Source organism: Flavobacterium ginsengisoli (genome assembly GCF_029625315.1).
In the GTDB taxonomy this organism is placed as follows: domain Bacteria; phylum Bacteroidota; class Bacteroidia; order Flavobacteriales; family Flavobacteriaceae; genus Flavobacterium; species Flavobacterium ginsengisoli.
On sequence record NZ_CP121110.1, the window covers coordinates 692,057 to 749,191 of the forward strand.

The 57,135-nt window shown below is 33.9% G+C and carries 60 protein-coding genes and 3 pseudogenes (2 of these 63 only partly in view); 26 read left to right on the plus strand and 37 right to left on the minus strand.

What is annotated here, in order from left to right; genetic code table 11:
* From P5P87_RS02925 to P5P87_RS02940, 4 genes are all read right to left on the minus strand, one after another.
* On the minus strand, nucleotides 1-248 hold the 5' portion of the coding sequence (locus tag P5P87_RS02925) for an HAD-IIB family hydrolase (RefSeq protein ID WP_278021506.1). Its footprint begins 880 nt before the window's first position; 248 of the gene's 1,128 nt are visible here — the first part of the coding sequence; its start codon is at nucleotides 246-248; its stop codon lies off the left edge, out of view.
* Entirely contained in the window at nucleotides 202-375 is a 174-nt protein-coding gene (locus P5P87_RS02930; protein WP_278021507.1) for a hypothetical protein, read from the minus strand. Before P5P87_RS02930 ends, P5P87_RS02925 begins: the two co-directional genes overlap by 47 nt.
* A complete protein-coding gene (locus tag P5P87_RS02935; RefSeq protein WP_278021508.1) occupies nucleotides 348-1,298 on the minus strand; it encodes a glycosyltransferase in 951 nt (316 codons plus the stop codon). The genes P5P87_RS02930 and P5P87_RS02935 overlap by 28 nt, the downstream gene beginning before the upstream one ends.
* A gap of 157 nt (nucleotides 1,299-1,455) precedes the next feature.
* Nucleotides 1,456-2,247, minus strand: coding sequence for a carbohydrate kinase family protein (locus P5P87_RS02940; protein ID WP_340696628.1), 792 nt, complete (start codon nucleotides 2,245-2,247; stop codon nucleotides 1,456-1,458).
* 438 nt (nucleotides 2,248-2,685) lie between these two features.
* Between P5P87_RS02940 and P5P87_RS02945 the strand changes: the two genes are divergently transcribed.
* From P5P87_RS02945 to P5P87_RS02970, 6 genes are all read left to right on the plus strand, one after another.
* A complete protein-coding gene (locus P5P87_RS02945) occupies nucleotides 2,686-3,258 on the plus strand; it encodes a hypothetical protein (RefSeq protein WP_278021509.1) in 573 nt (190 codons plus the stop codon).
* Between the two features lie 141 nt (nucleotides 3,259-3,399).
* Complete coding sequence (locus tag P5P87_RS02950; RefSeq protein WP_278021510.1) at nucleotides 3,400-4,542, plus strand: TonB-dependent receptor; 1,143 nt, start codon at nucleotides 3,400-3,402, stop codon at nucleotides 4,540-4,542.
* Between the two features lie 13 nt (nucleotides 4,543-4,555).
* Nucleotides 4,556-5,782 carry a TonB-dependent siderophore receptor gene (locus P5P87_RS02955; protein ID WP_278021511.1) on the plus strand — a complete coding sequence of 409 codons (1,227 nt, stop codon included), beginning with the start codon at nucleotides 4,556-4,558 and terminating at the stop codon, nucleotides 5,780-5,782.
* Nucleotides 5,783-5,837: 55 nt separating this feature from the next.
* Nucleotides 5,838-6,833, plus strand: coding sequence for a PepSY-associated TM helix domain-containing protein (locus P5P87_RS02960; RefSeq protein ID WP_278021512.1), 996 nt, complete (start codon nucleotides 5,838-5,840; stop codon nucleotides 6,831-6,833).
* Entirely contained in the window at nucleotides 6,794-6,940 is a 147-nt protein-coding gene (locus P5P87_RS02965; protein WP_278022761.1) for a PepSY domain-containing protein, read from the plus strand. The genes P5P87_RS02960 and P5P87_RS02965 overlap by 40 nt, the downstream gene beginning before the upstream one ends.
* A 451-nt stretch (nucleotides 6,941-7,391) precedes the next feature.
* A complete protein-coding gene (locus P5P87_RS02970; RefSeq protein ID WP_278021513.1) occupies nucleotides 7,392-8,123 on the plus strand; it encodes a beta/alpha barrel domain-containing protein in 732 nt (243 codons plus the stop codon).
* Between the two features lie 75 nt (nucleotides 8,124-8,198).
* Here P5P87_RS02970 and P5P87_RS02975 read toward each other — a convergent pair whose 3' ends face one another.
* Both P5P87_RS02975 and P5P87_RS02980 read right to left on the minus strand, forming a co-directional pair.
* The gene (locus P5P87_RS02975; protein ID WP_278021514.1) at nucleotides 8,199-9,008 is read right to left on the minus strand and encodes an SDR family NAD(P)-dependent oxidoreductase; all 810 of its coding nucleotides are present in this window, start codon (nucleotides 9,006-9,008) and stop codon (nucleotides 8,199-8,201) included.
* A gap of 69 nt (nucleotides 9,009-9,077) precedes the next feature.
* Nucleotides 9,078-9,581 carry a TetR/AcrR family transcriptional regulator gene (locus P5P87_RS02980; RefSeq protein WP_278021515.1) on the minus strand — a complete coding sequence of 168 codons (504 nt, stop codon included), beginning with the start codon at nucleotides 9,579-9,581 and terminating at the stop codon, nucleotides 9,078-9,080.
* A 347-nt stretch (nucleotides 9,582-9,928) separates the two neighbouring features.
* Here P5P87_RS02980 and P5P87_RS02990 point away from each other — a divergent pair, with 347 nt between their 5' ends.
* The gene (locus tag P5P87_RS02990; RefSeq protein ID WP_278021517.1) at nucleotides 9,929-10,423 is read left to right on the plus strand and encodes a hypothetical protein; all 495 of its coding nucleotides are present in this window, start codon (nucleotides 9,929-9,931) and stop codon (nucleotides 10,421-10,423) included.
* 102 nt (nucleotides 10,424-10,525) lie between these two features.
* Here P5P87_RS02990 and P5P87_RS02995 read toward each other — a convergent pair whose 3' ends face one another.
* Nucleotides 10,526-11,689, minus strand: coding sequence for an outer membrane beta-barrel family protein (locus P5P87_RS02995; RefSeq protein ID WP_278021518.1), 1,164 nt, complete (start codon nucleotides 11,687-11,689; stop codon nucleotides 10,526-10,528).
* On the minus strand, nucleotides 11,670-12,914 hold the full coding sequence (locus tag P5P87_RS03000; protein ID WP_278021519.1) for a TonB-dependent receptor: 1,245 nt from the start codon (nucleotides 12,912-12,914) through the stop codon (nucleotides 11,670-11,672). The genes P5P87_RS02995 and P5P87_RS03000 overlap by 20 nt, the downstream gene beginning before the upstream one ends.
* A gap of 141 nt (nucleotides 12,915-13,055) precedes the next feature.
* Here P5P87_RS03000 and P5P87_RS03005 point away from each other — a divergent pair, with 141 nt between their 5' ends.
* The 4 genes from P5P87_RS03005 to P5P87_RS03020 all read left to right on the plus strand — a co-directional run bounded on the left by P5P87_RS03005 (nucleotide 13,056) and on the right by P5P87_RS03020 (nucleotide 15,815).
* Entirely contained in the window at nucleotides 13,056-14,078 is a 1,023-nt protein-coding gene (locus tag P5P87_RS03005; RefSeq protein WP_278021520.1) for a sensor histidine kinase, read from the plus strand.
* Entirely contained in the window at nucleotides 14,075-14,773 is a 699-nt protein-coding gene (locus tag P5P87_RS03010; RefSeq protein WP_278021521.1) for a LytR/AlgR family response regulator transcription factor, read from the plus strand. Before P5P87_RS03005 ends, P5P87_RS03010 begins: the two co-directional genes overlap by 4 nt.
* A gap of 46 nt (nucleotides 14,774-14,819) precedes the next feature.
* Nucleotides 14,820-15,059, plus strand: coding sequence for a hypothetical protein (locus tag P5P87_RS03015; RefSeq protein ID WP_278021522.1), 240 nt, complete (start codon nucleotides 14,820-14,822; stop codon nucleotides 15,057-15,059).
* Between the two features lie 255 nt (nucleotides 15,060-15,314).
* Complete coding sequence (locus P5P87_RS03020) at nucleotides 15,315-15,815, plus strand: GNAT family N-acetyltransferase (protein ID WP_278021523.1); 501 nt, start codon at nucleotides 15,315-15,317, stop codon at nucleotides 15,813-15,815.
* 212 nt (nucleotides 15,816-16,027) lie between these two features.
* Here P5P87_RS03020 and P5P87_RS03025 read toward each other — a convergent pair whose 3' ends face one another.
* The 4 genes from P5P87_RS03025 to P5P87_RS03040 form a co-directional block, all read right to left on the minus strand.
* Nucleotides 16,028-16,315, minus strand: coding sequence for a DUF1772 domain-containing protein (locus tag P5P87_RS03025; protein WP_278021524.1), 288 nt, complete (start codon nucleotides 16,313-16,315; stop codon nucleotides 16,028-16,030).
* Nucleotides 16,316-16,364: 49 nt separating this feature from the next.
* The gene (locus P5P87_RS03030) at nucleotides 16,365-16,514 is read right to left on the minus strand and encodes an anthrone oxygenase family protein (protein ID WP_278021525.1); all 150 of its coding nucleotides are present in this window, start codon (nucleotides 16,512-16,514) and stop codon (nucleotides 16,365-16,367) included.
* Between the two features lie 46 nt (nucleotides 16,515-16,560).
* A complete protein-coding gene (locus tag P5P87_RS03035) occupies nucleotides 16,561-17,148 on the minus strand; it encodes an NAD(P)-dependent oxidoreductase (protein WP_278021526.1) in 588 nt (195 codons plus the stop codon).
* A gap of 78 nt (nucleotides 17,149-17,226) precedes the next feature.
* Nucleotides 17,227-17,997 (minus strand): helix-turn-helix domain-containing protein, encoded by a 771-nt coding sequence (locus P5P87_RS03040; RefSeq protein ID WP_278021527.1) that lies wholly within the window; start codon nucleotides 17,995-17,997, stop codon nucleotides 17,227-17,229.
* Nucleotides 17,998-18,233: 236 nt separating this feature from the next.
* Here P5P87_RS03040 and P5P87_RS03045 point away from each other — a divergent pair, with 236 nt between their 5' ends.
* The 3 genes from P5P87_RS03045 (at nucleotide 18,234) to P5P87_RS03055 (ending at nucleotide 21,228) form a co-directional block, all read left to right on the plus strand.
* Nucleotides 18,234-18,794 carry an aspartate-alanine antiporter-like transporter gene (locus P5P87_RS03045; RefSeq protein ID WP_278021528.1) on the plus strand — a complete coding sequence of 187 codons (561 nt, stop codon included), beginning with the start codon at nucleotides 18,234-18,236 and terminating at the stop codon, nucleotides 18,792-18,794.
* Nucleotides 18,795-18,853: 59 nt separating this feature from the next.
* Nucleotides 18,854-19,909 (plus strand): aspartate-alanine antiporter-like transporter, encoded by a 1,056-nt coding sequence (locus P5P87_RS03050; protein ID WP_278021529.1) that lies wholly within the window; start codon nucleotides 18,854-18,856, stop codon nucleotides 19,907-19,909.
* Nucleotides 19,910-20,295: 386 nt separating this feature from the next.
* The gene (locus P5P87_RS03055; protein ID WP_278021530.1) at nucleotides 20,296-21,228 is read left to right on the plus strand and encodes a T9SS type A sorting domain-containing protein; all 933 of its coding nucleotides are present in this window, start codon (nucleotides 20,296-20,298) and stop codon (nucleotides 21,226-21,228) included.
* A gap of 96 nt (nucleotides 21,229-21,324) precedes the next feature.
* Here the strand turns inward: P5P87_RS03055 and P5P87_RS03060 are convergent, their stop codons facing one another.
* From P5P87_RS03060 to P5P87_RS03110, 11 genes and pseudogenes are all read right to left on the minus strand, one after another.
* On the minus strand, nucleotides 21,325-21,771 hold the full coding sequence (locus P5P87_RS03060; protein ID WP_278021531.1) for a CopD family protein: 447 nt from the start codon (nucleotides 21,769-21,771) through the stop codon (nucleotides 21,325-21,327).
* Nucleotides 21,772-21,791: 20 nt separating this feature from the next.
* Entirely contained in the window at nucleotides 21,792-22,508 is a 717-nt protein-coding gene (locus P5P87_RS03065) for an anaerobic ribonucleoside-triphosphate reductase activating protein (RefSeq protein WP_278021532.1), read from the minus strand.
* A complete protein-coding gene (gene nrdD / locus P5P87_RS03070) occupies nucleotides 22,462-22,629 on the minus strand; it encodes an anaerobic ribonucleoside-triphosphate reductase (protein WP_198858071.1) in 168 nt (55 codons plus the stop codon). The genes P5P87_RS03065 and nrdD overlap by 47 nt, the downstream gene beginning before the upstream one ends.
* Nucleotides 22,610-24,733, minus strand: coding sequence for a ribonucleoside triphosphate reductase (locus P5P87_RS03075; protein ID WP_278021533.1), 2,124 nt, complete (start codon nucleotides 24,731-24,733; stop codon nucleotides 22,610-22,612). The genes nrdD and P5P87_RS03075 overlap by 20 nt, the downstream gene beginning before the upstream one ends.
* Before the next feature lie 14 nt (nucleotides 24,734-24,747).
* Nucleotides 24,748-25,479, minus strand: coding sequence for an iron-sulfur cluster repair di-iron protein (ric, locus tag P5P87_RS03080; protein ID WP_278021534.1), 732 nt, complete (start codon nucleotides 25,477-25,479; stop codon nucleotides 24,748-24,750).
* Nucleotides 25,480-25,509: 30 nt separating this feature from the next.
* A complete protein-coding gene (gene nadB, locus P5P87_RS03085) occupies nucleotides 25,510-27,024 on the minus strand; it encodes an L-aspartate oxidase (protein ID WP_278021535.1) in 1,515 nt (504 codons plus the stop codon).
* A 29-nt stretch (nucleotides 27,025-27,053) separates the two neighbouring features.
* Nucleotides 27,054-27,987, minus strand: a pseudogene (gene nadA, locus P5P87_RS03090) (quinolinate synthase NadA).
* Nucleotides 27,988-28,177: 190 nt separating this feature from the next.
* A complete protein-coding gene (locus tag P5P87_RS03095; protein WP_278021536.1) occupies nucleotides 28,178-30,175 on the minus strand; it encodes a TonB-dependent receptor plug domain-containing protein in 1,998 nt (665 codons plus the stop codon).
* 60 nt (nucleotides 30,176-30,235) lie between these two features.
* The gene (locus P5P87_RS03100) at nucleotides 30,236-30,724 is read right to left on the minus strand and encodes a hypothetical protein (RefSeq protein WP_278021537.1); all 489 of its coding nucleotides are present in this window, start codon (nucleotides 30,722-30,724) and stop codon (nucleotides 30,236-30,238) included.
* 46 nt (nucleotides 30,725-30,770) lie between these two features.
* Nucleotides 30,771-31,085, minus strand: a complete 315-nt coding sequence (locus tag P5P87_RS03105; protein ID WP_278021538.1) for a hypothetical protein — start codon at nucleotides 31,083-31,085, stop codon at nucleotides 30,771-30,773.
* A 75-nt stretch (nucleotides 31,086-31,160) separates the two neighbouring features.
* A complete protein-coding gene (locus tag P5P87_RS03110; RefSeq protein ID WP_278021539.1) occupies nucleotides 31,161-31,529 on the minus strand; it encodes a hypothetical protein in 369 nt (122 codons plus the stop codon).
* 127 nt (nucleotides 31,530-31,656) lie between these two features.
* Here P5P87_RS03110 and P5P87_RS03115 point away from each other — a divergent pair, with 127 nt between their 5' ends.
* The 8 genes and pseudogenes from P5P87_RS03115 (at nucleotide 31,657) to P5P87_RS03150 (ending at nucleotide 38,277) form a co-directional block, all read left to right on the plus strand.
* On the plus strand, nucleotides 31,657-32,133 hold the full coding sequence (locus tag P5P87_RS03115; RefSeq protein WP_278021540.1) for a c-type cytochrome: 477 nt from the start codon (nucleotides 31,657-31,659) through the stop codon (nucleotides 32,131-32,133).
* Between the two features lie 32 nt (nucleotides 32,134-32,165).
* Nucleotides 32,166-34,140: pseudogene (nosZ, locus tag P5P87_RS03120) on the plus strand (Sec-dependent nitrous-oxide reductase).
* Between the two features lie 54 nt (nucleotides 34,141-34,194).
* Nucleotides 34,195-34,617 carry a hypothetical protein gene (locus tag P5P87_RS03125; protein ID WP_278021541.1) on the plus strand — a complete coding sequence of 141 codons (423 nt, stop codon included), beginning with the start codon at nucleotides 34,195-34,197 and terminating at the stop codon, nucleotides 34,615-34,617.
* The gene (locus P5P87_RS03130; protein WP_278021542.1) at nucleotides 34,604-35,197 is read left to right on the plus strand and encodes a nitrous oxide reductase accessory protein NosL; all 594 of its coding nucleotides are present in this window, start codon (nucleotides 34,604-34,606) and stop codon (nucleotides 35,195-35,197) included. The genes P5P87_RS03125 and P5P87_RS03130 overlap by 14 nt, the downstream gene beginning before the upstream one ends.
* A 28-nt stretch (nucleotides 35,198-35,225) precedes the next feature.
* Nucleotides 35,226-36,458, plus strand: a complete 1,233-nt coding sequence (locus P5P87_RS03135; protein ID WP_198858078.1) for a nitrous oxide reductase family maturation protein NosD — start codon at nucleotides 35,226-35,228, stop codon at nucleotides 36,456-36,458.
* Nucleotides 36,455-37,177, plus strand: a complete 723-nt coding sequence (locus P5P87_RS03140; protein ID WP_278021543.1) for an ABC transporter ATP-binding protein — start codon at nucleotides 36,455-36,457, stop codon at nucleotides 37,175-37,177. Before P5P87_RS03135 ends, P5P87_RS03140 begins: the two co-directional genes overlap by 4 nt.
* On the plus strand, nucleotides 37,161-37,928 hold the full coding sequence (locus P5P87_RS03145; RefSeq protein WP_278021544.1) for an ABC transporter permease subunit: 768 nt from the start codon (nucleotides 37,161-37,163) through the stop codon (nucleotides 37,926-37,928). Before P5P87_RS03140 ends, P5P87_RS03145 begins: the two co-directional genes overlap by 17 nt.
* Before the next feature lie 31 nt (nucleotides 37,929-37,959).
* Nucleotides 37,960-38,277 carry a group III truncated hemoglobin gene (locus P5P87_RS03150; protein WP_278021545.1) on the plus strand — a complete coding sequence of 106 codons (318 nt, stop codon included), beginning with the start codon at nucleotides 37,960-37,962 and terminating at the stop codon, nucleotides 38,275-38,277.
* A gap of 190 nt (nucleotides 38,278-38,467) precedes the next feature.
* Here P5P87_RS03150 and P5P87_RS03155 read toward each other — a convergent pair whose 3' ends face one another.
* The 6 genes and pseudogenes from P5P87_RS03155 to P5P87_RS03175 form a co-directional block, all read right to left on the minus strand.
* Nucleotides 38,468-39,064 carry a Crp/Fnr family transcriptional regulator gene (locus P5P87_RS03155; protein WP_278021546.1) on the minus strand — a complete coding sequence of 199 codons (597 nt, stop codon included), beginning with the start codon at nucleotides 39,062-39,064 and terminating at the stop codon, nucleotides 38,468-38,470.
* Between the two features lie 249 nt (nucleotides 39,065-39,313).
* Nucleotides 39,314-40,627: an OmpA family protein gene (locus P5P87_RS03160; protein ID WP_278021547.1), complete on the minus strand. Its 1,314-nt coding sequence runs from the start codon at nucleotides 40,625-40,627 to the stop codon at nucleotides 39,314-39,316.
* A 29-nt stretch (nucleotides 40,628-40,656) separates the two neighbouring features.
* A complete protein-coding gene (locus P5P87_RS03165; RefSeq protein WP_278021548.1) occupies nucleotides 40,657-42,018 on the minus strand; it encodes an MBG domain-containing protein in 1,362 nt (453 codons plus the stop codon).
* A 2-nt stretch (nucleotides 42,019-42,020) separates the two neighbouring features.
* The gene (locus tag P5P87_RS03170) at nucleotides 42,021-44,522 is read right to left on the minus strand and encodes a beta strand repeat-containing protein (protein WP_278021549.1); all 2,502 of its coding nucleotides are present in this window, start codon (nucleotides 44,520-44,522) and stop codon (nucleotides 42,021-42,023) included.
* A 78-nt stretch (nucleotides 44,523-44,600) separates the two neighbouring features.
* Nucleotides 44,601-45,161 (minus strand): annotated as a pseudogene (locus P5P87_RS26050) (SprB repeat-containing protein); the annotation flags it as partial.
* A 31-nt stretch (nucleotides 45,162-45,192) separates the two neighbouring features.
* Nucleotides 45,193-47,967, minus strand: coding sequence for a beta strand repeat-containing protein (locus P5P87_RS03175; RefSeq protein ID WP_278021550.1), 2,775 nt, complete (start codon nucleotides 47,965-47,967; stop codon nucleotides 45,193-45,195).
* 91 nt (nucleotides 47,968-48,058) lie between these two features.
* Between P5P87_RS03175 and P5P87_RS03180 the strand changes: the two genes are divergently transcribed.
* The gene (locus P5P87_RS03180) at nucleotides 48,059-49,066 is read left to right on the plus strand and encodes an SAM-dependent methyltransferase (protein WP_278021551.1); all 1,008 of its coding nucleotides are present in this window, start codon (nucleotides 48,059-48,061) and stop codon (nucleotides 49,064-49,066) included.
* 18 nt (nucleotides 49,067-49,084) lie between these two features.
* On the opposite strand, the gene P5P87_RS03185 is transcribed toward P5P87_RS03180, so the two are convergent.
* The 4 genes from P5P87_RS03185 to P5P87_RS03200 all read right to left on the minus strand — a co-directional run bounded on the left by P5P87_RS03185 (nucleotide 49,085) and on the right by P5P87_RS03200 (nucleotide 52,554).
* A complete protein-coding gene (locus tag P5P87_RS03185; protein ID WP_278021552.1) occupies nucleotides 49,085-49,645 on the minus strand; it encodes a phage tail protein in 561 nt (186 codons plus the stop codon).
* A 213-nt stretch (nucleotides 49,646-49,858) separates the two neighbouring features.
* Entirely contained in the window at nucleotides 49,859-50,419 is a 561-nt protein-coding gene (locus P5P87_RS03190; protein WP_278021553.1) for a mechanosensitive ion channel family protein, read from the minus strand.
* Nucleotides 50,391-52,214, minus strand: a complete 1,824-nt coding sequence (locus P5P87_RS03195; protein ID WP_278021554.1) for a mechanosensitive ion channel protein MscS — start codon at nucleotides 52,212-52,214, stop codon at nucleotides 50,391-50,393. The genes P5P87_RS03190 and P5P87_RS03195 overlap by 29 nt, the downstream gene beginning before the upstream one ends.
* A 94-nt stretch (nucleotides 52,215-52,308) precedes the next feature.
* A complete protein-coding gene (locus P5P87_RS03200; RefSeq protein ID WP_278021555.1) occupies nucleotides 52,309-52,554 on the minus strand; it encodes a hypothetical protein in 246 nt (81 codons plus the stop codon).
* Nucleotides 52,555-52,643: 89 nt separating this feature from the next.
* Between P5P87_RS03200 and P5P87_RS03205 the strand changes: the two genes are divergently transcribed.
* Nucleotides 52,644-52,937 carry a winged helix-turn-helix transcriptional regulator gene (locus P5P87_RS03205; RefSeq protein WP_278021556.1) on the plus strand — a complete coding sequence of 98 codons (294 nt, stop codon included), beginning with the start codon at nucleotides 52,644-52,646 and terminating at the stop codon, nucleotides 52,935-52,937.
* Nucleotides 52,938-53,110: 173 nt separating this feature from the next.
* Here the strand turns inward: P5P87_RS03205 and P5P87_RS03210 are convergent, their stop codons facing one another.
* The 4 genes from P5P87_RS03210 to P5P87_RS03225 form a co-directional block, all read right to left on the minus strand.
* Nucleotides 53,111-53,398, minus strand: a complete 288-nt coding sequence (locus P5P87_RS03210) for a DUF4870 domain-containing protein (RefSeq protein WP_340696630.1) — start codon at nucleotides 53,396-53,398, stop codon at nucleotides 53,111-53,113.
* A 149-nt stretch (nucleotides 53,399-53,547) separates the two neighbouring features.
* Nucleotides 53,548-54,270, minus strand: coding sequence for a LytR/AlgR family response regulator transcription factor (locus tag P5P87_RS03215; RefSeq protein ID WP_278021557.1), 723 nt, complete (start codon nucleotides 54,268-54,270; stop codon nucleotides 53,548-53,550).
* Between the two features lie 3 nt (nucleotides 54,271-54,273).
* Complete coding sequence (locus P5P87_RS03220) at nucleotides 54,274-54,942, minus strand: sensor histidine kinase (protein WP_278021558.1); 669 nt, start codon at nucleotides 54,940-54,942, stop codon at nucleotides 54,274-54,276.
* Nucleotides 54,943-54,998: 56 nt separating this feature from the next.
* Complete coding sequence (locus P5P87_RS03225; RefSeq protein ID WP_278021559.1) at nucleotides 54,999-56,024, minus strand: hypothetical protein; 1,026 nt, start codon at nucleotides 56,022-56,024, stop codon at nucleotides 54,999-55,001.
* Nucleotides 56,025-56,537: 513 nt separating this feature from the next.
* On the opposite strand from P5P87_RS03225, the gene P5P87_RS03230 reads away from it, so the two are divergent.
* A complete protein-coding gene (locus tag P5P87_RS03230; protein WP_278021560.1) occupies nucleotides 56,538-56,984 on the plus strand; it encodes a hypothetical protein in 447 nt (148 codons plus the stop codon).
* On the plus strand, nucleotides 56,977-57,135 hold the beginning of the coding sequence (locus P5P87_RS03235) for a hypothetical protein (RefSeq protein WP_278021561.1). Its footprint extends 309 nt past the window's final position; only the first 159 of its 468 coding nucleotides appear in the window; the start codon lies at nucleotides 56,977-56,979; its stop codon lies beyond the right edge, outside the window. Before P5P87_RS03230 ends, P5P87_RS03235 begins: the two co-directional genes overlap by 8 nt.

A 57,135-nucleotide genomic window follows, 5' to 3' on the forward strand; every position in this document is an offset into this window, starting at 1 on the left:
GCACCATTATTTGAGTAATATTTCCATCGATTTTCATCGGTTAAAATATTTCGGAGTGCTTTTTTGATCTGGTTTTCTTCTTGCGGATTTACTAATTCTCCGTTCTGGCAAACAGGAATAATTTCTGAAGGCCCGCCGTTTTTTGTCACCACAACTGGAAGCCCCGAACTAGCCGATTCGATAACGGTCAATCCGAAGTTTTCATGCAAAGCTAAATTCACAAAAACACCTCTTTTTTCTGCGAGCATAACGATAGATAATCGAAACTTCATTTTCAACATCATGTTTCTTCGGAATTGCCATTTTTCCGTACAAATCGTATTTATCCATCAAAAGAAGCAAATCGGTTAAAACGTTTTTTTCAGATTCTGGCATTTTAGCAATGTCTTTTCGAATTCGGCAAAAATGACCAAATTAGCCATACTTTGCAGTTCTTTGTCTTTTCCGTAAACTTCAATTAAGGTATTCAAGTTTTTATGACGGTCAGGTCTTGAAAGCGCCAGAATAATTGGCTTGTGCGGATTGGTAAGGAATTTAGAAATGCTTTCGGCAACCCAATATTTTCGTTGCGCTTCTTCCATATGTTTATCCGAATCGTTTTCTTGATAATAATAAGGAACAAATTTTCTGGTGTCAATTCCGGGAGAGATCGCGTGGTATTTTCCTAATTCAAAATTTTTATATGCTTTGTAGGTCTCAATTTCCTGTTCGGTAGAAGTGACAATAAATTCTGCGAGTTCTAAGGTTCTTTCTTCAGCAACAATTCGGGCTTTAAACTTGAACTTTTTCTCCAATTCTTCTTCATTTTCTCCACTTTCGATTAATTTCTTCTTTTTGTAGAATCCTAGAGAATGTCCAGTATGAGCGAAAGGTATATTCAAAACTGACGATAATTCGGCTGCGGCGTAACCTGCGTCAGCATAATGAGAGTGAATCCAATCTGGGAAAATATTGTGTTGTTTGATGTGTTGCATCGCACCGTTCACAAAAGTATCTAGACCTTCCCAAAGCTGTTCTTTTGCTTTATATTTTTTTCCCAGAAACGGAATTCGCCTTATATCCAGTTTGTCATTTATAATTTCTACAGGTACTGAGTATTCTGGCGAAAGGGCGGGATCATCTATTAATCTTGTAAAAATATGAACGTGTTCGACATCTTCATGTTGCGATAAAAACTCTGCTAATTCGTATATGTATTTGGTCTGACCTCCGTTGTCAGCATCTCGACCGATTTCGAGACCAGAACCTTTCAAAAGTCCGTGGATATTGATAAGTGAAATTCGTAGTTTTTTCATCATTCTTCCTTATTTTATTGGATTTGCAATTTACTGCGCTCCTCTTGATTAGGACGAAATAATTCCATTTTAAATTTACATATTTCCCATGTTTGGAAGAAAAAGTGAATGTTATAACTATAAAAAAAGCCTGATGTTTAGAATCAGGCTTTTCAAATTTTTAATTTTTGTTAATTAAATTTTCTATATCAAATATTGAAATTTTAGGATTTCCGCCAGCCGATCCAGCGACTAAAGCTCCTGTTGCGCAGGCAAAATTTAAAGCGGCTTGCGGTTCTTTTCCGTTTAGAAGCGAAGTGATCAAAGCCCCCAAGAAAGAATCTCCAGCGCCAACCGTGTCTTCAACTTTTATCGTGTAACCTTCATTTTCATAAAGATGTTTGTCCCATAAAAGCAAGGCTCCATCTTTTCCTCTTGTAACACAAATTGCTGTGGCATTGGTTAAAGAACAGATGAAATTCATATTTTCTTCTAAAGTATTGTAAGGAGAATCTAAAGCGGCGCTGATTTCCATTAGCTCTTCATCATTAAATTTGATAAAATTAGCCGATTGCATTAAGTGTCGCAGAATTTCGTAATCATAATGCGGTTTTCGAAGATTAACATCAAAAACTTTATAGGTGTGTGTGCTAAGCAATTCTTCTAAAGCTTCTCTAGAGACTTCATCTCTGCAAACCAAACTTCCGTAGATTAAAACATCTGAGTTTATGACTAATTCTCTTGCTTCTTCGTTTAAAACAATCTTGTCCCAAGCAGAAGGATAAATAATTTCATAAGTTGCAGATTTACTTTCGTCTAATGTTACATTTACCAATCCTGTAGGGAAATCGTCAGATTTTAGAATAGTTTTGGTTTCAAGGCCTAATTTGTTGACTTCATCTATAATTGCTTCTCCATCTTCATCATTTCCTACACAGCTAATCATATTAGAATCAACACCCAGTGCTTTCATGCGAAGTGCCACATTTAAAGGCGCTCCGCCAATTTTTTTTCATTACCAAAAATATCCCAAAGTACTTCTCCGAAAGCTACAGCTTTTAGTTTTTTGTTGTTGCTCATTTTGTTTTTCTCTTATTTTAAAACATTAAATCAAGTGATTAGAGTTTCACACGATTTCATAAAAATAAAAAAGAATAACGGTTTCTGCAACCCAAATCTAAAAATCATAACAATCTGTTCATTTTAAAAAGTCTAAATTTTTAATTTATATTTGTTGAATAGGTAGTCTTTTTTTTATGAAAATAGAACTTATAAGAAGGTAAAAAGGGTTAAAACGTTATTTTCTTATAATTTTATAAAAGTTACTTCTAAATGAATTAAAAGCAGATCAAAATTGTACTATAACGGTTTGCTAATAAAATTTTACTTTCAAAAACTATTTAAAATTTAAATGAAATTATTTTACAAAGTTGAAGACAAGGAGCTTCTAAAAGTTAGAAATGAAATTTTTAAAGAAGTCGGAATTCCTTTTTTATTAAAAAATGGTTTTGAGCTTTCTCCATTTAAAACTTCATGGCACGGGCAATATGATCGAAACAGCCGCGGCTATACTTATGATTTTAGCAGATTATCTTCAGAAAATTATTTAGAACAACTTTCTGTCAGTATAATTAATGGCGAAAAGTGGATTCAAATTCATTTGAATATTTATGAGCTTAGTCCTGCTTTAAATTCATTATCACTTTTAAAGAATTTTGATGGTTTAGAATTTGGAACTCCAGACAAGATTTCAACTAAAATGAGATTAAGAAGTGACGAATACAAAGCTCCTCCATTATTCTATATGCTTTTTTTACCAGAACATAAACTTGGGAAATTTTATTCTAAAAGTGATTATAAAAGCGAAGTCGCTAAACTTTCGAAATTGATTCAATCTGATATGCAAAACATAAATGTCTTTGTAGAAAAATGGCATAAAATGTTTGTTCCAAAGAAAACGGATTGGGAAGGTAATCTTCTATAATCATAGCTCTTTTTAAGACGCGAGAAATCTAATTGTTTGTTTTTAATTATTTTTTAAGAAAGTTTTAATCTTTTCCTAAGAAGTCAGTTCTCATTTATATATTTGTAACCAGTCTAAATAAGGATAAATTATAAATTTTATATGAAAACAATTTTTAAAACACTTAAAAACAATGTTTTATCTCAAGTGTTTACAGCCTTTTTGATTCTTTTTTCATGCTCAGAAACGGCTTTTTCTCAATCGACTGTTGGTTCAATTTCTGGTAAGGCTCTTCTTAAAGACGGAAATTATTTACAAGGTGCAACGGTTAAAATTTCAGAATTAAATAAAACGACAACAACGGATTCTGATGGTACGTATCAATTAAAAAATATCCCTTTCGGAACTTATTTCGTAGAAATAAAATTGAATGGATACGAATCTTCTCCAGCTTCGGTTATTGTTGATCAGAATAACACAGAAGTTACTCTAGATTTTGAGATGGCTTATACTTCGCAAAAATTAGAAGAGGTAATTGTAAGTTCTGGGGGAAACCGATTTGCAAGAAAAGAAAGTGAAGAAGTTTCTAAAATGAAACTGAAAAACATGGAAAATCCTCAGGTTTATACAATTGTAAGCAAGGAGCTGATGAAAGAGCAGGTAATTACAGACTATAATAGTGCTTTTAAAAACGTTCCAGGAGCTGGTATTTCTGAAGTGAGAAATCAAGGAAGAACGACTAACATCTCTAGAGGTTTTGCAACGCCTCAGTTAGTTAGAAATGGGGTTGGAAGTTTTACCTATAATACAATTGATCCATCCAATTTAGAGCGTATTGAAGTCATAAAAGGACCATCTGCAACTTTGTTTGGAAGTACGATTTCTTCTTTTGGTGGATTGTTCAATAGAGTTACCAAAAAGCCTTTTAATTTCTTTAAAGGAGAAGTGTCATATTCGGCTGGAGATTGGGATTTGAATCGTTTAACGGCCGATATTAACACGCCTCTTAACGAAGATAAAACGGCTCTTTTTAGACTTAATACGGCCTTGCATAGCGAAAGAAGCTTTCAAGATGCAGGATTTAACAAAAGTTTTTTCATCGCGCCAAGTTTCTCTTATGAAGTTAGTGATAGATTGACTTTATTAATCGATGCCGAATTTAGTGTTTCTAAAGGAACATCTCCAACAAGATTAACGCCTTATACAAAAGCGGATGCAACTGCCCACAGCATCGAAGAATTAGGAATTCCGTACAATCTTTCTTTTGCTAATAATACTGTAAATTATACGGGGCAAGCAATATAATATTTTTGCTCAATTGAAATATAAAATTTCAGACGAATGGACTTCACAAACTATTGTTTCGCGAACAAGATCTTCATCTGAAGGATATGTTGTGGCTTTGACTATGTTAAGCAATGAAACATTGAGACAGCAAGTTACCAATCAAGATTATCCTTATTACGGTACAGATATTCAGCAAAACTTTAACGGAGATTTTAAAATCGGAAAATTGCGTAATAGAGTTGTGGCAGGTTTAGATTTTTACAGTCTTCGTGCAACACGTAATGATGCAACGGTAAACATGCCAGCACTTAATTTTAGAAAACCAGGAGATGCATATAACAATTTTACAATCAATAAAATAGAACCTTTATTTGCTAATGCGACGTACACTAATATGGTTTCAAATGATGAAAGAACTTATAGTGCTTATGTTTCTGATGTTTTGAATGTTACTGATAGATTGTTGGTAATGGGAGGTGTTAGAGCTGATCGTTATATCAATAAAGGAGTATATTACCCTAGCCGTGATTCTATTGCTGGAAATTACAATCAGACGGCATTTTCTCCTAGATTGGGAGCTGTTTACCAAGTGGTTAAAGATAAGGTTTCTATTTTCGGAAACTACATGAACGGATTTAATAATGTGGGAGGATCTGATTTTAATGGAAATACTTTTAAACCAAATCAGGCAAATCAATTAGAAGGTGGAGTTAAATTTGACTTTAATAAAATTAGCGCAACTTTCAGTTATTACGACATCAAAGTTACAAACGTAACTCGTGACGATCCAGATCACGTAAACTTTCAGATTCAAGACGGAACGCAATTGAGTAAAGGTTTTGAAGCAGAATTGATCGCTAATCCTATTAAAGGTTTAAATATTGTTGCCGGTTATACTTATAATGATAGTGAATATACAAAAGCGAACCCGAGTATTAATGGTTTGCGACCTACAACTGCTGGTTCGCCTACAACTGCGAACCTTTGGGCAAGTTATAGATTGACCGAAGGAGCGGCTTCTGGTCTTGGATTTGGATTTGGTGGAATTTATGGAAGCGAGTATTATCAAACGAATACAACGACTTTCAAATTCAGTATTCCGTCTTATACCGTTTTGGATGCTTCTGTATTTTACGACAGACCAAAATTTAGATTAGGATTAAAAGTAGACAATCTTACGAATGAAAAATATTGGTCTTATCGTTTAGCGGCTCAAAACCCAACAAGAGTTACGGGAAATATTACGTTTAAATTCTAAGAATACAATTCGTCATTTAAAATGATATTTCTACATTTGGATTTTATTGCAAATTATGACCAAAGGTTTTAAAAATACTATCAGACAAATACATTTGTGGCTCGGTTTAGCATCGGGCCTCATTGTTTTTATAGTCAGCATCACTGGATTTCTTTATGTTTTTGAAGAAGAAATTCGTGATTTTGCCAACAAAGAATATCTGCACGTTCCCGTTCAGGAAAAGCCATTTATAGGTTTAAAAACTATAATTGAAAACTATGAAAAACTGGAACCAAAGCAGAAAATCACAGCTTTAAAAATAAATAAGGAAGAACCAAATGCTGCTGTTGAAGTTTCGACAAAAAAGAAAAAGACTTATTATTTCAATCCATACGATGGAACTTTAATCAATCAGCAAGGAGCAGATTGGTTGAATACTGTACTAGAAATACATCGTACTTTGTTGTTAGGAGAAGTTGGTGAATTTATTCAAGGTTGGGCAGTGGTAATTTTTATCATTATGCTCATATCGGGATTAATTTTATGGTTTCCAAACCAAAGACGCTTGCTTAAGCAATCTTTAAAAATAAAGTGGAGCGGTTCATTCAAAAGAGTCAATTTTGATTTGCACCAAGTTTTAGGATTTTATGCTTCGATATTTCTGCTTTTAATTGCCTTTTCTGGAACGTATTTCAAATATGATACGGTTAAAAAAGGAGTTAGTTTAGTAACGGGAACCAAACTTAGAAAAGGAGATGAAGTGGTTTCTAACGCTAAAATTGATTCGACTACAATTCCGGTTCGTTATAATAACATTTACGAAAGTGCAAATGCGAAATATCCAGGCGCAACTTCGGTTTCGTTTTCAATTAGAAAAACAGGAGAATTGCGATTAAGAATGACGTATCCAAATGATTGGGCAAGAAATCAAAATACGCTTTTCTTTGATGGAAAAACAGGGCAGATGCTCAGAACGAAATTATACAAAGACAACAACAGTCTGCTGATATTTATGAAGCTAGTAATCACGATCTGCATACAGGAGTTTTCTTTGGTCTTACAGGAAAAATAATCTGGAGTTTGGTTAGTTTGATTGGAGCATCATTACCTATAACTGGATTTATAATTTGGTGGAGGAAAGGGAAGAAGAAGTCTAAGAAGAAAAAGGTTCAAGCATAAAAAAAAATCATATAAAAATAAAAAAGCGCAAAATCTGATAGATTTTGCGCTTTTTTATTTTTAGGTAAATGTGGTTGTTCCGTAGGAACATTTGGTCGGTAGAACTATGTTGTTGTCATTGTTTTACGTTCCGTAGGAACGTTTGGTTTTATCATTTTTATGGAGGTGTACATCAAACGTTCCTGATGGAACGTGAATCCGTTGTCGTTTTTTTTCTACCAATTAAACATTCCTACGGAATGATAATCCAATTTTAAATCATTTTTTGTTTGGTTATATTTTGAAATATTGAATCCGACTTTTGTTCGATTTTTATATTAAACTAATTGGCAGATTTAATTTTACTACAAATTTTTCCTAACTCATTACAAAATCTGAATTTTCACTTTTTATTTTAAGAAAATTTGGATTTTGCTATATTAAATTTGGTCGAAATGTAAAAATTAAGACCATGCAGATTAGTTCAATTTCAGGCTCATTCTGGGAAAATAAAAAGAAAAGTTCACTTTGGGATCGATTATTCAGAAGAAATAAAACCATAACTAAAGCCCTTACTACACCAGAGATTATTGGCAAAAACTGCCAAGGTTTACTACTGAAAAACGAAATCATAAAATCATTTCTTTTTTCTACAGATATGGCACTTATCGAAAATAATGATGCCGATGCCATTCTAGCAGTTTATCCGTTTCCGCCGTCTCCAAAAATAATCAAAACCTTGATAGATTTTGCAGGAAAACCTGTTGTTTGCGGTGTTGGAGGCGGAACAACAAAAGGCAAAAAATCTGTAGAAATGGCCATCTATGCTGAACAAGCGGGTGCATCGGGAATTATTGTAAATATTCCGTTTGAGAATAAAGATGTCAAAAAAATAAGAGAGAAAGTTTCTATTCCAATTATCGCTACTGTAACTTCATCTGATCATGATTTTCTGAAAGGAAAGATAGAAGCTGGGGTAAATGTTTTTCATGTCTCTGGAGGAGCAAACACAACTAAAATTGTGAAAGAGATTAGAGCTAAATTTCCCGATTTTCCAGTAATGGCTACAGGCGGAAAAAGTCTCAACAGTATTGAAGAATCTATAGATTCGGGGTCTAAAGCAATCGTACTTTCGCCACCGTCAAATAAGGATTTATTCAAAACAGTGATGGTTAAATATCGAAATACGTTTGGCAATTTTTGATTTAACGATTTAGTAAATAAAATAAGAAAGACAATCATGCTAGATTGTCTTTCTTATTTTAAAATTGAAAATCAATTAACCATGCGCTTCAACTGAAACATCATTCCATTTTTCCCAGCTTTCCAATCTTTGATCGTAGCTTTGTTTTACAAACGGAAATGCCACTTTTCCAAGTAATAAACGTAAAGGTGGATTTTCGTTTTCTACTAATTTTACCACTATTGGAGCAGTCGCTTCAACTTTGCCAAAAATGTTTTCTCTTTCAGCCAAAGCTTTTTTGATTTCGTCATAATATGGTAAACTCTCGCTGGTAATTCCAGTATGCCAGATGTTAGACTCATATCCGTTTGGTTCCAATAAAGTAACATTGATTCCGAATTGTTTTACCTCAGATGCCAATGTTTCGCTTAAACCTTCAATAGCAAATTTAGAAGCGCTATAAAGTCCCATTCCAGTTGGTAAAGTGGCCAATCCTAAAATAGAAGAAACTTGAATAATATGACCGCTTTTTTGCTCTCTCATAATTGGAATAACAGCTTGTGTTAACCATAATGTCCCAAAGAAATTGGTTTCAAATTGCTCTCTCGCTTCTTGTTCGTTTGCTTCTTCAACCGCGCCTGTAAGCGCATAACCTGCATTGTTGATTAAAACATCAATAGTTCCAAAATGCTGTTTTGTTTTCTGAACTACTTCTAGAGATTCTAAACGATTGTTTACGTCTAATTTTAAAGGTAAAATTGCGTTTCCGTATTTTTCTTTTAAATCGTTTAACGTTTCTAGATTTCTAGCTGTTGTCGCTACATTGTATCCTTTAGCTAAAAAAGCTTCTGTCCAAGCTCTTCCAAATCCTTTTGAAGCTCCTGTAATTAAAATTGTTTTTGACATGGTATTTGTTTTTTATAATTAATTAAAAATTCATTTATGACCAATCGGTCATTTTTATGGTAAAAAAAATTATATCAATTTTTCAGATATAATTTTTTTAAGTGTTTTTTCTATTGTTTTCATGTTATCGTTGTTGCCAGACACTCGAGACATTAAATGTCCTCCTTCAAGCATGGCAAAAAGTGTAATGGCAAATTCTGATGCATTCCAATCAGAATCAAATTCTTTATCGGTGATTCCTTTTTCTATAATCGAAGTTAAAAGCACTTGTCCGCGTTTTATAGCGACGTTTACTTTTTCTTTCACAATTGGGTTTGTGTCGTCTGCTTCGGTTCCAAAATTTAACAAAGGACATCCGCCAATTACGGGTGGATTGATTGGGTTGCTAAAAAAATAGATATAAGCAAAAAGTCGCTCTTTGGCGCTTTTGCCTTCTCTAAGTGCATTTTCAAGTTTAGAACTTAATATTTTCATATTATGATCTACAGCTGCGCAGGCCAAAACATCTTTGTTTTCAAAATGTACATACATACTTCCTTTAGACAATTTCGTGGCCTCCATAATATCGCTCATAGAAGTTGCTTGCAATTCCTTTTGTATTAAAAATAGGAGCGGCTTTTTCTATAATAAATTGTCTGGTTTCTTCACCTTTTGTCATGATGGATTGTATTTAACGATGCAAATATATGACCGATTGGTCATAAAAACAAGCAGATAATGATTTTTTTATGTATTTGATTGTTTTATAAAGAGATAAAACAGCTTATGATGTGTTTGAAATTTAGGGATTGTAACTATTTATTCTATTTAAAAAGCATAAGCTTTTAAGAAATTTTTATTTTAAATTATATTTGCTTGAGGAAGTATAAAGTTAAAAATATTTATAAAAGATTAATTGTAAACAAAAGTACAATAGAAGAATGAAAGAGGTTTATAAGATAGCAAAATGTTTATTAATAACATTTATTATTATTTCTTGCAACAACAAAAAAGAAGAGAATTCCGATAAAGGTTTTAAAGAGAATTTATATAAAAATAAAATTTTGTTTTCCAGTTTTCCTGATACTGTAAAAGTAAATAAAGTGATTGATGGCAACCTTCAATACGATGTGAGTAATTTTGATTCTAATATAACAAGCAGTAGATTCTTGGAGCTATTATTATCAACCAGTATAAATAAAGAACTAGCCAATTATAATGAAATTCAAAAAAATATTTTGTTATCGTATGTTGATTCATTAAACACGGGCAAATTCAAATTTAAAGCTGTTTTTGAAAAAAAAGGCAAACAAATGCTAAATATAGCTATACGAGATTATAAATTTCTAAAACCAAATAAAAATACGCCTCCCGATAAAATGGTATTGAGAACTAGTGACTCCTTGTTTTCTAAAGAAGTATATGTAATTGAGTAAAAGATTAATTTATGATGTAAAGATTATTTAGAGAAAAATATACTATTAAAGATTCACTTAATAAAACTGCGCAAATCTCTCGAATTGCGCAATATTTATTTCTTAATTTGCACGATTCCTTTCCTCTTCATTTCCAAAGTTTCTTTCGTTAGTTTTTACACTTTGATTTCCAAACTTATAACTCAAAGCAATTTTAAAAGCTCTAGAATCTCTGTAGTTTTCCATCGTATTTTTAATTCCGTTTGAATAATAAGAAATTAAAGGTTTTTGTGCGTTCAATAAATCTTCTCCAGTTAAAGTGATTGAAAGATTCTTTTTTAAAGCCAAAAACTTGACAGAAACATCTAAAATATTTAAAGTCGAAATATTAAAAACTTGATAACGTCCTGGTAATTGCAAACCATAATTTAAACCAAAGAAAAGAGTTTTAGATTGATTTACTGTAAAATCGTTATTGCTATAAATATAACCGTTGTAACCGTCTACAGAAGCAATTAAATTGGTTCTAGATTTTACGTTTTGATAGTTTAAATTGAACCCCATAAAGCTATTCCACCAAGAATATTTATTGAAATTGTAGTATGTTGAAAGACCGATTTGGTAAGTATCAGCGTAATTGATTGGTGTACTTTTGGTAATATTCGTTTCAGGATCAATAATTGCTAATTCTTGTCCGAAATTAGAAACCTGAGAAAAATAGATTGTATTTACCCATTTTTGATTTCGGATATAAGAAAACTCAAAATTATCTATAATAGAAGGTTTTAAGAACGGATTTCCTTGAGAATAGTAAAAGGGACTAGTTCTAATAACAAACGGATTCAAGTAATCAAAATCAGGTCGGCGGATTCTTCGGCTGTAATTTAAAGAATACGAGTTGTTATCGTTTGCATTGTAGGTAACGTAAGCCGTTGGAAACAATTTGATATAATTGTTTTTGTTAGTTTGGTTTAGATTTTCAGAATAGCCTTCTGTTTGTGTAGCTTCTGTTCTTAAGCCGATTTGCGTTTCCCATTTTTCGTTTAATTTTTTGTTTGCAGAGAAATAGATTGCTTCATTGTATTCTTTGTATGTGAATATATTAGAATAATTGGTATCCAGAATCAGAGTTCCAGTTTCGTTGTCAAAAACAGTCAAATTGTTTTTAGTATTAGTATAAAATCCTTTTCCTCCAAAACTAATATTTGCCCAAGAATAAGGAAGTGAAATGTCAATTTTTGCCGAATAATTTTTCAATCGGTTTAAGTTAGAATTGATTGCAAGCAAAGTAAGTTTCGGGAATATTTTCATTTTGGTTGTCTATTTCATTTCCTGAAAATGTACGAGAATCGTCTTTTTGATAATTGAAATAATCCAAATCAACCGTAATATTTTTGCCTTCATTATTTAAGCTAAAAACGTTATTCCAATTTATAGAATTCATTTTCGGTTTGTTCTGTGCATTTACATCAGATAATATATAAGAATTGATTTCTCCAGAAGTATTGTAACGAGTTGTCAGCGGATTATTTACTGCATTTCTATCATTAAAACTTCCTAAATATTTTACTCCAGACGTCCATTTTTCAGTCAGTTTATAATCGGCACCAAAACCAATGCTCAATATATCCGTTTTTGATTTGGTTTTAAGATCATGTTTCCAAAGCTCATTTGGATAATAAATTCGATTATCAGAAGTGGTGCGAAATTGATCTGTTCCTTTATTAATTGAAGCCTGAAGCGACAATTTATTATAATTGTAGATAAATAATCCGTTTATATTTCCGCTTGCATAATTTCTTTGCACATAAGTAGATCCAAGATTTGCAGTCCAAGAATTTGCTTTGGCGGTTTTTAATTTAATATTGATTAAACCGCTGTTTCCTTCTGCTTCATATTTTGCTGGTGGCGTTGTAATTACTTCGATACTTTTTATGTTATCAGCAGGAATCGATCTTAGAAATGCAACAAGATCTTCCTGAGTCATTTTATTCAAACGATCATCAATCATAACCAAAACTTCTCCTTTTCCAACAATAGAAATCGTTTCATTCTGAACTCTAACTGTTGGTGTCGATTTTAAAGCGTCTAAAGCTGTTCCGCCAGTTGCAACAACAGAATTTTCTACATTAAAAACCAACCGATCTACTTTTTGTTCTACCAGTTTTTTTCTTGATTTTATAGTTACTCCGTCTAATTGCACTAGTTCTTTCACCTCAATTATTCCTAAATCAAGATCTTGATTTACGATTATTTCTTTGTTGCTGAATTCGGTTCCAAATTGTTCTATAATTAATCTATAATTCCCTTTTTCAGGATTTAAAATAAAGTTACCTAAACTATCAGTTGAAGCTTGTAGATGTAAAGTTTTGTCTCCTTTTAATAAAGATGCCGTTGCAAATTCGAGCGGTGTTTTATTCTGATTGATGATTTTTCCTTTTACTGAAAATTGTTGTGCGAATACGTTAATTTGAAATAGAAATAAAATTGATGCTAAAATGATTCTGTTCATGGTTTTGAATTTAATTACAGGACAAAACTGTTAGAATTAAAACCTAAAAACCACTTTTATCGACAAACCCATTCGATTAATCTGCAAACCCGTTAAAATGCTTTTTACTGAATGTATATCTTTGTTTTAAAAATATACCGAATGTATAAAGGAACCATTACCAAAAGGCTCGAATGTCTAATTCATATTATTTATTGGCTTTTAATTTCATATTTCACTTTCGTGAAAAATCCGATTGGAGCACGATTTTCTGTACCCGATCTATTTCTTTGCACTTATTTTATTGTTTTCATTATTACGTTTTACTTTCATTATTTGATCGTAATGAAAAAGGTTTTCAAAGCTTTCAATTGGAAAAGGCTTTTCGTGGGAGTTTTCGTTTCGTATCTCATTTTTACTTTTCTAAGATTTGTTTTAGAGCAGATCATAACCAAACTTTTGTTTGATAGAGTAAATTATACCAACGTTAATTTTCTGAGTTATATGCTCGATAATTTGCATTATAGCAGTATGGCAATTATTTTGAGTTCGTTTCTTTGGTTCGTGATTTATTCGATTCGTCTTTTGGAATACAACAAGATTATTTTGGAAGAAAATAAGAATACCGAAATCAAATTTTTGAAAGCTCAGATTAATCCGCACTTTGTATTTAACACTTTAAATAACATTTACTCAATGGTTTATTTTCAGTCAGATAAGTCATTGATTGCAATTGATAAATTGAGTCAGATTATGCGTTTTACAACTTACGAATCACAGAAAGAAAAGATTAAACTTTCAGACGAAGTTGATTATATAAAAGCGTATATTGAACTCGAACAATTGCGTCATCAAGACAATGTTCGAGTTGATTTTAATGTCGAACTGAAAAATGAATTTGAAGAAATTCCGCCATACATTTTGTCGCCTTTGGTAGAAAATGCTTTAAAGCACGGAGAAGTTTCAGACTCAGAACCAATAGAAATTCAGCTAAAAGTTTCTTCTGAAAAATTGATTTTTAAAGTGAAGAATAAAATCGGAACACAGAAAAAAGATAGTTTGGGCGGAATTGGTTTAGATAATTTGCAAAAGCGTTTACAGATTCATTATCCCGAAAAGCACCAAATTAAAATCACTAAAGAAGAAAACCATTTTACAGCAGAACTTGAAATAGATTTAAAATGAATAAAAAAATAAACTGCATTATTCTAGATGATGAACCTTTTGCTGTAAAATTAATTGCCGATTACGCTTCTAAAATCTCAAGGTTAAATGTTTTATACGCCGACAGCGATGTTTTTAAAGCAATTGAAGTTTTAAATACAGAATCGGTCGATTTGATTTTTATTGATATCCAGATGCCGCAATTGACTGGAATCGAATTGATGCAGATGTTCAATCAGAAGTATAATTTTATTATTACATCAGCTTATCCGCAATATGCCTTAGAAGCTTTTCAGTTTCATGTGATTGATTATTTATTAAAACCGATTACGTTTAATCGTTTTTATCAAAGTGTAGAAAAGTTCATTCGTTGGCAGGAAACTTTTCAAATTTCTGAAAAAGCAGGAGATGATTATCTATTTGTAAAAGCGGATCGTAAGCATTATAAAATTGCTCTAAACGATATTTTATATATTGAAGGTTTGCGAGATTATATCCGAATTCATACTAATGACGAAAAGATAATGGCATTGGAGAATATGAAAGATATTTTGGAGAAACTTCCAAGTAATCAGTTTATTAGAATTCATCGTTCGTATATTATTCCAAAAGATAAAATTAAAGTAATTGACGGAAATCAGATTGTAATGAAAAGCGGCAATGCTTTGCCAATAGGAGAGACTTATAGAAAATTGGTTAGTGAGTGGTTGATGTAAGTTTATAATGTTTTATAAATAGAAAATTAAAGTATACTAAAAAGAAATGAAGAAGTTGGAATTGTATTGGAGAGACCTTAATATGGGATCGATTGTTGAAACCAATTGGGATATGAGAAGCTCTGGTAATATTTCGTTTAAATTTGATTATTTGGCTGAACTATCTGAAAATAAACATTTAGCTGACTTTATAAAATTCTCTATAAAAGATAGCATTTTATTAGATGAAGGAGTTCAGGATGATGATTTGATTTTTGCTCAAGCGGAAGAGGAAAAAAATTCTTGATTTAATAGTTGATACTACTACAGATTGGTATATTCTCGATGAGAAAGGCGAGAAAAGCATAATTCTTTGTCCAATATTTCATGAGGACGATCAGATAACATGGATGAAAGATTCGGACTATTTTTAATTTTGTTTTATTCCCTTGCGTCGATCAGTGCTTTTTGTGATTGGAAATTTTCGATATATTTACAAAAGAGAAATCCTGTTACTAATTTTAGAAGACAGCTTCTAATTCATTTATATTAATAGTACCAAATGCATATTATCTATCAAAGCCCCAAAATAATTATCCGCGAATTTTTGCCTGAGGAAAAACAGACATTCTTAGATCTTTTTGAAGATAATCAAGTGACGCAATATCTTCCTAATACTTCACCTGAAAGATATATCGAAATGTTTAGCGAACTGCTAGAAAATTATAAAAACAAAAATCTCAGCCGTTGGGCTATATTTGACCCTACCGATAATAGTTTTATAGGAATGTGTGTTGCCCGTATTTTTGTACACAATACAGATCAGATAGAGATTGGGTATGTGCTTAGTAGGGAATACTGGGGAAAAAGTATTGCTACAGAAGTATGCAGCGCTATAACGCAGTATTGTTTTGAAAATACAAATACAAATGAAGTGGTCGCTATAACAGATCTTGAGAACACTGGATCGCAAAATGTGTTGCAAAAAGTCGGGTTTAAGCGATTAAGCAATCTGATAAGAAATCAGGAGGAACTTGCTTATTTTAAAATAGAGAGATTATAATTTTATTTATGATGGTATTAAAACTTTAATTTGGTCCAAATGACTTTATAAAAGTATTTATTAAGATGTTGAATCGAATTCTGTCTCATCGAGGTAAATAGAATAAAGAAAAGCCTGAGATTATATAGTCTCAGGCTTTTCTTTATGCTTGGAAAATCTTTTCGTATTTTTTCGTTTTTAGAAAGTCATATTGCTTTTAGTTGCAGTCCTCTTTATTTGTTTTCTCGAATACAGGTTAAAATCACAATTAGCAAACTTAATATTGATGCAACTGTTCTTATGTTGTTCCAAAAATTCCAACGTCTTTCAAATATATTTCGCATTTGCTTTGTCGCTATTTCTGTAGAACTTGAAATGTCGAAAACTTCTAATTTGTTGTTCAGCGGAACGTTTACAAAAGCCGTTACCAGAAAAACACCTAATAAATACATTAGCGTTGCGGTAATCAAAAATATAAATGAGTTTTGATTGTAACGTGAAATACAGGCAATAACAAGCATTATTAAAGCACCAAAAAAGCAAGTGAAAAATAATGGATTTTGAATTTCTTTATTTATGTGCTCGCATAGCATTAAGAAATTCTTTATCGTTCAGTTTTCCTAAACCTAGCATAACAGAAACAGAGTAGGAAAAGAAAAGACCAGCCATTAAAGCAGTAAAAGTTGCCGCAATAATAAGTATGATATCAGTCAGTTTCATAGCCATTAATTAGAAATGCTAACCGCTTTTTTCAAATACTCTTTTGCTAAAACCTGTTGCAAAGCATGAAGTTCGCAACATCTGCGCGTGAAATTTTCAAATTGAGCCCTTTTAGATTCCCATCAAACCCAATTTTAAATTGATTGGTAATTTCTCCGTCTGTGAAAGCACTTGGTCTTACAATGGAATAATCCAAATCGCTGTTTAAAATATAGTGCTCCTGTAATTTATGATCTGCAAAAGCTTTTTTTAGCAACATTCCAAACATGATGTGTTTCCAGACAAAATTTAGGTTTGCGTAACTTTCGCCCATTCCTAATGTAGTTTGGCAAATCAATCTTTTTATTCCGGTATTTTCCATTGCTTCAATAATTGTTTTGGTTCCCGCGGCTCTGATTGTTCCTGTTCTACCATCACCTAAGGCGCACAAGACCGCATCTTGATTTTTTATTGCATTTTCTACTTGCTTGGCATTTAATACGTCTCCTTTATAAAGTATTAAATTGGTGTTGACTACATGTTGCATTTTTTCAGGATTACGAACAAAGGCTGTAACTTGGTGGCCTTGTGCTATTGCCTGTTTTACGAGTTCTTGACCTACTGTTCCTGTTGCTCCAAAAATTATAATTTTCATTTTATATCATTTTTTAAGTTAATGATACAAAGGTGCGACAGGGACTTTTTAGAAAATAGAATAAAAACGACAGTACTGTTATTGACTGAATTTTTTTGGTGTTTTGCCTGTAAATGCTTTAAACACTTTGATGAAATGTGATTGATCTGCAAAGCCATTTTCGTAAACTATATCAGTCAATTTTGTATAATTCTTTACGGACAATTGTTCCAATGAAGCTTGAAATTGCAATATTTGCGCAAACTGTTTGGGTGAAAGTCCAGTTTCTTTTAAAAATCTCCTTTCAAAAGTTCGTAGATTGATCTTTTGCTTCTCAGCAATGGCTCGAATAGGCACTTGTCCTTTTGCATCTATAATTTCTGCAATTGCCTGACGTATTTCTAGATCGAGATTTTGTTTTTTGGTTTCAAAATAATGTAGAAGCAGATTAGAAATAATGTCAATTTTTTCGTTTACAGTTTTGCATGAAATCAATTCCAGATTAAGTGCTGTAATTTTGTTGTCTGCATTGTCCAAATAATAGCAGTTATCATTTATGCTTTGTGGAAGAATACCAAAGAAGGTTTGCAAGACAAAAGGATACAGCTGAAAAACGAGAATAGAGTAAGATCCTGAAATTTCTAGCACAATTGGATTGATGGTTTGTCCGTAAACAAAAATTTCTGGCATTTTCTTATCATGAGGTTTTACCGTCAATCCATTTTCGGACTGATGAAACATCAAACCAGGAAAACCATCTGCAAAAAATGGCAAACTCGTTGTAGCTTTGTTCTCTTCGCTTTCAAATACCCAAATATTTTTTACAAAAAGCGAAATAGATTTATCTGGTATTATGGTTTGAAAATTCATTTTTGTCTTTGTAACAAGGGTTTTGTAGAATAATCGCTTGAATTTTTCATGCTAGAAATGGTTTGCATTTATGTTTATTCCAAATTAGCTCACTATCAAAAATAGCCATTTAGATTTAATTTTGTCATTGTTACTTTTCTGTTTACTAAACTGTGATTATAATTAATTATTTGTAAATAATTGAAATATAGTATGTTGGTTGCTTTTTTTGCTTAAATTTATATAAAAAAAGTAATATGGCTACAGCTATACTTAGAGAACATCCTGAACTGGCACTTTTTTTATGCTTGGCTCTTGGGTTTTTAATCGGGCGTATTAAAATAGGTACATTTAAAATTGGTGTAGTATTAGGGACTTTATTTGCTGGAGTGCTAATTGGCCAATTGGATATTGATATTCCTGATATTGTAAAAACTATTTTCTTTGACTTTTTCCTGTTTTCTACAGGATATAAAGTTGGTCCGCAATTTTTTCAAGGTTTTAAAAAGAATGCATTTCCGCAACTATTGCTCACTTTGGTGATTTGTTTGTCGTGTCTATTAGTGGCATATTCTGTCTCCACTTTTTTAGGTTATGATATAGGAACAGTTGCTGGATTATTGGCAGGTGCGTTTTCTGAATCAACTGTGATTGGAACAGCTTCAGATGCTATCAGCCACCTAAATCTTGCCGATGCAGAAAAAAGCCGATTAATCAATAATATTCCAGTAGCCTATTCTGTAACTTATCTCGTAGGAGCAGCGTCTTTTGTTTTCTTTCTAACCGAATTGCTCCAAAACTGCTTGGTATTAATTTAGTTGAAGAAAGCGATAAACTGGCCGAAACCATTTCTGGGGAAACTGAGTATGGTCCAGGAATGAAAAGCGCTTATCAGAGATGGATTATTCGAGCCTATAGAATAACCAACGAGAAATGGATAGGAATCAGTATAAGCGAGTTTGAAAGATTAATATCTAACAAGAATATTGTGATCCAAAGGATACGCCATAAGCATCAATTGCTAGACCCGAAACCCGATACTATAATTTATAAAGATGATGTTTTGGTTATTATGGGACAGCACGGAATCATTTTAGACAGTCTCTTTTCTATTGGTCCAGAAATCTTGGATGAGGATTTATTAAACTTCCCATTAGCACATTTAGATGTTACAATAACCAATAAAGCAATTGAAGGAATAACAGTAAAAGCTCTTCGAAAAGCCAGTTTTTATCATGGACTAATGCTAAACAAAATAACGAGAGAGAATCATGAAATACCACTTGAATCGAGAACAGTTTTAAATAGAGGTGATATTTTAAATCTTTCAGGTAGACCTGCAAAATTGGAAGAAGCAGCGAAAGAAATAGGTTATCTGGATCGTTTAACTCCAGAGACCGATATCATTTTTGTCGGTTTAGGTATTGTTCTTGGCGGACTTTTAGGTTTGCTTTCGGTAACATTATTTGGAGTTTCGGTAACTTTAACAACAAGCGGTGGTGCGTTGGTAATGGGATTAATTTTTGGTTGGCTACATTCAAGAACTCCAGTTTTTGGAAAAATTCCAGAACCCGCTTTGTGGATATTTGACAACGTTGGACTTGCAGCGTTTATTGGTCTTGTTGGTCTTGCAGCCGGTCCAAGTTTTATTTCAGGTCTTAAAGAAACCGGTTTTGGTATTTTGCTTGCCGGTGTAGCAGTTGCTTTAATCCCGCATATCATAGGAATGTATTTTGGAAGATATGTATTAAAAATAAACCCTCTAATCTTACTTGGCGCGCAAACAGGTGCAGGTACCTCAACAATCGGATTAAAAGCTGTTCAAGATGCAGTAGGAAGCAAGTTTCCAGTTTTAGGCTATACCATTCCGTACGCATTAGCTAATATATTATTGACCGCTTTTGGACCAATACTTGTTGGTATGATGTCTTGATGATACTAAATCAAATATCTCTATATTTAAAACTTATCTTAAACAGCCTTCAGGCTGTTTTTTTATGATTTATAATAACCTTTTTTAAGCTGGACTAAATAGTATAAGCGATTGATGTAGACGCTTTGTTTTCATGAAGTAGAACAATATGTTAAAAGATGAAAAAAGTTAATTGTTTACGGGAAAACGTACAAAAAAGTTGTTTTATTGAATTATTTTCGTACATATATGCTGTTTGAAGAAAAATATAATCTATCGCTGATTGACCCGAAGAATATTGTTTTATCTATTTAACCAAGTTGCTTAATTATTATAAATTTTGGTCGGAATAACTGAAACAGCGACCCTAAACTGACTGAAAGTAGGTAAATATAAACTAAATTATTATGAAAAATTTTACTTTTTTAATTGTTTTTTTATTTCTCGCAGTATTTAACGCAAATAGTCAAGCCACATCAAGTGGTTCAACGTTAACTATTAGCAATGTGGCAGGCACCGTTATTTACTATGAACATAATATAAATTTAGCTGGTGGGTATATAAATAGTTCTGGAGCTGGAGCACCATTAAACACTCCTATTAAAATTAAAATTTCGTCAGCTGGAACTAGCATTAATCCCTATTTTGTAACTGGTGAGTTAAATGGTGAATGTGATAGCTACTTAGCTGGTAGTATGAATGCTACAAATACCGAATTTATTACTACTTTAAATAACTGTTGCAACTCTGTAGCTGAAGGATTTGCAAATGGATTGCGTTTCGAAATTCCTATAAAATGTACTACTCCTGTTCAAGGCAGCTGTATTACGTATAATTTTTCTTCTGTTTGCAATCTATATTGCGCATCATTTTATTTACAAACAAATAATGCCATATGCAAAACAAAAAATTACACTGCACAAATAGGATTTACAGATGGCACTTCAACAACAATTACTATCAATTTTAATGCAAACAATACTGTTTTTTGCTTTGTTAAACCTATCAGCGGTATTTTATCATCTTCTTTTGCTGGCTGTAACGCATGTAATTCAGGTCCAAGTCCTGAAAGGATAGCCGCAACTGCCGACGAAACAGAATCTGAAAGTAAGTACGAGATTATTGTTTCTCCTAATCCAACAACATCTGTATTAAACTTTACAGGTAAAAACTTAGGAAAATATGTTATTTCCTTATTTGATTCTGAAGGTAGAGTTTTAATTAAAGACGCTAAGATCACCTCTGAAATTAATGTTGAGAAATTTATTAAAGGAATATACGTTTATGTCATTACGGATCAAAATGGTTTTAAACAAGAAGGAAAAATTATCAAAGATTAATTTTTAGATAGTTAATTGATTTATAGTAATAAGCATAGAAAAACAGCCGTTAGGCTGTTTTTTTTTAGTTGTATTTGATCTAAGATTTTAGTTACTTTAAATTCCGCCATAACGCAACGTTGCCCCCAAAACTAGCATTGCAACACCAATTGAAGTAACAGTTAATATAATGACGGCCATTTTATTGATATTATAAGGCTTAAGTTTTGGAATAATGAAAAATTGTGCACAAACCGCACAAAAGAAAGTGCAGAAAAGCAAAATCAGTTTTATTGAAACTACCTTTTCAAATCCGCTAGAAAAGTGAAACCAGGTTTCGGCTTTAATTCCAAAATCATACGCCATCCAGATTCCAGTTATAATAAGTAAAGCAAGAGAAGACATTCCGAGTTTTTCATACTTTTTTTCGAAATTTAAAATAATCTTAGGATCTTTTTTCTTCAATGCTGTTGGAAGGTAGCAAATAGCTAAAAGCAAATGACCGCCAACCCAGATTGTGGCTGCCAAAAGATGAAGTATTAATACAAAATGATGCAAAGTCATAACGTGTTCATTTTGAGTTGTCAATCTCTAAAAATAACTTTTATTTTTGGAGTTGAGAAGTTTTTAAATTGTATTTCTTTATTTGAAAGGTCTAGTTTTGAAAGTGTTGGCACATTATTCATAAAGTGTTGCACATAATAGTTTCCTTCAAAATGCTTAGATTCAAGATATTTTATCATATTCACAAAATCATTCTTTGTAATTAAAGAAGAATGAAAAGTAGTGCGAACTTCAAATGGAATATTGGACCGAATTAAAATAGAAAGGCTTTCTTCAAATTCAGAAAATAAGCCTGATTGCGTTAGGTGTTTAAAGGTATGAGGAAGACTTTTGAAATCTAACGCGACATAATCAATTAATTGATCATGAATCAGGCTATTCAATATTTTTGGGTTGGAACCGTTGGTATCTATTTTCACCGCAAATCCCATTGTTTTGATTTCTTTTATAAAATCAATTATTTTTTTGTGTAAAGTGCATTCGCCACCACTTAATACTACGCCGTCTAATAATCCTTTTCGAGTTTTTAGGAAGGAAAGAACAGAATCAAAATCTATTTTTCCTTTTCCTAAAACAATATCAGGATTATAGCAGTATAAACACCGCATGTTACAGCCTGCAAACCACACAATGCAGGCCGTTTTATGCGGATAATCTAATAAAGTAAAAGGCGTGAGGCTAAATATTCCTTTAATAGATAATGGTTTCTTCGAAATGTGTACGCTGTTGGTGTTCACCTTTTTTTCCAATATTAAAACTTTCTACAGGTCTGTGATATCCCATTACACGTGTGTAAACCAAACATTTACTTCTTTGCGATTTATTTTCTTCTAGAATCTTACGCGTTTTCGTTTTCATAAGCCAAGTGTTTTTGATTGTTTTTATTGAGCAAAATTTCGTCGCATTTTGGACAATATTCATGTTCCCCATTTAAGTAGCCATGAATAGGGCAGATGCTGAAAATTGGTGTTACGGTTATATAGGGCAGTTTAAAGTTGGTGAGAACTTTTTTAACGAAGTTTTTACAGGCTTCTGGACTGCTTATTTTTTCTCTCATATAAAGATGCAAAACTGTACCGCCAGTATATTTGCATTGTAATTCATCTTGAAGCAATAAGGCTTCAAAGGGATCATCGGTATGATCGACTGGAATTTGTGAACTATTCGTATAGTATATATTTTCATTTTGTCCCGCTTGCAGAATTTCTGGAAAGCGTTTTTTATCTTCCTTTGCAAAACGATACGTTGTTCCTTCAGCTGGCGTCGCTTCTAGATTGTAAAGGTTTCCTGTTTCTTCTTGAAATTCTTTCATTCGAAGTCGAATATGATCTAGAATTTCTGTCGCGAAATGTATTCCCGAAGTGTCGGTTATATTTTGTTTTCCTTCAGAAAAATTCACAACCATTTCGTTCATTCCGTTTACGCCAATGGTAGAAAAATGATTTCTAAAATGTTTCAAATAGCGTTGTGTGTAAGGATAAAGACCTCGGTCGTACATTTGCTGGATGAAGATTCTTTTCTTTTCTAAAGTCGATTTAGCTATTTGAAGCAATTCATCTAAGTGTTCAAATAAAGTAATGATATTTCCTTTATGCAAATATCCGAGACGCGCCATGTTAATGGTTACCACGCCAATACTTCCCGTCATTTCAGCACTTCCAAAAAGACCGTTTCCGCGTTTTAGCAATTCTCTTAAATCGAGTTGTAAACGACAACACATACTGCGTACAGCATTTGGTTTATAAGCTTCTGGATTTTCGATTCGATTCCCGTTATCATCCAATAGATATTGGCTTCCAATAAAATTCTGGAAATAAGATGAACCAATTTTAGCTGTGTTTTCAAAAAGCAAATCGACATTTTCTCCATTCCAGTCAAAATCTTCAGTAATATTTACTGTTGGAATCGGGAAGGTAAACGGCTGTCCGTTTGCATCACCTTCTGTCATAATGGTATAATAGGCTTTATTGATGAGATTCATTTCTTTTTGAAAATCAGCATATTTCAGATCTATCAGTTTTGAAACGCCTCTGTTTTTAGCTTCCAAAATCAGATTTTCATCAGTGACCTTTAAAAATAAATGTTCGTCATTTCGGGTCGGAATCTGTTCTTTTAAATCTTCTGGCACATTCCAATCCAATGTAATATTTGTAAAAGGGGATTGTCCCCAGCGTGCTGGAACATTTAAATTGTAAACAAAACTTCTGATTCCTTTTAAAACTTCATCATAAGAAAGCTGATCTTTAAAAACATAAGGAGCCAAATAGGTATCAAAAGAACTGAAAGCTTGGGCGCCTGCCCATTCGCTTTGCAGAATTCCTAAGAAATTAGCCATTTGGCCTAATGCTTCTCTAAAATGAGAAGGAGGTCTGCTCTCGACACGGCCACGCACGCCGTTAAAACCTTCATTTAACAGCACACGCAAGCTCCAACCAGCGCAGTATCCGGTAAGACAATCCAAATCATGGATGTGTATGTCGCCATTCCTATGAGCAGAACCTTCTTCTTTATTGTATATTTTATCCAGCCAATAATTAGCGATTACTTTTCCAGCGGTATTACTGACTAGTCCCGCGTTTGAATACGAAATATTCGCATTAGCATTAATTCGCCAATCTGATTGATTAATGTATTCTTCAACAGTTTGTGTACTGTCTATATAAGTGGTGTCATCGTTTAAACCATTAATATGTTCTCGCTGTAATTTTCTCGTATGGCGATAAATTATAAACGAACGCATGGTTTGGAAATATCCGTTTTCAAAAAGCACTCTTTCAATCATGTCCTGAATTTCTTCTACAGGCCACGAAAACTTTACCTCAAGACCAGAAAGAACAGTATTGTAAATTCTTTTGTCGACAGGCTGACTGACGCTCTGAAAGGCTTTTTGAATGGCATCCTGAATTTTATAAGCTTCAAAAGGCTTATAATCTCCATTGCGTTTTATTACATATTTTTCCATGGTTTCGTTTTTATTTATGACACTTTTTCAAATGTTTTTTCAAGCTCAATTGCTTTTGGAAACAAGATGTTGTTTTCCAGATGAATGTGCTTTTTTAAATCCTTGTCAAATTCCTCTAGCATTAGAAAAGCTACTTTATAAGTGTTACATGAGTCAACTGGCGGTGTATAATTATTGGTTAATGCCGCAATTCTCTTAAAGCGTTGTCCTTCTGTAACATGATCATCTTTTAAGGTTACAATTGGTGCTTCAATAGATAAAAAAGGCGGTGTTTCCAGTTCTGTACCTTTACTGTGTGCGGCTTTCATTTTTTTAATAAAAGGAAAAACAACCAACTCTTCTCTTTTCATATGAGCCGTCAGATCTAAATACGTTTTTGAAAAAATAGTATGAATTTCATGAAGCTCAGGATGAATCGCACCGTGAACACCGCATAATTTATTTAAATACTCCAATATAACAGGGGACTTTTCTGTAACATATCTATGATGAGTTTTTGTTATATAATCTGCAATCATATCTGCAGACCAGCTTTTGTAATCAAAAGACTGATTGGCAGAACTGTTTCTTGCTTTTTCGATATGCTCAATAAGAACACTTTCTTCTATATCTCTTTTTTTGCAGACTTCTTCGATAGTTCGATGTCCTTTGCAACAGAAATCAATATGGAATTTTGTAAAAATGGTCGCTGTTTTGAAATCATCTGCGACGATTTCACCAATGGTTGTTTTACTTGTTAGTTTCATAATGGTTGGGGGTATAGATTTTTTATGGTTTCAGCATATTTTTTGGTCTTCTGCAGCTTTACATTGTTTAATGATTAACAAAGAAGCGGCAATCATGTTCGAAAATTCGATAAATGGAATCGTAATTTCGTGGGCTTCTGTAAGCGAAACGGCATAATTATGAAGCTCTTTTATTTTTTCAAAAGCTAACTCAGCATCACGTTCTTCACTTGTGTAAAATGAAGTAACCAGTTTTTGCAATTCTTTTTTAAGTATTTCAAAAGCAAGATAATCATCAACTTGATGCGCCTTTGGAAATTTCGGAATTAGTATTTGTGATGAAAAGATAAATTCGGCAATAGTTTTATCTACATTTTCTGAAGCCTGATGTGCAAAGACTAAACCTTCAAGAAGAGAGTTTGATGCGAGACGATTTTTACCATGAAGACCTGTTCTAGCGCATTCCCCAATTGCGTAAAGATTTTTTATTGAGGTAACTCCATTTTGGTCTACTTTAATTCCGCCACACTGATAATGTGCAGCAGGAACAACTGGAATTAAATCTTTTTCAGGTCTAATACCTAATTCATTGCAATGTGCCGTGATGACAGGAAATTGATTTGCAAAAGCTTTAGCATCTAAATGCCTGCAATCTAAATAAACATGATTTTTTCCGCTTATTTGAAGCTCCTTACTAATGGCACTTGAAACCATATCTCGTGTAGCCAATTCGCCTCGAATATCATATTTGAATAAAAATCTTTTTCCTTCCTCATTTACTATATGAGCACCAAAGCCTCTAACAGCTTCGGAAATCAAAAACAACGGATTCTCTTTTCCTGTATATAAAGCTGTTGGATGAAACTGAATGTATTGCATATCAGTAATTTCGGCACCTGCACGAGCTGCAATCGCTAATCCGTCTCCTGTTGCTATTTTTGGATTTGTTGTGTTTTCAAAAAGTTGACCGCATCCGCCTGTGCACAAAATAACAGTTCTTGCTCTAATGTATTTAATTCGGTTGTGTTTCTTTTCAAAGAAAAATGCCCCGGTACAAGTAGTTTTAGCTTTTTTTGTTTCGGTATTTAAGTCAATGACCATATGATTTTCTAAGAGCTCAATATTGGGCATTTTCTTGATTATTTTGAGCAGTTTCTGCTCGATTTCCTGTCCGGAGCTATCTTTATGATGTAATATTCTATGTTGTGAATGCCCGCCTTCTAAACCTAGATCCCATTGTCCTTTTTCATTTTTATCAAAAGAAGCACCTATTTCGATTAGTTCTCGAAGTCTTTCGGGAGCTTGTTTGATAACCATATTAACAACTTCTCTATCGCAGAGGCCTCCGCCAGAACGAAGCGTATCATGTATGTGTTTGTTAAAACTGTCTTTTATTAGGTCTGTCACTACAGCAATACCGCCTTGAGCAAGCTGTGTATTGGTATTTTTGGCTGTTTCTTTCGTCATTATAACAATAGATAAGTCTGGGCGTTTTTTTGCTGTTTTCATAGCAAAAAATAATCCCGAAATACCAGAACCGATGATAAGTATATCTGTTTTAAGCATGTTATTTTGATTTAAGGTTATTGCATTTTTTATGATAGTTCGAGCATTCTTTTAATAGGCTTTAAGGCTTCTATTCTCAGCTCGTCTTTAATTAGCATTTCTGGTCTTTCATTTTTGAGGCATAAATACAGTTTTTCGAGTGTATTCATTTTCATATAAGCACATTCACTGCAGGCACAGCTATTGTGATCTGTGGTAGGAGCCGGAATCAGCGTTTTATCGGGTACAGCTTTTGAAAGCTCATGCAGGATACCGGCTTCTGTGGCCACAATGAAAACGGCAGACAGGATCCGTTTTAATGAAATTAATAATTCCCGAAGTCGAGCCAATGTAATGTCTCGCTTTTAAAATATGTTCTTCAGATTCAGGGTGTGCCGCAATTTTTGCAGTCGGGTTTTTGTTATATATTTCAATTAGTTTGTCTAATGAAAAGGCTTCATGCACAACACAAGAGCCTTTCCATAAGACCAGTTCGCGTTTGGTTTCTTTTTGAAGGTATTTGCCCAAGTTTTCATCTGGAGCAAATATGATTTTTTGTTCTGCTGGTATAGATTCGATTATCTTTTTTGCATTTGCCGATGTGCAGACTAAATCGCTCATAGCTTTTATTTGGGCAGAACAATTGATGTAAGTGACCACAATATGATCGGGATGCTGTTCTTTGAATACTCTAAAATCTTCAGGCGGACAGCCGTCGGCAAGAGAGCAGCCAGCGTTCCAATCGGGTAACACTACTTTTTTGTCTGGGTTTAAAATTTTTGCTGTTTCTGCCATAAAGTGGACTCCTGCAAAAACAATAATATCAGCATTTGTATTTTGAGCTTTTTTTGCCAGTTCAAGACTATCTCCAATAAAATCTGCTATTTCCTGAATATCCTCATCTTGATAATAATGAGCCAGGATAACAGCATTTTTTTCCTTTTTCAATCGGATTATTTCCTGTACTAAAAAGTTCTTGTTCATTTTTAATTCTTTGAATTTTCAGCTTCGCTAACCTATAAAGCTGATGGTGTTTATTTTTAAGCCTGTATTAAAATATATTTTAATACATAATTTTAATAGGGTAAATATATTATCATCATTTTTTTCAAAACATGATTCTAATCATACTGTTTTATATTTGTTTGTATATGTTAATCTTGAGAATTGAATTCTAATTAAAAGAGAAGCTGAGATTTACAAAGACATTTCGACCCATTCGCGGAATTTTATTCCAGTCGGCATAAGTGGTGTAATATTTGTCAAAAATATTTTCTACACCGGTTTGTATTTTTAATTTGTTTTGGCTCCAATTGAAAGTATAGCCTGCATTAAGTCCAAAAATGAGATAATCTGGAGTTTTAGTTTGTCCGTACACTTTTGCAAATTCATTTTGGGCCAGATTTCCTAAAGCATTAATTCCAGCATTAAATTTTTCTTTCTTAAAATCGATTCCAGCGCTGTATTTAATTGGACTTATAAATGGTAGATTATTTCCTTCATTATCTTTTCCTGAACTATAAGTGAGTTGCGATTTGAATTGCCAATTTTTCAGAAAATCGTAAGTCAGATTAAAATCAGTATTGAATATTTTGGCATTGTCAATGGCCTCATATCTTTTTACTCCAGAAGCACCAATAGTCATAGGAAGCGTATTTGAATCAATTTTGCCTATTATATAATTTGAAAAATAGAAATAGGATCCTGTAATTTTTGCTGTGATTTGCGATTTTTTATAGCCAATTGAAAAGTTTCCCTCAAGAGCATTTTCATTTTTTAGATTAGGATTTCCTATATAATCATAAAAATCACTGCTGTTATACAGATAAAATCCGTAGCCTTCAGAAACTGAAGGAGCTCTTTCGGCGTAAGCCAACCCAAATCCGAACTCAAACTGCTCTTCAATTTTGGTGTAATTTGCGGCAAAGCTTTTTAGAAAACGGTCCTTTGAAGCATCCATATCAGGATAAAAAATGCGGAGACTCGCTAATCCGAAATCATTTGCTACGGTATTATTCTGGAATCCGAGATTTGCGCCAATTCTCAGATGATCTTTTTCGGAAATTTGTATGTTATCTTCTAAAGACAATCCGTTATATAAAGTTCTGACATCGGGCCATGTATACATAAACATCAGATTTTCATTAGGATCTGTCGGATACATGGTCATCTCTGCAATTGACTTATTATAAAAACCATTCAAGTCAGCTAGAAAAGTATGGTTTTTAATTTTTCCTTTAATTCTCGAATAATAACCATAAGTATCAGACCATCCAGGCATATCCATGTGTATCGGTACATTTGGTCTTTTGGTATCGTCCATTTTATGAGTTATAGAATTGTAATAGCCTTTTGTTTCCCAGTTTGTTATAAGGTTAGATTTTGGCACATATTTATAACTTAGAGATACAATTTTAGCTTCGGCTAAAGAAACATCCATAGGAAGGGCAGGGTAGCCCACATTTGTCGCTTTGTCATAAATTACAGAAGCTTCCAAAAGATTTTGTTTGTTTATAAAATATCCAGCAGTAGCAGAAATATTGTATTTGGTAAATTGAGAAAAAGGGACTTCTTTATTGCCACCAGCTTTATAATTATCGGCATCACGATGCATAAAATCGATATGGGTATAAAATCGAGAATCATTATACCCTAAAGACGTACCAATAATTTTTTGAAGATTATTGCTTTCAAAACCAGAATTTAAACTGCCGTTCCAGCCTGTAATTTTATCACTAAACTGATTCCGTTTTAAATCGACAGATCCGCCAATTCCTGCACCGTGACAGCTTGCCTGCTGTCCAGACGCTACGGTGGCTTCGGCCAAATTTGAAACCTCAACATAAGAAGTAATCGGATCCATTTTGTCGGTACATGCGCCAAATATGCGCATTCCGTCAATCGTAATCACAGTGCGTTCTGTAGCCATGTTATTTATAAGTGGTTCCCAAGCATAGGCACCTCTTTTAATCATATTAATTTTTGATGATTTTGAGAGATATTCTTCTACAGAGGTTAATGATTTTGATTGTTTTAGATGTAAAGTAGGTTTGCTTCCAATGACAATTATTTCATTAAGCTTTACGGTTTCTAGACTATCATTTGGTTTTTCCTGCGCCCAGCATATTGTTGAAAATACAGCCAAGAAGGTTGCTGTTAGATTTTTCATCATTTCATACTTTAATAGAAAGAGACAAATTGTGTTATGCCTCTTTCTTGTTATTTTTTAAGTTTAAAATTCAATCTCAAAATAAAGACTGCTTGATGGATTGTCTGTTGTAACAGGTTCTCCTTTGATAGTTTCGTTTTTGTCGTTAAGAACTTGAAGATTTATTTTCCAATATCCAGTCATGGTCAAAGAAAGTTTTCCTTTATAAAAACTATTAGTTTCAGATTGAAGCAAATCTGTATTGTTTGGAGAACCGTGATTCCCCATGCTCGGCATTCTTGGATCGATTTTAACTTTGAAATTGTTTACTGCCTCAAAATTCATCATATCCTTCATTTTGTAAATCCCTACTGTCATGTCGTTTATTGCCACTTTTGGAGAAGATGGTGCGATATAGGCAATTAGATAATTGCTTGCGTCGCTTCCTTTAAAAGAGCTTACAGTTCGTTTTGCCGATGCAGGAACATTTATTTTGTCTGCTGCAGTATAGGTAACATTATTAACGGTGTAATTAAAAGTGAGTTCCCAATATTCTGTTGCATTTTGTGCCATCTGAAAAATGATATCGCCTTCGTATAAAGTCTTTTTGTCTGATACTTTAGTAACAACTGATTTTGGACAAGAATGCTTGCATCATGCTCATGTGCATAAGCGGTGTCCATTCAAGTTTTGTATCTGTAATATAATTGTTGGTTTTCTTGTCTTTTATTCGAAGCGAAATATGATTATATCCTTGAACTAGAGAACCTGTTGATGAGTACAATTCTATAATATGAGTATCATTTGCGATTTCCTGTATTTTATGAAGTCCGCTTGTTTCATCAAGTGGAATTGAAGAAGAATCGTCGTCAGAAGAGCAAGAGAATGTGGTAATTGCTAAAAATAAAATGGCTGTGTATTTTAAAATTTTCATGAGATTTTAATTTAAATAATGATAATAAAAGGTCTGTCGAATGAATTCGATAGAAGGAAAAGAATGAAATAAAAATCAAATGAAAATCGGAGGGCGGAAGATATTGACGGCCTCTAAATGAGAATATAAGTTATTATAAAATGCATTTACTATAAAAGTAGAAGCTCTATTTTTTTCAAAAGAGAATACTGGGATTTGTACCATAAACAGAATCACAGTTTCTGCTGTTTCACTTTTCTTTTCGTTAGAAGCTGGAGTATCGTTTTTATAGCTTTTTGCCAGTTCTTTTTTCAAATGACATTTTCCGTTACAATGCAATTCTGGAGCATTTTTGTTTTCGCATAATTCAGTTGCGATGTAATGGTAGTTGACCACATAATCCAGAAATGGAAATGCTGGGCGAAATACCACTGCAAATAAAAATATGTAAACACAAAACTTCATTGCTTGTCGATTTTTGAGAATACGAAGGTATTATGAACTTTTTTTTGAGGATATGATTGCAATCATACTTTACTAAAAACAAGTTTTAGAATTTTGATCAAAAGTTTAACAAGTAAAAAACAAAGTAATGAACAAACTATTCTTATTAACAATGTTTGGTTTTATTCTGCTCACATCATGCGGGAAAGAAAAGTCAAACACCGATCAGGATTTTTCTACTCCAGCTGCAGCTGAGAAAACAGCTGATGCAGAATCTTACGATCCAAAAAGAGGTCTTGGTAAGTATGAAACAGTTGAATTAGGAGCTTCTTTGGATAAAGCATTAGCTGAAAAAGGACTTAAAACTGCTGAAGTAAAATGTACTTCCTGTCATAAACCAACAGACGAAAAATTAGTTGGTCCTGGATGGAAAGGGGTAACAAAAAGAAGAACTCCTCAATGGATCATGAATTTTATTACCAATCCAGATCCAATGATTGACAAAGATCCAGAATTGCAGGCACAATTAGAGCTATGCATGATTCGTATGCCTAATCAGGGATTAACAGAAGATGAAGCAAGATCTATTTTGGAATATATGCGCCAGAATGATGGAGTGAAATAATTAAAAGGAATCAAAATCAAAATAATAGCCTTATGAAAAATAAATTTTTAAAATCGATTTTCGTTGTTACGTTAGGGTGTGCTTTGTTTGTTTCGTGCAAACCGAAAGACTCTACAGACGCTGTTGAAGGCGATGCCGCCCAAAAAGTGTATGTGGCACCCGGAAAATATGATGAATTTTACAACTTTGTATCGGGCGGTTTTAGCGGTCAGGTCAGTGTTTACGGACTTCCGAGCGGAAGATTGTTAAGAGTAATGCCTGTATTTTCTGAAGATCCGCAAAGTGGTTATGGATACAGCGAAGAAACAAAACCAATGTTGAATACTTCACACGGTTATGTGCCTTGGGACGATCAGCATCACTTGGATTTATCGCAAACAAACGGAGAAGTTGATGGACGATGGATTTTCGCTAATGCGAACAATACGCCACGTATTGCACGTATTGACTTGAAAACGTTTAGGACTGCCGAAATTATTGAGCTTCCAAACTGTGCGGGTAATCACTCTTCACCATTTATTACTGAGAATACGGAATATGTGGTAGGAGCAAGCCGTTTTAGTGTGCCGCCAGATAATGATAATGGCGATGTACCTATTAATACGTACAAGAAAAACTTTAAAGGATATCTTAGTTTCGTAAAAATTGGTAAAGAAGGTCAATTGGATCTTTCTTTCCAAATCGTTGCTCCAGGTGTGAATTTTGATCTTAGCCACCCAGGAAAAAAAGAATCTCACGGATGGTTTTTCTTCTCTTGCTATAATACAGAACAAGCCAATACCTTATTGGAAGTTAATGCTTCTAAAAATGATAAGGATTTTATCATGGCGGTAAACTGGAAAAAAGCAGAAGAATATATTAAAGCTGGAAAAGGAAAACGAATTCCTGCAAAATATGCCCATAATACTTGGGATGAAAAAACTCAAAGTGCTAAATCTGTAATCATGAATGAGGTTTTAACTCTAGATGCTTCTGAGTTGAAAGATATCTGTTATATGATTCCTTGTCCGAAATCGCCTCACGGCTGTGATATAGATCCAACAGGAGAATATATTATCGGAAGTGGAAAATTGGCGACTTTGATTCCAGTGTTTAGTTTCACAAAATTAAAAGATGCAATTGCTAAAAAACAATTCGATGGTTCTTATGCAGGAATTCCAGTTGTAAAATATGAAGCGACACTTTATGGTGAAGTTCAAAAACCTGGTTTAGGACCTCTGCATACAGAATTTGACGGAAAAGGAAATGCTTATACTACAATGTTCGTTTCATCTGAGGTTGTAAAATGGAACATCAAAGACTTAAAAGTTTTAGACAGAAAAGCAACTTATTATTCTCCTGGACACTTAATGGTTCCTGGTGGAAATACAGAAAAACCATTTGGAAAATACATGGTGGTTTACAACAAAATTACCAAAGATCGTTTCTTGCCAACTGGACCAGAATTAGCTCAAAGTGCACAGTTGTTTGATATTAGCGGAGATAAAATGAAATTGCTTTTGGATTTCCCAACTATTGGAGAACCACACTACGCACAAGGTATTCCAGCAGATAAAGTTAGAAATAACGGACAGCTGAAATATTATGATATTGCTTGCCAACAAACATCCTTTTGCAACTAAAGGGGAAAAAGAATCTAAAGTGGTTCGAGAAGGCAATAAGGTACATATTTATATGACTTGTATTCGTTCGCACTTTGCACCAGATAATATCGAAGGAATTCGCGTTGGAGACGAAGTGTATTTTCATGTTACCAATCTTGAGCAAGACTGGGATGTTCCTCACGGATTTGCTATCAAAGGAGCAAACAACGCCGAATTGCTAATCATGCCAGGAGAAACCTTAACATTAAAATGGGTTCCTGAGAAAAAAGGAATATTCCCATTCTATTGTACAGACTTCTGCAGTGCATTGCACCAAGAAATGCAAGGTTATGTGCGAGTTTCGCCAGCAGGAAGCAACGTTCCGATTACTTATAGTGTAGGTACCAATTTACCAAAAGAATAGTCAGTAACCATAAGGGAACAAAGTATTCTTTGTTCCCTTTTATTTTGAATTATTATGAAAAATAAAAAACTATCCCCTTTTTCTAAAGTTATGCTGTTTTTATCAGGGCTTTTATTAATTGGAGCTGTATTTTTTCCTATTTGGAAAATTGAACTTACGGCACCCCAATATCCTGAAGGTTTGGTATTAAAACTTCATGCTTCTAAGATTGCAGGCGATATTGATATTATAAACGGATTGAATCATTACATTGGAATGAAAACTTTGCATACAGAAGATTTTATTGAGTTTAAAGTGCTACCGTTTATTCTTGCAGGATTAGGAATTGTTTCAATTGCTTGTGCATGGAAATCAAATAGAAAAGGACTCTCCGTATTCTTCTTTTCTTTTGTGCTGTTTGGAATATTATCTGCTTGCGATTTCTACAGATGGAATTATGAATATGGACATAATCTAGATCCGAATGCTTGCTATTAGAGTTCCCGGAATGGCTTATCAGCCACCAATGCTTGGATACAAACAATTATTAAATTTTGGCGCTTATTCAATTCCGGATATTGGAGGATGGATGCTAATTGTAGTTGGAGCTTTGCTATTTGCCGCTATTATAAAGGAAAAATATACTAAACCATCTGGTCGGCTCTTGGGCATTTTGCTGGTTCCTGCTTTTCTTTTTTCATGTTCTGGAGACAAAGCTGTTCCTATTAAATTAAATGCAGATAACTGTGATTTCTGTATGATGGGAATTAGTGACGGAAGACATGGAGCCGAAATTATTACAGAAAAAGGAAGGGCATACAAGTTTGATGATATTGCTTGTATGGCACATTATTGTAAAGAGCATAAAGACACCAAAATAAAAGCATATTATGTACACGATTATGCCAAAAATAATGAATTAATAAAGGCAGAAAACGCTTTTTTTGTTTCAGGTGGCACGATAAAAAGTCCAATGAACGGAAATATTGCTGCTTTTTCTAATAAGAGTGAGGCAAAAGCTTTTGAAGCAGAATCAAAAGGAGTTGAAACAGAATGGACTGCAATTTTGAATAAATAAAATGCCATCTTAATTAAAATATTGAATCATGAAATTTCATTTTTGCCTTTCATTCCTATTGTTTTTTAATTGTCTCTGGTCTCAAAAGATTGAAGTAGGTTCAGATAAGTCAGTTAAAACAATTAAAAAGGCAATAGAACTTGCCAAATCTGGTGACACCATTATAGTCAATAAAGGCATTTATCGAGAAGGCAATATTATTATAGATAAAAAATTGATTCTACAAGGAAAAGGCTTGCCAGTTCTGGATGGACAGCAAAAATATGAAGTAGTTTCGATAAAAGCCGACAGCGTAGTTTTCTCTGGGTTTAAAGTTATCAATTCAGGATATGCTTCTCTTAATGATCCTTGTGGAATTAAAATATATGATAAAATCGGAGTTGTCGTAAAAGACAATGTTCTAGATAATAATTTTTTCGGAATTTATGTTCAGAAAGGATCAAACTGCATCGTAAAAAACAATACCATAAAAGCTTATCAAAAAGAAGAACAGCGTATTGGCAATGGCATTCATTGCTGGAAAAGCGATAGTATGCAGATTATAGGAAATAGAATTTCGGGTCATCGTGACGGAATTTATTTTGAGTTTGTTTCTAATTCTGTCATTTGGCGAAATGTATCTAAAGCCAACATTCGTTACGGATTACACTTTATGTTCTCTAATGATGATTCTTATATAGGCAATGTTTTTAAAAATAATGGAGCAGGAGTGGCGGTTATGTTTACCAAAAATGTAAAAATGTTCAACAATTATTTTGAAGAGAACTGGGGCGACGCTGCTTATGGTTTACTGCTCAAAGAAATTTCGGATAGCTATATTGTTGGAAATAAATTTATCCGCAATACTTCTGGAATTTATATGGAAGGAACAAGCCGTGTAAAATTGGAAAAGAACATTTTTAAAGACAATGGCTGGGGAATGAAAGTACAGGCAAGCTGTATGGATAATGTGGTTTCGTTTAATAATTTTCTTTCCAATACTTTCGATATCAGTACTAACGGAAGCCTTGTTCTAAATCATTTCAATAATAATTATTGGGATAAATATGAAGGCTACGATTTAAATCGGGACGGGATTGGCGATGTGCCTTTTCATCCGCTGAGTCTTTTTGCTGTTATTACAGAAAACAATCCTTCGGCTATGCTTTTGTTCCGAAGTTTTATGATTACGCTTTTGGATAAATCAGAAAAAATCCTTCCGAGCATAACACCCGACAATTTTGTAGATGAATCTCCCGAAATGAAATCTCTTGTATTATGATTACTTTAAAAAATATAAATAAAAAATTTGGAAGACTGCAGGTTTTGCAAGATGTGAACCTTGAGTTTAAAGCAGGAGAATGCATTGCGCTTATTGGTCCAAACGGCTGTGGAAAAACAACTTTGATAAAATCGATCTTAGGAATGGTATTGCCTGATAGTGGTGATATTTTACTTCATGAAGAATCGATCTTAAAGAAATTTGAATATCGAAATACTATTGGGTACATGCCACAAATTGGCCGTTATCCTGATAATATGACCATTTCTCAGATTATAGAAATGATCAAGCAGATTCGAAATTCGAAGAAGGAATTGGATGAAGATTTGATAAAAGCTTTCAAATTGGATAAAATGAGCGACAAACAAATGAGGACACTTTCTGGCGGAACAACACAAAAAGTAAGTGCAACATTGGCTTTCCTTTTTAATCCTGATGTTTTAATTCTAGACGAACCAACCGCAGGCCTTGATCCGTTGGCGGCTGAAATCTTGAAGGAGAAAATCATTAAAGAGAAAAGCAAAGGAAAACTAATCTTGATCACTTCGCATTTATTGAGTGAATTAGATGATATGATTACTCAAATCATTTTTATGCAAGACGGAAAAGTACATTTTCATAAAACGATTAAAGATCTTTTGGAATCAACCGGAGAAAACAAAATTTCAAAATCTATTGCGACAATATTAAAAGAAAAACAGCATGAACAGAATAATTAAAATTGTCTTATTGGATATTCTTAAAAATAAGATTGTTGTGAGTTATGCTCTAATTCTAGCGTTGCTTTCTTGGGGATCTTTTATGCTTGAAGACAATACAGCCAAAGGTTTACTGACTATTTTGAATGTTATTTTATTTACCGTTCCGTTGGTATCTATTCTTTTTTCAACTATTTATATTTACAATAGTTCAGAATTTATAGAGCTTTTGCTGAGTCAGCCTATCAAAAGAAAGAAAATCTGGATTAGTTTGTTTACAGGACTTTCTATTGCAATGCTTTTGGCTTTTTTTCTTGGAGCAGGAATTCCTCTTTTGGTAAATGCGCCAGGAATGGCAGGATTGATGATGGTTCTGTCTGGAAGTTTAATTTCTGTTGTTTTTGTGTCACTGGCTTTTTTGAGCTGTATTTTAACTCGAGATAAAGCAAAAGGAATAGGTTTGGCCATTTTATTTTGGATGTATTTTGCTATATTATTTGATGCGCTGGTATTGTTCTTATTGTTTCAGTTTGTAGAATATCCAATTGAAGAAGCTATGGTAGGAATTACAGCTTCTAGTCCGATTGATTTGGCCAGAATACAAATATTACTGCACTTAGATCAATCTGCTATGATGGGTTATACAGGTGCTATTTTTAAAGATTTTTTCGGAACAACTATCGGGTTGCTGATTTCTTTTTTACTGCTTGTTTTGTGGATAGCAGTTCCGTTTTTAATTTCGGTTAGAAAATTTGTCCGTAAGGATCTTTAATTTTTTATTATTTATTCAGAACAAAAGAAATATGAAAACAGATATTAAAAATAAAGATGATATAATTGTATTGGTAGATGCTTTTTACTTGAAAGTAAAATCAGATTCAACAATTGGGTATTTGTTTACAGAAGTGGCTATGGTCAATTGGCAGAAACACTTGCCGATTATGTACGATTTTTGGGATAATATTCTTTTTCATACTGGGAATTTTGAAGGCAACCCGATGCTGAAACATCGAATGTTAGATCAAAAAGTAGACTTGCAGAAACTCATTTTAAACATTGGACAAAGCTTTGGAAAAAAACAGTCGATGATTTGTTTGAAGGAGAAAATGCTGATGAGATAAAAGTGCGGGCAGAGAATATTTCAAAATTAATGATGAATAAAGTCATTTCTTAATACAAAAACGGGAACTAAAAAAGTTCCCGTTTTTATTTTTAAAGCTATTAGAACTGAATTAATAATTTCTTTTAACCTTTTACAAAAGAAGAAAAAACCGTGTTGGTTTGGTATGATTCAAATCATAAGACAGGAAATTAGTAAAACAATTTATGATCTATAATTTCAATTTTTTTGTTTTTACTCATAAGTGACAATGTGCGTATTACGGTTTCTACCCGCAGTCCTGTAAAGTCAGCAATTTCTTGTCTTGTGTATGGAATTTTCATTTTTATTGATGTGGCTACGTTATTTTGTTTTTTTAGATTATCTAAAAAATATTGAATGCGATATTCTGGTTTATGATTGACTATATTTTTAGAAAAGACAATTTTGTTATAGATTTTCCATGCAAATAGCTTGAGTATCCTAAATTGTATTTCTGGATTTTCTTCGAGAAAAGAAAAAAAGCTGTTTTTGGATAATTTTAAAATGATACAATCTGTTTGCGCAATTGCTGTAGCAGGGTAGGGTTGTCCGATAAAAAGTGGCGGTTCGCCAAAACTATTTCCTTCATTAAAAATACCAACCGTCAGATCTTTGCCATCTTCGTTGGTATAACTCATTTTTACTGTTCCTTCTAAAATTTGAAAATAAGAGAGAGCAACATCATTTTCAAAAAAAATAATTGAGTTTTTAGGAACTTTTTTAGCCACAGCTCCCCAAGTATAAAGCAAATCAGTATCAATGTGCATGATAAAACAATTATTGCATTTTGAAAAATTGGTTAAGTATTTGGTTTTGTTTTTATTAAGGCAAATAAAAGTATTAAAGAGGAAAGGAAATATGATAAATGTTAGCTTTTGAATTATTTTTTCGAATCAAAATATATTCTAATGAAATTTTGAAATAAAAGTATGATAAGGGAAAATTTATAAAAAGATAAAGCATGATGAAGAGTTAAACTCTTGCATCATGCTTTATACAATTGTGGATTAAAAAAATTATTTTGCGTCTATCAGAGTAAGTGAAACTCTTCTGTTTAGAGGTCTATTCTCTACTGGAATATTTGGAACTAAAGGTTCGCTTTCACCTTTTGAAAATAAATGCATACGATTAGATTCAATTCCTTTATTCTGTAAATAATCGGAAACTGCCTGAGCTCTTTTCATTCCAATTTCAAGATTGCGTTCTTCAGTTCCTATATCGCAAGTATATCCTGTAATATTAAGATCTGTATCTTTATTTGATTTTAGAATTTTAGCAATTTCGTCTAATCTTGTAGCCAATTCAGGCGTTACATTAGTGTTGCCAACTTCTTGGAAAGCAAGAGGTTTTTCAACATATGTGCGTTCAGTTGGTGTAAGTTCTTTTTTTGCTGGTGGAGCTTCAACAACTTTCTGCTGTACAGGAGCCGCTTCTTGAACAGGAGCTTCTGTCTTGGTCACGATTTCTTCTTTTGGCGGTACAGGTTCTGGTTTGTTTTTAGTTAGCATAAAACCTAATTTCAGTTGAATACCTGCAGAGAAGTAACGGCTTTCTTGAACAATTTTTCTATTGCCGCTTGTACCATTTGCCTGAATATTATCAATCCCGTTTGGACTGTAAGCAACTATATTAACATCTGGATTTTCTTTTGCCATTTCTGTTAAACCGTAATCTAGATATATGCCAGTATAAAGTTGCGTTTTTTCTTTTAGTTTGAAAGTAAGACCAGTTTCTACACTTAAAAGAAAAGAAGGATCTAAGTTTACTGTTGTTTTATCTTGCCAATTGGTTACTTTACCAAATCCGTGAGAAGGCAAATCATCAATCAAGAGATTTATGTCAGGATAATAACCGCTCAATTGCAACTCAGATGCTGATGCTTTTGCTGTTTGTTTTCCTGGAAAAAGAATTTTTCCTCCAACTCCAAAATACAGTTGTGTCTGAGGCGCAATTGATGTTCTATATTGCATCATAAGTGGAACTGCAATAGAAATGAAGTGTTGATCTTCTTTATAGTTTGTCGGAGTAACTTGATACTCAAATGCAGAAGTTTGGTCATCGATTTCATAGGTTGAGATTGTAGTTCCGTTATGCAATTCAAAACTGTTCTGATTGTACATTGCATCAATTCCCGTCATTATTCCCCAGTGGCTGCTGAAGAAATAGGTGTAACCGACACCTATTCCTCCGCCAAATTTTAGTTTGCCATCTCCAAGAGTGCTATCATAAAGGATTCCTGATGGACCTCCATTAATCTTGACATTAATTTCCTGTGCTTTTATAGTGACAGTAAACAGTAGAAGTATGGCTATCGTGGTTTTAATTTTCATCGCTTGTAATTTTAAATTAAATCTCATTTTTATTTAACCAATAAGTTGATTGTTTTTAATTGACCATCAGCCAATTTAAGAACAACAATATATAGTGCAACTTGTGATGGAGCGGTTATTTCATTTTTGGCTTTTACATTTGAAATAGTCTGCACTAATTTACCTGTAATGTCATAAATCACCACTTCAGATCCACTTAATTGAGAATCACTAAAATCACATTCTAAAGTAAATTGAGCTCCCGGTTTAACTGGGTTTGGATAGATTTTTATCTTTTTGGTAAAAATTGTTCCAGTAGTCTCAATTGGACAAGATTTAATTGAATTTCCGTTTTTGTCTTTTGCAATTACATAATACGTACCGTTTAAAGGCAGAACCTCGCTATAATACTGACGTGTTGCACCAGAAACAGCTGTTCCGTTTTTATACCACTGCCAAGCCACAAAATTATTCGATTTGTTATCAAAGAATAGCACATTTGCCCATTGCTGTACAACGAGTCCAGATTGGCTTATTTCTATTGGTTTAACAACGGCTGTAGCTCCATTATGATTCTGATCTCCATTTTGCGTTGCAGTAATGGTTGAATTTCCTGAACCTGTAATATTTAAAGTTGATCCAGAAATTGTTCCTAAAGCTGTATTTGCAATGGTATAAGAAATTGGTAATCCGCTATCTGCTGTTGCAGTTAAGGTTACGATATCAGAATCTAAACATCCAAATTCTAAAGTTTGGTTCCAAGTGATAGTTTGGTTAGCTTTAGTAATTTCAAATTCTGCACCAGTAAACTCAATTATATAATCAGCACCAGCACTAATTGATCCTAGCTTAATGTTATATTTTCCAACATTTTCGCCAGCATCTCTTGAAAGAAGACCTGTAAGTATTGAGTTTGTATCTCCGTTTGCAAAACCTAAAGCCGTGTAATTGAATACCGGATCGGCTGTACCATAAACTTTGGTATGTCCTGCTTCTGCATTTATAGTAAGCGTATATTTTTCTGTTGTAAAACTTACTTCATTTCCATAATTAACAAAACCGTTACTGTTTACAGCATAAGTTCTAACATAATAAGTTCTATTTCCTCTAAGACCTGATAAAGAGTTTGTAAATGTTCCTAATGCAGCAGTCACACTAATTTTAGTATCGGCTATAGTAGGAGAGGCATGTTGTGCATATACAAAACCAACTTCTGTTAAACATTCTCCCTTGTCAGTATCTAATCCGTCAGAAGATGCAGTACCAGATAATGAAGCACCAGTTTGCGTTATTCCTGTAATAGTTGCAGTATTTAAATTAACTGGATTAGCTGGCTGAGTTATTTCGACAGTTATAGAAACGGAACAAGAATTAGCATCTGTAGCCGTTACCGTATAAATTCCTGCGAGCAAGGTCAGTTGCAGTTGCTTGCATTTCCTCCAGATGGAGACCAAGCATAAGAATAAGTGCCTGTACCGCCTGTTACGCTAACTGTAGCCGAGCCATTATTTCCGTTATGGCAAGATACTGCTACAGCATTTGCTGTTAAGGTTAAAGCGTCTGGTTCTGTAATTGTTATGATATTTGTCGCAGAACATGAATTTTCGTCTGTAACAGTTACTGTATAAGTTCCTGCACTAAGGCCAGTTGCAGTTGCTGTATTTCCTCCAGATGGAGACCAAGCATAAGAATAAGTGCCTGTACCGCCTGTTACACTAACTGTAGCCGATCCGTCGCTTCCGTTATGGCAAGATACCGATGCTGCATTTGTAGTTAAGGTTAAAGCGTCTGGTTCTGTAATTGTTATGGTATTTGTTATAGAGCATGAATTTTCATCTGTAATAGTTACTGTATAAGTTCCAGCTGTAAGACCAGTTGCTGTCGCAGCAGTTCCGCCAGAAGGCGCCCATAAATAGCTATAATTGCCTGTTCCGCCAGTTGCAACTACAGATGCAGTACCATTATTGCCTCCGTTACAAGAAACATTGGTATGTGAATCTGATGCAGAAAGTACAGATGGCTCTGAAATTATTACTGATTCTGTTACTGAACATCCGTTTGCATCGGTCACAGTAACACTATAAGTATTTGGACTTAATCCTGTAGCTGTTGCCGCAGTTCCTCCAGATGGAGACCAAGAGTATGTATAAGTTCCAGTTCCTCCAGAAGGAGTTACAGTTGCTGTTCCATTATTTGCTTGATTGCATAAAACATCTGTTTTGGCTATTGTCGCTGTAAGAGCAGGCGGTTCATTAATGGTTACCATTGCTGTTGCAGAACAAGAATTAGCATCTGTAACAGTTACCGTATAAGTTCCTGCAGTAAGACCAGTTGCTGTTGTTGCATTTCCTCCAGATGGAGACCAAGCATAAGAATAAGTGCCTGTACCGCCTGCTACGCTAACTGTAGCCGATCCGTCGCTTCCGTTATAGCAAGATACCGCTACGGCATTTGGTGTTAAGGTTAAAGCATCTGGTTCTGTAATTGTTATGGTATTTGTTGTAGAGCATGAATTTTCATCTGTAACAGTTACTGTATAAGTTCCAGCTGTAAGGCCAGTTGCTGTCGCAGCAGTTCCGCCAGAAGGCGCCCATAAATAGCTATAATTGCCTGTTCCTCCAGTTGCCACTACAGATGCAGTACCATTATTGCCTCCGTTACAAGAAACATTGGTATGCGAATCTGATGCAGAAAGTACAGATGGCTCTGAAATTATTACTGACTGTGTTACAAAACATCCATTTGCATCGGTAACAGTAACAGAGTAAGTATTTGGACTTAGTCCTGTTGCTGTTGCGGCAGTTCCTCCCGATGGTGACCAAGAGTATGTATAAGTTCCAGTTCCTCCAGTAGGAATTACCGTTGCTGTTCCGTTATTTGCTTGATTACATAAAACATCTGTCTTGGCTATTGTTGCGCTAAGAATAGGCGGTTCATTAATGGTTACCGTTGCTGTTGCTTCACATAAGTTAGCATCTGTAACAGTAACAGTGTAGGTTCCTGCAGATAATCCGCTGGCAGTTGCATTAGTTCCTCCTGATGGTGACCAAGAATACGTATAAAGTCCAGTTCCTCCAGTTACATTTACTGTTGCAGATCCATTTGAACCTCCATTACAAGAAACATCTGTTTGAGATATTGATGGAATAAGTGCATCAGGTTGTGTTATAGTGAAACTTTGTGTTTTTTCACAGTAGTTTGCATCAGTAACTGTTACGGTATAAGTTCCAGCAGAAAGCCCTGTTGCGGTTGCACCATTTCCTCCAGAAGGAGCCCAAGCATAGGTATAGGCGCCAGTTCCACCATTTGCGATTACAGAAGCAGATCCGTTTGCTCCGCTGTGACAGCTAACATTTGTTTGTGATGGATTTATATTAATTGCTGTAGGTTCAGTAATTGTAAAATTTTTGATAATAGAACATCCATTTGAAGAAGTGATGGTCACGGAATAGTTTCCTGCACTAAGATTCACTGCTGTTTCAGTATTAGTGACAGAAGGCGACCAAACATAAGTAAATGGACCCGGAGCTCCAGATGGAGTTACAGAAGCGCTTCCAGTTGATGAGCCATTGCATAAAACATCGACTTGAGATGTAGTAGCAACAAGGGTGTTAGTTGTTCCAATTGTGAAGTTTCGCGTTAAAGTACATCCATTACCATCTGTTACTAAAACGCTGTGTGTTCCTGCGACTAATCCGATTGCTATTTGTGTCGTAGCTCCAGATGGTGACCATAGATAACTATAAGGAAGAACACCGCCGCTTACATTTACAGACGCTTCCCCACCTGTTGAACAAGTTGCATTTACTTGAGAAGTTGTAGCGTTTAATGCATAAGTTGGCTCAGAGATATTGAAGGATTTTGTAATTGTGCAATTATTCTGATCTCTAATTGTACAAGTATAGGCACCTGCCATTAATCCAGTAGCGGTCGCCGCTGTTCCTCCCGAAGGAAGCCATTGATAAGTATAGTTACTACCAGTCCCACCAGATGCAATAACTGTTGCCGTACCTGTTGCAGAACCATTGCATAAAACATCTGTTTGTGATTGTGTTGCCGTTAAGGCAAATGGTTGCTCAATATTATAGCTTTGTGTAGCCTGACAGTTATTTGCATCTGTAACTGTAATCGTGTAAGTACCAGCTGTAAGACCAGTTGCTGTTGCGCCAGTTCCTCCAATAGGAGACCAAGAGTAAGTATATGTTCCGACTCCTCCAGTTACAGATGCCGTAGCAGTTCCGTTTGAGCCTCCATTGCAAGAAACATCGGTTTGGCTAGGAGTTATTGATAGAATAGACGGTTGAGATATAGTAAAGTTTCTAGTTGCTGTACAAGCATTAGCGTCTGTTACTGTTACCGTATAAGTACCAGCAGAAAGACCTGTCGCTGTAGCGGTATTTTGAACAGGAGTTGTATTCCAAGAATAAGAATAAGTCCCACTTCCTGTTCCTCCTGATGCTATAACCGTCGCTGTTCCATTACCGCCTCCATAACAAGAAGTATTGTTTATAGTGCCCTCTGCGGTTGTAAGTGCCGCTGCGGGCTCTGTAAGTATAAATTCTTGGGTAGTTTGGCAATCATTAGCATCAGTAACAGTTACGGTGTAAGTTCCAGCAGACTAGTCCTGTTGCTGTAGCCTCAGTTCCTCCAGAAGGAGCCCAAGAGTAAGTATAGTCTCCTCCTCCTCCCGCAGCAGTAACAGTTGCAGATCCAGTTGTAGATCCATGACATAAAATATTTGTTTGGCCAGATGGTGTTGCAGTTAAAGCCTGTAATGGTTCTGTAATCGTAAATGAGTGGGTCGCTTGGCAATTATTAGCATCAGTAACGGTTGCGATGTAAGTTCCGGCAGTTAGCCCTGTTGCTGTTGCAGTATTTCCTCCAGTTGGTGACCAAGAGTAAGTATAAGTTCCAATTCCAGTTCCTCCTGTTGCAGAAACAGTTGCAGTTCCTGTAGCATATCCGTAGCATAAAATATTGGTTTGACCAGCTGAAGTTGCAATTACCTCTGTTGGCTGACCAACTACTATATTGCTTACTGTTGCGGTGCAACCATTACCATCTGTAATCGTAACAGCATAAGTACCAGCACTAAGCCCAGTTCTGTCTTCAGTAGATGCGCCACCAACCCAGTTGAAAGTATAAGGTGGCTGACCTCCAGTTGGAGTAAGGTTAATGGTTCCATTTGATCCTCCAAAACAAGTAGTATTGGTTGGTATTGCAGTACCTCCAAGCGGAGAACTAGGCTGACTAACTGTAAAAGAAGACAATGTTCTTGAGCATAAATTAGAATCAGTTATTGTAACGGTGTACGTGCCTTCGATAAGTCCTGTTCGATCTTCAGTAGTCGGCCCATCACTCCAAGAGTAGGTATAAGGACCAACACCACCGCTAGGAGTCAAGTTTATTGCTCCTGTATTTCCTCCATGGCAGGCAATATGAGTTACAGTTGCGTTCGCAGTAATTAAAGAAGATTGACCTACAGTAATGTTACTAATGTTTACTTGGCATGAATTAGAATCTGTAATAGTAACAGCATAAGTACCGGCTGTAAGTCCTGTTCTATCTTCTGTTGTAGTTACTCCATCATTCCATAAGAAAGTATAGGGTCCAGTCCCTCCAGTTGGGGTAAGATTTATGGCTCCAGTATTGCCTCCGTTGCAAGCTATATTGGTTACAACTGTTGATCCGCCAAGTGCTGCTGAAGGTTGGCCCACCACTATGTTGCTGATAGTCTGACTGCAACCGTTAGAGTCGGTAATAGTAACAGAATAGGTGCCTGCTTGAAGTAACGTTCTATCTTGAGTTGTTATTCCGCCTCCCCAATTATAAGTGTATGTTCCACTGCCTCCTATAGGTGTTAAGTCTATGGCTCCATTATTTCCTCCGTTACAAGAAACGTTGGTAAGACTGATTTGTCCTGAGACAGCAGGGTTTACCGTTCCAGACAATGCCACATTTTTTGTTGTTATTCCCGTAGAAGAAATAGTTATATTTCCAGCTGGTGTTCCTGTAGCGGTTGCTGCTAGACGTACATATATGGTTCTATTTATATTACCTGAAGAAGGTGTTAATGATAAATTAGTAAAGTAAGGTCCGCCAGAAGTTGTCGATATCTCATATCCTGCTGGAGATGATAAATCTAGATTTGAAGTTAAGTGAGCAGCGTTCACTATAAAGCCTTCAAAAGGAGAGGCTGTACCAGTGCAAGTTGTAAATCCGCTTAAAGAGCTTACATTAGTAGAAGCTCCAGGAGATTCTAATATTGTAACAGCCTGTGTTATAGAACACCCTCCTAATCCGTTTGGAGTGCTGTCAGTAATAGTTAATATGTAATTTCCTGGAGCACGTCCAGATGTTGTAGCACTAGTACCGCCGCTAGGAGACCAGGAATAAAAATAAGGTGTAACACCTCCAGATACAGTAACTGTTGCAGAACCAGTGTTTAAGCCATAATCACTAGGTGTGTTAGCTGAAACAATAGAAGAAAGTGCTGTTGGAACTGTTAATGTAGCGACATTAGAATTTACAGATCCCGAACCTGTTGCCACACATCGATATTGGTAACCGTTCATACTTGACGTTGCTCCAGTAATAGATAGTGTTGCGCTACTTGTGCCAAAGTAAGTAGCGTTATCAGAAATATTTCCAAAGCCCCCACCAGTGTTAACTTGCCATTGATAACTTGTAGCATTAAGGGCATTAGCTGAAAAAGTAGTATTTGCCCCAGAACATATTGTCTTATTACTTGGGTTAGTGATAATTGATGGAGCTACAACACTGGTAAACGTAAAATTATCTATTGCAAAATAATCGTAGTTATTACTTAATTGAATCTCTAACTGATCTATAACTTCATTTGTATTATTAGAACCGCCTTCGGTTGCGAAGTTTACTTCTGTAAATCCATTTCCGGGCATATTATATCCTATATTTTCACCAGTAGTAGTACGCACAACGGTAAATACAGTTGATCCAGCTAATTTTCCTCTGAAAGTTATACTTCCTGGCAGTCCATTAAAACTTGCGTTCGGAAAAACTTCAGCAACTCCTGTTACATAAAGCCAAAGATTATTTACTTTAAAAGTACCAGATGCAGAAGTAATAGAGCCAGATTGTCCTAATACAACCTCTCCAGAAGGGTCAGCAACTTGTATAAAGCCTGGAGTTCCATTATAACCAAGACCACTCTGTGATGCCACCTTAAAGCCAAAATTGGAAGTAAGATTGAAGGTTTTTCCATTCGATGTAAAAGAAGGTAAATCTGGAGTTAAACTATCAAAAGTTTCAGTATATGTCTGCGCTGTCATATGCCCTAGGGCAAAAATGAGCAGGAATATTAATAGGTAAAGTTTTTTCATAATTTTCTGATATTTAATTATCTATTTAGTATCGTAACATTATCTTTTTAACTTATATTCAAACTTTAAAATATTTGGTAAAGTTTTTAATATGTATAAACAAGAACTCACGATTATTGTTAAATCTATCATAGCATCAAATACTGTAAACGAGCAGTTAGAAAGCGCTCAACAACTTTCACGTTTTTATAAAAAACTTATAAAGAATAGTCATCCAGATGACAATGAAATATTAGTAGATGGTGGTATTGCTTTATCTAGTTCTGGTGCAGCTGATTGTGTTGATGATTATATTCGAACCGTATCTTTTATAAAAGGAATTTACAAAGCTATGACTAAGTTTTTGGATGATCCTTTAGAAAAGAAAATTAATATAGTATATGCAGGCTGTGGACCATATGCAACATTAATTCTGCCTTTATTACCATTGTTCGATAAAGGGAGGATTAGCGCTATTTTAATTGATATTAATGCTTCTTCATTAGAATCAGTGCAAAATCTTATACCAGTAATTGGCCTTGAGGAATATGATCTTCAAATGATAGAAGCTAATGCAATTACATATAAAATTCCAAAAGACTTTAATGTAGACTTAGCTGTTTCAGAAACCATGCATTACGCTTTAACGAGTGAACCTCAAGTTGCCATTAGCAGAAATATAATTAAACAATTATCTTCCCAGGCTATATTTATTCCCCAAGAAATTAGAATTGATTTAGCTTATACGTTTTTTAATTATGAACCATATCTTAGAGTAGGGCAAAACGAAGTAAAGGGCTACAAAGAATCGCAGCCCTATCCTTATAAGGTATTTGTAGATAGATTATTTACAATAAACAAAGAACATTTTAACAGAGAAAATCATAATTTAAAAATAGAAAGCGCTTTTTACATGTTGCCTACTATCTTTGAAAATCATCCTGATATCTGCCTTTTTACCGAAATTACAATATTTGAAGATGTCGAATTAAAGACAGGAGAGTCTTATATTACAAATCCGTATTGCCTTGTGTCTATGTATGGCATAAAAGATTGTTCAGAGATTAAATTAACATATGATTTTTGTGATATACCGAAATGGTTCTATCATTTAAAATAATGATACTGTATTTTGGTTTTAATTTCTTGAAGGAAAAAGACCTGCAGTACAAATAATATAGTTTATAGCTAAATAAGGTTGCATATTATTTATCGGTATGTTACTACCAGTTGGAGCTGTTGTAACATTGCTGTTTAAATTTACATTAGGTGTCGCTGTTGCAAATCCTAATGTTGGTGTAAAGACTCTCGATACAAAAGAACCAGGGGTTGCAATTGAAGCACCATCTGCAGCAACAGAATTTGTCGAATTTCCACTGCTTACAGAAATTTTACCAGGTCCTGTATGCACGTGTGCTGGCAAATTAGATGTTAAAATACTTGTTGTTGGAGAACCTGCTACTTGACCAAGAGCATAGTAGTTTCCAAATCTATCTTGACCTTGTCCAATAGGTACTACTCCTTGCAAGTTCGGTAAAGCAAAACTTGTAATGCCATCTCCACCATAAGTAGTGCCTAAAAGTGAAAACAAAGCACTATTTTGTGCAATAGACAATAATTGCCCTGCACAATACATAAAGTTTCTTGGTGCGAAATTACCTGCGAAAATTTTGATTACTCCAAGGTATTCTTGTTCCATAATTTTTTAAGATTTAATAGTTAATGTTAGTTTTCGTAGTATTTTACTACAATGCTAAATTACTTTATAACAAAATCATGGATGCACGGGTTTATACGTGTTTTTAAGTAAAGTCTTATATTTTAACATATTACTATAAAAATATAGCAATATTTAAAATATTGTCTTAATAAAAAAGGCGATAAAATTAATTATCGCCTTTTCTGTTTTTTATTAACTTGAGAAAGTCAAACCTTTATTTTTGAAGCTGACATAAAGTTCTTGCCTCGCTGAACTTATCGTTTCTTCTGTTCTGTAAATACTGCACCAAAACTTGATTAAAAGTTTATACTTTCCATCAGAAATTGAACTGTAGTATATTTGTGATGGTTTTGAATTGTTTACTAAAGGAAGATTAGCAAGCGTTTCGGTTACGATTGTATTAATTTCTTCCGGAATTGTTTCTCCATTAATTTCAAAAGTGATTTCGACCAATTTAAAATTGTCAGTATACGTCCAATTGGTGATATTTTGAGATAATAAGTTACCATTCGGAATAATAATTTCAGCACCATTTGGAGCATTAATCTTAGTAGTACGAAGTCCCATCGATTTGATACGGCCAGATTCAGAACTAATTTCTACCACGTCGCCAACTTGAATTGGTTTGTCAAAAATTAAAATAATTCCCGATACAAAATTGTTTACCACATTCTGAAGTCCAAGTCCGACACCGACACCTAAAGCACCGAGAAGAATACTCAGCTTATCTAAAGGCATTCCAGAAGCAGACAACAGCAAGAAGATAACCGCTTATTAGAACAACCAATCGTGTAATAAGCAATTTAGAATGCTGTCTTTTATTAATATTTTCTTCGTTTTCGTCATCAATTTCTCCAAAGAAATAAGCAACATATTTTTGAAGCAAATGCGCGGCCCAAATAATAATAAAGAATAAAACAACGCTTCCTAAAGTAAACGTAATGCTTCCAATTGTATTAGGATGGCTTAATAACTTTCCTAATGAACCGCGAAGTGATTCCCAAATATTCAAATTTGAAGCAATTACAATTAGCCACATATAACTAATTACAATGATAAACGGTTTTTTCAAAGTGTCTGATAAACTTTCGTAATCAAACATTTTTTCAATTCCTCTTTTTACTCTAGTTGTATAAATTTGAAGTAAAATAATCTCTAAAATAATTTTCAAAAGAACACTTAAAGCAACAATTTGAGTAAGTGAAATAAAAGCCGTAATACTTAACATATTAGAAAGAGAAACCCTTCCAAATAAATTATATAAAATCGATAAAATATTTAGTCCAATAAAAATGATACTTGCCCATTTAAAAAAGCCTTTTATATAAAGTTCTTCTTTAAGTGTTTTTATTTGAACCAATCCGTAGCGAATACCTAAAACATTAATCGCTACAAAAGCAAAACGCTGTAATAATCCAATTGTAATAAACAAGTCCAAAAAGCAAAGCGCAAAGAATAATCCTAAAAGAAAAAGCCAATTTCTCATGGCAACTCCAGACCATTGATTTTTAAAAAGAAAGATTAAAACTCCTAAAAGGAAGAGCTGAATTAATTCTAAAAATAGAGCGGGAGCGTATAAATTGGTAACTACAGCAATATTTAATGCAATAACTAGAATTGGCAGTAAAACACCTCGGTTTAAATATTTGAAATTTAAAAGCTGTAGATTTTCGGCATAACCATTTGTGTTTAGATATTTAATATTTCGAGAAATATACCAAAACAAAAGTCCCATAAAGAAACACAGCGTAATAAGTCCGCCAGCTTTGTAGCCTAAATAATATGCGGATACATTTTCTTCAATTATAATTTTGGCTCCAATATTATGTTTTACTCTTTTCTTTGCAACAGAATCATTAATCTGCCATAAAGAAGGATATTCTTTATTGAAAATGCTAATTCCAGATTTTTCCAGTTTTCCTTCAACGGCAACTAAAGCATTAGAAACAGAAATTTTTCGTTGTACTGTAAGTCGTTTTTTGTTGTTTAAAGTAGTTTGGTTTTTAGTCATTAAACTATCAGTAGCGACATATCTTTTTCTAAGATCTCCAAATTCTTTCTTAAATTGTTTACGGCGAATAGTATCCTTTATTAAGGTAATTAAAGTTTTGTCTTTTCGAAGATCAATTACACGTTTTTTGATGTTTTCAAGATCCAGATTTTTAGCATTAATTGCCTTATTCTGTTCCTCCAGTTCTTGTTGAATTTCTTGTAGAACAATACGGTACATCTGCTGGTTTCGCACATTAGGATTAGCACCTTTCAAACTAGCCAAAATTAAGTCCAGTTTACTTTCTGTACGTTTCATTTCGCCAAAAAGATGACGCGTATCACCTGCAAAATCGATATCATTATAAGCAGATTCTAATACTTCTCCGGCTTTTTCAATTGCCATTAAGTAATCGCTATCTGTAGCCGTAGTGTCGTTAAATAATCTTCCGCGGCTTTCTTTTTTAACTGTTTTCTGTTGTTGTGCGTAGTTAAATTGAGAGAATAAAAGAAGTAAAAATAGAGAGAGAAAATAAAAAGTCTTTTTGTGAATAATCATAATTTAAGGGCTTGTTAATTGAGCCCAAATTTAATTTTTTTGAATGACTTTGCAGTTAAGAAATTTTAAATTTAAAAAATTAAATATGAAGGTTTTATTCTAAGTTTCTATTAGCAATTTCATGTTGTATTTCTTTAAGAAAATTAGAGTTGATAATAAGAAAAGCAATCGATAAAGGAAAGACCATTAAAGTTAATAATCCTTTCTCGAGAAATAGAAATACGATAAGAAGAAGAAGTAAGATGGCAATTAAAATTAAAACTTTAATCGTTTTTTTTATTTTTTTCTGTGTTCTTAATAACTCTTCAACGCTCATTTCGCTTGGTTTCTTTGCTTTCATTTTATATTTTTACTTTAGATTTACAACAAAATTTGATTAAAAAACTTTCGAAAACAATAGGTCAATTTTTTTGACTACCCGCAATAATTATGGAAGAAACAGAAACTTGTCCCGCACAAAGACTCTTAAAGGTATTATCTGGCAAATGGAAAGCAGAAATTTTTCGTTTAGCTGTAGAGTCACCTTTACGTTTTAATAAATTACTGCGTCAAATTCAAGGCTCAAATAAGCAATCTTTGGCTACAGCTTTAAAAGAATTGGAAGAAGAAGGTTTGTTGGAAAGAGTAACGATCAAACTAAAACCGCTTCATATCGAGTATAATTTAACAGAAAAAGGAAAAGCTTTAATTCCTGTTTTTCAGCAATTAGAAGGGTTGGCATAAATTTTTAATTTTTGTATTAAAAGTAGAAAGATCCTCAAATACTGCTCACTGCTAAGATAGCCAATGAAGTTCTCTGAGAATCATCTCCTACATCCAAAAAATAAAAACGTCAGCTAAAAAAAGCTAGACAGATTAGTCAATAAAGCTGAATTTATCTTCAAAAACTTGTCCAACTAACGGAATTGGTTTTTTTGCTCGTTGGCGGCATTTATGATTCCGAAAATCCATAAAATAAGAATAACGTATCCAATGTAGCTTAAAAAGTAAAGTGCTGGAACGATAGTTACAATAATAGACAAGGCAACATTTATTACTAAAGAAACCAGAAAAATTCCGAATCCTTGTTTTAAATGGTATCTCACCAAATCACTTTTAGGTGTTAAATCTTTACTTTTAACAAAAGCTATAATCCAACCAATAATAGTGACATAGCTAAGAATAGAAAGGGTTTTATTATTCATAGTTTAAGTTATTTATTGGGTCAAAAGTATATACTAGGAATAGGACTTGGAATAGTTACTTTGTCTACTGCGCTTTTTAGTTGGTATTTGTCGTATTTAAATCGGTAAGAGGTAAAATGTGTTTTTCAAAGATTAAATTTCCTCTTTCATTAATTTGAAAAACTGCTCTTTTTTCCTCTCGAAATGGGCACAACCGATTTGTCATTCATGTGAACCATTCCTTCGCGGGAATAACTTATAATTGAATTTACATTGATCAAATGCGACTGATGAATACGGAAAAACATTGGCGGTTCCAGCAAATCTTCATAGTTTTTTAAAGGTTTAGAAACCATAATTTTTCGGCCATCGTTCAAAAAGAAAGTGGTGTAAGAACCAGAGGTTTCACATCTTATAATTTGTTCTAATTTAACTACATACATAGCTTGTTGAGTAGGCAATATAATGCGGTCGGGAGTTTTAGAAAGGTTATTTTGCAATTCGCTTAACTGCTGTTTTTCTAAAACTCTTTCCTGTAAAAGCGAAATCCTTTCAATTGCAGTTTTAAGTTCATCTGGATCAATTGGTTTTAGAAGATAATCTATTGCGCTGTATTTGAAAGCATTAATAGCATGCTGTTCGTAAGCAGTTGTAAAAATAAGATGAAAAGAGTTGAAGGAAATTTGTTTTAGAACATCAAACCCAGTTCCGTTTTGAAGCATTATATCCATAAAAACCAAATCAGGTCGCATACGGTCAATTAATTTTACAGCTTCTTCAACACTTTCGGCGTAAGCGATAATTTGAATTTCTTCTGGCGCAACCATTTCCAACATGATGGATAAAGCTTCGCGAATGCGTTGTTCGTCTTCTATAATGATAGTTTTGTACATTTTCTATAATATTGGAATATTAATAATAACAATGCAGCCCGTTTCTCCGTTGTCTGCATTTCGTTCTAAAACCTGAAAACCAGCGTATGGATGATCTTTTTGCATTTTAGCTAATCTTTCGTCAGTAATTGTTGTAGAAAGAGAGGTATGATTTTCGTTTGTTTTTAATTTCCTTGAAGCTGTAAGTCCGATTCCGTTGTCTTTTATCGTGCAAATTAGATTTCTTTGTTGCGTCTGCTGTGAGAAATTAATTTGCAAGACACCTTTTTCTTCTTTTGGTTTTGGTTTTAATCCGTGTTCAACAGCATTTTCAATAAAAGGTTGAATCAAAAGTGGCGGAATAAGAATATCCTCTTCAACAGATTCATCGCAAACAATCGCATATTCGAAACTATTATTAAGACGCAATTGTTGCAATTCGATGTAATTTTTTAAAGTGCCAATTTCTTCTTCTAAAGAAATAGTTTCCTTTCTCGATTGTTCTAGAATCTGGCGTGTGAGTTTGGCAAATTTATTCAAATAAGAAACCGCCGGAATCGTGTCTTTCTGCAAAATCATACTCTGAATATTTCCTAAAGCATTAAAAATGAAATGCGGATCCATTTGAGAACGCAATAATCTTCTTTCTAACGAAAGTCTGGTTGCAAGGTTTTCAATGGTTTCTTTTTCCATTAATTGCGACTTCAATTCACTATTGGTTTGTTCTTGTTTTAAAATTTCTTCACGCTTTAAATAATAACGCGCCTGAAATAGTAAGATCGAAACATAAAAACAAGTCCAAGCAAAAGAACGCCAGCAATTCCGTAGCCTAAAAGTTTATTTTGTCGCTCCAATTCATTTTCCAACTCAAGCTGTTTTATACGTTCCATTTTTTTGGAAGACTCAAATCTGGCATCTGCATTTTGCAAAAGCTTCTGAGTAGTTTCATTATATTTTAACTGATTGTATTTTGTAAACAAGGTATCGTATGCATAATACGCTTCAAAATCATGACGCTTTGCAGAAACTTCTTTTAAGCAATTGTAAAAAGTAGCTAATAAATAATTATCGGTGTAAGGTAGGCTAAGCTGGTATTTTATGCCTTCAATAAAAAGCATTTCGGCTTTTACATAATTTCCTTTTTCGGTATAATAAAAACCTTGAAGGCCTATGGCGCTTCTGTAAATGATTTTAATATTATATTTTTTGGCAATTGCAGTAGCTTTTTCAAGGTTGTCAAACAAGGCAGTTTCATTAATTGGTTTCGGACCTTTAGAATAAAGATCTGCCAGATTGATGTAAGCAATTCCGATATTGCTTTTGCTAATGATATCAAAAGATTCTTTTTCGGCCAGTACCACTGTAGTTTTTAAAAAATCCAAAGTCTTTTGCCAATCTTTCTCTGTTCCAGATTCGAGTTTATCGGTCAAATAGCCTCCGTAAGCTAATCTTGCATACAGTTTACTTTCTGGATCTTTTGCTTTATAGGCATGTTCTAGAGCTTCTTGCGCATATTTATGCACCTTTTCTGGCGATGCCGGAGAAAATAGATAAGATATATCGGCCGCAATTTTAGCACATTGATCATGAGCATTTATTTTTGAGAAAAGTGTATACGAATGCAATAAATGGTCGATGGCCTGAGGTTTATCATCTATATAAGATTTTAAATTTCCCATTGCTAGAGAAGCAAAAGCTTTAACTCTTGTTTTGATGCTTTTTTGAGCTAAAATATAAGCAGTGTCTGCATAACGAGTAAATTCTTTTAAATGCAATAAACGCCTTTGCGTAAGCGCGAGATACGAATAACAAATAACTTCATCGTCAATATTCTTTTTTTCTTGGCTAAATTAAGAGCTTGTCGCTGAATTTTTTTACTGGCAGATGAATCAGAAAAACGTTTAGAATAACCGTAGGACGCGATTTTTTCTACAGCCGAAACTTGTGCATTTAAAGTGGTGAAGAAAAACAAAATTAGAAACGAGAATAACCATTTCGTTTTCGTGTTTTTTATCTGATTTAAAGTAGTTTTTTCGTGCATATATTGTGGTAATTAAAGCCAAAATACAAATTGAAAATAGACTGACCAAAAAAATCACCCAGCAAATTTGACAAGAAATTCCCTTGTAAAGTCTCTGTGTAGAAGTGGTTAAAGAGCGCTTTTTCTCGATACTAGCATAGAATTACCAAATAAAAATCTAAAGCATCCATTTGCCAATTTCAAATTGTGGCAAGTTGATCTTCGTAGTAATCTTGCTGTTATAAATTATTTTTAAAACTATAAAATTATGAATAAGAATTTTTTTACATTATTAGTGGCAGCTTGCCTTTTTATATCATCATTAAGTTATGGGCAAGAAGACAGACGCATTAAAATAGAAATCGCTTTGAAAGATGGTAACAAAACGACAAAAGCGATATTGCGATCTGCTACATTTTCTTTTACAAAATCTACTGTTAGTGGAACAGAATCGGAGGTAAAAAACAATTATTACTTTTCTCTTGATTTTGAAAAACAAGATATTGCCTTGCTGGCAGTTTTAATGAAAAATAAAGCAGGAGTTGATGGTCAGATTACTATGACCGATATATTTGGAAAGCTTCCTACAAGAAAATTTGATTTTACAAAAGGAAGAGTAGATTCTTTAAGCGATCAATTAACTGCCGATTATACCAGTGCTTACATCTCACTTCTTTGTGATTCTCTGATTATTGATGGCGTTAAAATTGAGTAGAGAAATGATTGAATTGAAGAAATTCACAAAAGAAGGAAATCTATATGTCATGAAAAGACAATACGGCTTTGGTCTAATTGTGGTACTCGCGATGATAGCTTTTACTGTTGGAGGCATTTATTATAAAAATAATGCAGTAATTGGCATTTTT

Bases quoted from the DNA above. Each gene is read 5' to 3' on its own strand.
- P5P87_RS02930 (WP_278021507.1), bottom strand. From the start codon at position 375: ATGCCAGAATCTGAAAAAAACGTTTTAACCGATTTGCTTCTTTTGATG.
- P5P87_RS02935 (WP_278021508.1), bottom strand. From the start codon at position 1,298: ATGATGAAAAAACTACGAATTTCACTTATCAATATCCACGGACTTTTG.
- P5P87_RS02940 (WP_340696628.1), bottom strand. From the start codon at position 2,247: ATGAAAGCACTGGGTGTTGATTCTAATATGATTAGCTGTGTAGGAAAT.
- P5P87_RS02945 (WP_278021509.1), top strand. From the start codon at position 2,686: ATGAAATTATTTTACAAAGTTGAAGACAAGGAGCTTCTAAAAGTTAGA.
- P5P87_RS02950 (WP_278021510.1), top strand. From the start codon at position 3,400: ATGAAAACAATTTTTAAAACACTTAAAAACAATGTTTTATCTCAAGTG.
- P5P87_RS02960 (WP_278021512.1), top strand. From the start codon at position 5,838: ATGACCAAAGGTTTTAAAAATACTATCAGACAAATACATTTGTGGCTC.
- P5P87_RS02970 (WP_278021513.1), top strand. From the start codon at position 7,392: ATGCAGATTAGTTCAATTTCAGGCTCATTCTGGGAAAATAAAAAGAAA.
- P5P87_RS02975 (WP_278021514.1), bottom strand. From the start codon at position 9,008: ATGTCAAAAACAATTTTAATTACAGGAGCTTCAAAAGGATTTGGAAGA.
- P5P87_RS02980 (WP_278021515.1), bottom strand. From the start codon at position 9,581: ATGAGCGATATTATGGAGGCCACGAAATTGTCTAAAGGAAGTATGTAT.
- P5P87_RS02990 (WP_278021517.1), top strand. From the start codon at position 9,929: ATGAAAGAGGTTTATAAGATAGCAAAATGTTTATTAATAACATTTATT.
- P5P87_RS03000 (WP_278021519.1), bottom strand. From the start codon at position 12,914: ATGAACAGAATCATTTTAGCATCAATTTTATTTCTATTTCAAATTAAC.
- P5P87_RS03005 (WP_278021520.1), top strand. From the start codon at position 13,056: ATGTATAAAGGAACCATTACCAAAAGGCTCGAATGTCTAATTCATATT.
- P5P87_RS03010 (WP_278021521.1), top strand. From the start codon at position 14,075: ATGAATAAAAAAATAAACTGCATTATTCTAGATGATGAACCTTTTGCT.
- P5P87_RS03015 (WP_278021522.1), top strand. From the start codon at position 14,820: ATGAAGAAGTTGGAATTGTATTGGAGAGACCTTAATATGGGATCGATT.
- P5P87_RS03020 (WP_278021523.1), top strand. From the start codon at position 15,315: ATGCATATTATCTATCAAAGCCCCAAAATAATTATCCGCGAATTTTTG.
- P5P87_RS03025 (WP_278021524.1), bottom strand. From the start codon at position 16,315: ATGCTTGTTATTGCCTGTATTTCACGTTACAATCAAAACTCATTTATA.
- P5P87_RS03030 (WP_278021525.1), bottom strand. From the start codon at position 16,514: ATGAAACTGACTGATATCATACTTATTATTGCGGCAACTTTTACTGCT.
- P5P87_RS03035 (WP_278021526.1), bottom strand. From the start codon at position 17,148: ATGAAAATTATAATTTTTGGAGCAACAGGAACAGTAGGTCAAGAACTC.
- P5P87_RS03040 (WP_278021527.1), bottom strand. From the start codon at position 17,997: ATGAATTTTCAAACCATAATACCAGATAAATCTATTTCGCTTTTTGTA.
- P5P87_RS03045 (WP_278021528.1), top strand. From the start codon at position 18,234: ATGGCTACAGCTATACTTAGAGAACATCCTGAACTGGCACTTTTTTTA.
- P5P87_RS03050 (WP_278021529.1), top strand. From the start codon at position 18,854: ATGAAAAGCGCTTATCAGAGATGGATTATTCGAGCCTATAGAATAACC.
- P5P87_RS03055 (WP_278021530.1), top strand. From the start codon at position 20,296: ATGAAAAATTTTACTTTTTTAATTGTTTTTTTATTTCTCGCAGTATTT.
- P5P87_RS03060 (WP_278021531.1), bottom strand. From the start codon at position 21,771: ATGACTTTGCATCATTTTGTATTAATACTTCATCTTTTGGCAGCCACA.
- nrdD (WP_198858071.1), bottom strand. From the start codon at position 22,629: ATGAAAACGAAAACGCGTAAGATTCTAGAAGAAAATAAATCGCAAAGA.
- P5P87_RS03075 (WP_278021533.1), bottom strand. From the start codon at position 24,733: ATGGAAAAATATGTAATAAAACGCAATGGAGATTATAAGCCTTTTGAA.
- ric (WP_278021534.1), bottom strand. From the start codon at position 25,479: ATGAAACTAACAAGTAAAACAACCATTGGTGAAATCGTCGCAGATGAT.
- nadB (WP_278021535.1), bottom strand. From the start codon at position 27,024: ATGCTTAAAACAGATATACTTATCATCGGTTCTGGTATTTCGGGATTA.
- P5P87_RS03095 (WP_278021536.1), bottom strand. From the start codon at position 30,175: ATGATGAAAAATCTAACAGCAACCTTCTTGGCTGTATTTTCAACAATA.
- P5P87_RS03100 (WP_278021537.1), bottom strand. From the start codon at position 30,724: ATGGCACAAAATGCAACAGAATATTGGGAACTCACTTTTAATTACACC.
- P5P87_RS03105 (WP_278021538.1), bottom strand. From the start codon at position 31,085: ATGAAAATTTTAAAATACACAGCCATTTTATTTTTAGCAATTACCACA.
- P5P87_RS03110 (WP_278021539.1), bottom strand. From the start codon at position 31,529: ATGAAGTTTTGTGTTTACATATTTTTATTTGCAGTGGTATTTCGCCCA.
- P5P87_RS03115 (WP_278021540.1), top strand. From the start codon at position 31,657: ATGAACAAACTATTCTTATTAACAATGTTTGGTTTTATTCTGCTCACA.
- P5P87_RS03125 (WP_278021541.1), top strand. From the start codon at position 34,195: ATGAAAAATAAAAAACTATCCCCTTTTTCTAAAGTTATGCTGTTTTTA.
- P5P87_RS03130 (WP_278021542.1), top strand. From the start codon at position 34,604: ATGCTTGCTATTAGAGTTCCCGGAATGGCTTATCAGCCACCAATGCTT.
- P5P87_RS03135 (WP_198858078.1), top strand. From the start codon at position 35,226: ATGAAATTTCATTTTTGCCTTTCATTCCTATTGTTTTTTAATTGTCTC.
- P5P87_RS03140 (WP_278021543.1), top strand. From the start codon at position 36,455: ATGATTACTTTAAAAAATATAAATAAAAAATTTGGAAGACTGCAGGTT.
- P5P87_RS03145 (WP_278021544.1), top strand. From the start codon at position 37,161: ATGAACAGAATAATTAAAATTGTCTTATTGGATATTCTTAAAAATAAG.
- P5P87_RS03150 (WP_278021545.1), top strand. From the start codon at position 37,960: ATGAAAACAGATATTAAAAATAAAGATGATATAATTGTATTGGTAGAT.
- P5P87_RS03155 (WP_278021546.1), bottom strand. From the start codon at position 39,064: ATGCACATTGATACTGATTTGCTTTATACTTGGGGAGCTGTGGCTAAA.
- P5P87_RS03160 (WP_278021547.1), bottom strand. From the start codon at position 40,627: ATGAAAATTAAAACCACGATAGCCATACTTCTACTGTTTACTGTCACT.
- P5P87_RS03170 (WP_278021549.1), bottom strand. From the start codon at position 44,522: ATGGCAGGTGCCTATACTTGTACAATTAGAGATCAGAATAATTGCACA.
- P5P87_RS03175 (WP_278021550.1), bottom strand. From the start codon at position 47,967: ATGAAAAAACTTTACCTATTAATATTCCTGCTCATTTTTGCCCTAGGG.
- P5P87_RS03180 (WP_278021551.1), top strand. From the start codon at position 48,059: ATGTATAAACAAGAACTCACGATTATTGTTAAATCTATCATAGCATCA.
- P5P87_RS03185 (WP_278021552.1), bottom strand. From the start codon at position 49,645: ATGGAACAAGAATACCTTGGAGTAATCAAAATTTTCGCAGGTAATTTC.
- P5P87_RS03195 (WP_278021554.1), bottom strand. From the start codon at position 52,214: ATGATTATTCACAAAAAGACTTTTTATTTTCTCTCTCTATTTTTACTT.
- P5P87_RS03200 (WP_278021555.1), bottom strand. From the start codon at position 52,554: ATGAAAGCAAAGAAACCAAGCGAAATGAGCGTTGAAGAGTTATTAAGA.
- P5P87_RS03205 (WP_278021556.1), top strand. From the start codon at position 52,644: ATGGAAGAAACAGAAACTTGTCCCGCACAAAGACTCTTAAAGGTATTA.
- P5P87_RS03210 (WP_340696630.1), bottom strand. From the start codon at position 53,398: ATGAATAATAAAACCCTTTCTATTCTTAGCTATGTCACTATTATTGGT.
- P5P87_RS03215 (WP_278021557.1), bottom strand. From the start codon at position 54,270: ATGTACAAAACTATCATTATAGAAGACGAACAACGCATTCGCGAAGCT.
- P5P87_RS03220 (WP_278021558.1), bottom strand. From the start codon at position 54,942: ATGGAAAAAGAAACCATTGAAAACCTTGCAACCAGACTTTCGTTAGAA.
- P5P87_RS03230 (WP_278021560.1), top strand. From the start codon at position 56,538: ATGAATAAGAATTTTTTTACATTATTAGTGGCAGCTTGCCTTTTTATA.